The following is a 57,671-nucleotide window of genomic DNA, read 5'->3' on the forward strand; positions in this document are numbered from 1 at the left end:
CCTTTTCCAGCTGTGCTCTTAATTCTTGCATGTCATTATTGGCATAGCGGTAACGTTTCGCTTTGCATAAACGGACACCATCAATGATGGAAGCGTGGTTCAAGGCATCAGAGATAATGGCATCTTCTGGCCCAAACAGTGTTTCAAACAGACCGCCGTTTGCATCAAAACAAGAAGAGTACAGAATGGCATCTTCCATACCCAAAAATTCAGCAATCTTATTTTCTAATTCTTTATGGGAGTCTTGTGTGCCACAAATAAAGCGAACGGATGCCATACCGAAACCGTGGCTATCCATTCCTGCTTTTGCGGCTGCGATCAGATCAGGGTGATTGGCCAAACCTAAGTAGTTATTGGCACAAAAATTAATGACTTGGTTACCTTCGGCAACAGCAATATTGGCATTCTGGGCAGAAGTGATAATGCGTTCACTTTTGAATAACCCTTCCGAGCGAGTTTGCTCCAACTGCTCATTAATTTTCTGGTAAAAAGATGCTGACATTTTTCTCTCCTGGGTACCTAATTAAGTGAAAAGCGTGATGTATTTTACTGATAGATCCTGCCAGTGACGACACAACGAGAAAGATAATATCAACTTTGTAAAGCTGATCACGGCTCAGAGTCTGGCATGCAGCAAAATTTCAGGATATTCGCCTGTTTAAGCGGCTGTCGTCAGTAGGGTTAAGTGCTATTATACGCAGCAAAGATCTACCCAATAGATATCAAGTTACAGTAAGAAGGCTGCAATTTGGAAGAATCTGGGTGCAAAATAAACAGACTATTTAGAGGTGAGCCAAATGATTATTGTCACTGGTGGCGCAGGGTTTATCGGCAGCAATATTGTCAAGGCACTGAATGACGAAGGCTATAAGGATATTCTGGTTGTTGATAACCTGAAAGACGGCACAAAGTTCGTCAATTTAGTTGATTTGGATATCACCGATTATATAGATAAGGAAGACTTCATTGCCAGCATCGTTGCCGGTGATGATTTAGGTGACATTGATGCTATTTTCCATGAAGGTGCTTGCTCATCCACAACAGAATGGGATGGTAAGTATATGATGGACAATAATTATCAGTACTCCAAAGATGTGCTGCATTATTGCCTTGATCGCCAAATCCCCTTCCTGTATGCCTCTTCTGCTGCAACTTATGGTGGTCGTAGTGATAACTTCATTGAAGAACGTCAGTATGAAAAACCTCTCAATGTTTATGGCTACTCCAAATTCCTGTTTGACCAATATGTTCGTGATATTTTGCCCCACGCAGATTCTCAAATTTGTGGCTTCCGTTATTTCAATGTTTACGGGCCGCGCGAAGGGCATAAAGGCAGCATGGCAAGTGTCGCCTATCATTTAAACAATCAGATTCATCAAGGGCAGAGTCCGAAATTATTTGCCGGCAGTGAGCATTTCCGCCGCGATTTTATCTATGTCGGTGATGTTGCTGCGGTCAATCTGTGGTTCTGGAAAAATAGTATTTCCGGCATCTTTAACTGTGGGACAGGCCGCGCTGAATCTTTTCAGGCAGTTGCAGACGCTGTAACTGAATTCCATAAAGAAGAATCCCCGATTGTGGAATACATCGATTTTCCAGAAAAATTAAAAGGTCGTTATCAGAGTTTTACTCAAGCAGATCTGACAAAACTTCGCGCAGCTGGCTATGAAAAACCGTTCAAGACGGTTGCCGAAGGTGTCGCTGAATATATGCAATGGCTAAATCAGGATAATTAATCGACTTTTATGAAGATATTGGTGATCGGCCCATCATGGGTAGGTGACATGATGATGTCACAAAGCCTCTACCGTACTTTGAAAGCTTTGTACCCCAATGCAGAAATTGATGTGATGGCACCGACATGGTGCCGTCCGCTACTGGCAAAAATGCCAGAAGTGAATCAGGCATTGGCTATGCCGCTTGGTCATGGTGCCCTTGCCTTGGGGGAGCGCCGACGCCTCGGTCTCGCATTGCGTAACAATAAATACGATCGTGCCTATGTATTGCCCAACTCATTCAAATCTGCATTGGTACCTTTCTTCGCCAATATCCCGCAGCGTACAGGCTGGCGCGGTGAAATGCGTTATGGATTGCTGAATGATATCCGGACTCTGAATAAGAGTGCTTTTCCGCTCATGGTTCAGCGCTATGTGGCTCTCGCGTATGCAGGGAAAAACATGAACAGCGCCGATGACCTCCCACAACCGCTGTTGTGGCCGAGATTAAGTGTCAATGATGAAGACATTGCAGAATCAACCTCAGCCTTCAATATTGCCGATCATCGTCCGATTATTGGCTTCTGCCCAGGTGCCGAGTTCGGCCCGGCCAAACGCTGGCCACATTATCACTATGCAGCCCTGGCTGAACAATTAATCACCGAAAAAGGCTATCAGATATTACTGTTTGGTTCCGACAAAGATCATCAAGCAAGTGAAGATATTCGCGCACTTTTAAGCGAAGATGCCCGCGAAGATTGTCTCAATTTGGCAGGAAAAACCTCACTGGAGCAGGCGGTAAATATCATTGCAGCCTGTGATGCCATCGTCACAAACGATTCAGGTTTGATGCATGTAGCAGCCGCTTTAAACCGTCCTCTGGTGGCCTTATATGGGCCAAGTAGCCCGGATTTCACTCCACCACTATCACATAAGGCCGAAGTGATCCGTCTGATTACGGGCTACCATAAAATCAGGAAAGGCGACAGCGACGAAGGCTATCATCAAAGTCTTATCGATATTCAGCCTGAAATGGTTTTATCTTCATTAGAGAAGCTGCTACAGGCGGAGAGCCAAAATTAATGCGTGTTTTACTGGTAAAAACATCTTCAATGGGGGATGTGTTACATACTCTGCCGGCATTAACTGATGCAAAAAAGCAATTTCCTGACATTCAATTTGATTGGGTGGTAGAAGAAGGATTTGCCCAGATTCCAACTTGGCACAGTGCTGTCGAAAATGTAATTCCCGTAGCTATTCGACGCTGGCGAAAAAATTGGTTCAGGAAAGATATTCGTGAAGAAAGAGCGCGATTTAGGCAACAACTGCAACAATGCCAATATGACGCAATCATTGATGCGCAAGGTCTGTTAAAAAGTGCTTTTTTGGTAACTCGGTTGGCACAAGGCCCAAAACATGGTTACGACAGAAAAAGCATCCGCGAACCTATCGCCAGTTTTTTCTACGATCATTGTCATGCCGTCAGCAAACAACAGCATGCGGTAGAACGTATTCGGGATTTATTTGCTGATAGTTTGGGCTACAAAAAACCTTCAGAGCAAGGTGATTACGCCATCGCCTGTCATTTTTTGAACCAGCAAAACGATAGCCAAAGTAACTATCTGGTTTTTCTCCACGCAACAACGCGCGATGAAAAACATTGGCCTGAACATCATTGGCGGCAGCTTATTGCAGATATCCAAGCAACTGGCATGCGCATTAAATTACCCTGGGGTGCAGAGCATGAACATCAGCGAGCATTAAGGCTGGCAGCAGGGTTTTCGCATGTTGATGTTCTGCCGAAACTGACTCTCGCTGAAGTCGCACACGTTCTTGCAGAGGCAAAAGCGGTGGTTTCAGTTGATACAGGGTTGAGCCACCTTACGGCGGCACTTGATCGACCCAATATCACGCTATTTGGGCCGACTGATCCGGGATTGATTGGTGGATATGGGAAAGAACAGCACCCTCTGAAATCGGTAGATAATACGATGCAAGGTATTACATCTTCAGAGATTATGTTGCTCTTGAGAAACATATTAAAAAAGCACTTTGCCTAGCGGTAATGTTTCACACCAACGATTTTTGTATTCAAACGTAGGATTACCCAAGGAGTAACGCATGGTTTTATCTCCCTGCTGGCACAATGCTTTTGCTTCTTGGATATTCACCCACATCAGGACACTGCCAACGCTGAGATGAGCATATTCAGAATCATAACCACCATTAATAGCATCAAAGGAAATCCATTTGGGGCTATCCGCCCACAGAACAAAATCGTAAGCACAAGGTTTGCCGTTAATCAGTAACACATTGCCAAATATATGCTCACGTAGTTCAGTATATATTTCAAGGAGATGCTTTTTTTGCTCTTCAGAATGACTGTGATTCCAACGCTTTTGATATAGATCGATATAAATATCCACCAACTCTTCTGCACGAAACTCACTTGAAGGACGGATTTCTCCTCCTGCACGCTTGAATTTATTGATCTCGTTGCTGCGATTACGACGGGTTTTGTAAGAAAAACTGTCTTTGATTAGGCAGATTTGGCGCTTACTAAAAAGAGACCTATAGCTAGCATTGATAAAATTTATTTCATGAATAGGTGATAATCTCTTTGATTTTACCGGTAAAAACAACTTAGTATCGGTTGCAATAGGGAAAACAATTTCATCATAGGATAGTGGATATTTAGTTTGTATCTCTTCAATTAACTTTTTGTTTTGGTAAGAAAAACAAGCACCTTTAATTCCAGATTCTGTTTTTTTTATATAAAAGTAAAATTGCCCATCAAGATGTTTATCCAAAAAAGATACAATATTGGGATGTGTTGATGTACATCCACCAAAAAGAGCATAAGCGTCTTTATACTGTTCGAAATTGCATTTTTTCCATCCTGAAAAAAACACTTTTATAGCTTCCATAGAAAACATCCCCAAAAAAATTCCACTTTGATAAATAAATCATTAAAAATAACGAGATAGCACTGATCAATAACATATCAATAAAATCAAGCTATCTATATAATAAACATGGACATTATAATTACCAAGCTAATAATAACTAATTTTTTATTGCATTCACTTAGAAAGTGGATCAAATCATACTTATGATAAGATTGAAACTTTATACCCCAGAAAATAGAAAAATATACTGGAATAGTTTATTAAAACTGAAATATTTTCTTTACATATTCAATAATTAATTCATCAATGTTTTTATTTTCTTGTAACCTCCCATTTTTGGCTAAAATTTGAACCGCCTCATTATAACCAGGCCCCCATAATGTTTTGTTCGACTCAATATCCTGATAGATTGCAACTAATGGCTTTTTATATGCAGCAGATATATGAACAATGGATGTATCAGGCGATATTATAAGATCAGATTGAGAGATCATATAAATAGTATGATACAATGATTCAGATTGGTATTTATACACTCCATCAAACTCAGACATATTAATAACATTCTCATGATCTAACAAAACTATTTTTATATTCTTATAAATATAATTTAACTTACCTATTATTCCTTTCAATTGACACATAGAAAATCAAGAGCATTTTTTCTTTTTTATCCCAAAGTAATTTTGCAAAAACTAACCTTATATAATATCTTATATAATATCTTATATCTTTCATAAAATAATTTCGTTTACGATTCCAAGATCTCAGTGTTGCACATTTTTTATTATTCATAAATGATCACCACTTAATTAGTTTTACTAGTATATAAGTTTTTATTAATATAAAATTTTACACTAAATCATAAAAAACAATCTTCAATATACTATATTGAGTCATTTTAATGATACTTCCACTCTTTATTCAAAGAGATATATCCTATAGTCAGTACATGCGTTCAAGGAGCATAGTTTATCTTACTGAATAACTAACCTCTCCCCGCTGAATATAGGCTTAATTCATTGTTTATATTTCAATCTATAATATTCCGCCAATGTCATCCCCTGCACCAAGGTCTTCAAAAACTCAAACAACCCTTCCAAATCTCGATAAAGCAATTCGATTTGTTCTTCATTCTGGAAAGTTGGACTTCCACCCGGCATAAATTCAGATGAATGCAGCATAAACTCAACATAATCACTGCCATTCGCTAACGTTTGCTGGGCAACAGTCTTCATCTGCTCCAAATTACCGCCTTTTGGCCTCAACCAATTAACCGATGGAGGACGCTGTTTTCCCCGCAAGTGATCATATTTTTGCTTAATAAAATTCATAAACGGTGAGTGTTTATACTGAATACTCATCGGGACTTGCAATAATGGAGAATCGCCTTCTTTAGAAATATCCTGCATATTCATAAAATAAGCATAATCAGGAAAATCGCTATAATCTGTTCCGCCATTCCCATGAGGATTACCCTTAGTCAAGTTCCAATTAACTTTTGGGGTCACCGAACAATCTACCTGATAGCCATATTCTACCAATAATTGAGCGTAATATTCGTTAAATGCCCAACGCCCAGCACGATGACTTAGCATCTTAGTCTGGAGCTTTTCTTCAAGAAGATTTGTCATCAAATCAATTTTCGCTTTAATTTGATCTTTCGGATATTCAATCAGATAAGGCTTATAATGCATATCATCATCAGTCAGAGGAACAATAGGGGGATTGTTCCAGGCATGCAAATGCATACCAATCTCACCTGTGTTTCTGGCAATCACATCCTTGGCAAACTCGATATAGCTATCATCCATTGCCATTTCGTAGTTAGTAAGCCAAACTGGCTTGAATCCAAAACGCTCACACAAGCTCTGGAACCGTGGCAAATACCACGTATTTTGGGTGGAGATTCGCTCACTATTTTGCCAAAGATTATCCCCTTCAGTATCAATTGTGATGATGAATGCAGGTTTAGTCATAAAAAGTTCACCTAACGTAGGACTAAAGATAAAATATCAGCCAATATTACCTAGTGGAAACAGACAGCGCAATTTACTTAGCTATGAGTTAATAGAGTTAGCACTTTTGATTATCTCCATTATAAAATGACTTAAATTCCTTAATCTGCATCTTTATTTTCCCAATTTATTTAAGAAAAAATTTATCTGTTCCAAAATAACATCTAATGGTATTTCACTAATTTTACTATTTTCTTTCTTTTGAACTAACTGGATAGCATTTTTATTTCCAGGTCCCCATACATGATTATTAACGAAATTCCCATGCTTATCATTGCCATATAGTGCAATCGTGTTTTTCTCATATGCAGCTGCTACATGTACAATTGATGTATCTGGTGAAATCACTAGATCAGCTTGCCTTATAATTTCTACCGCACTCAGGAAGCTACCAAACGGATTAATTATACATTCACTCAAATACGGAAGAGTATTTAGTTTATCAAGATGCCCCACCAATATAATATTAACTGATGGACGTAATTTACTAATATGAGATATTATACCTATCAATTGTTCTTTGGAAATATTTCTTCTTTCCTCAGCAGCAAAAGGATTAATAACAACAGTTATTTCTCCAGGTAAATCAGCATATAAATCAAACACTTCATCCTGAATGTTTTTAGGAACATGTATATCATACTGCATATTATAAGCATAAATTCCTATATTCTTCATAAGAATTTTGTATCGTTCAGTGATATGCGATTCATATTGAGAATACTTTAAATTCTTATTGTATATGTTTATTTTTTCTTTATTAAATCCAAAGACATTCTTAGCATTAATAAGTCGTATAAACAAGAGATAGATGACAGGTAATTGCTCTCCCATATCAATGACAAGATCATATTTTTCTTTTTTTAATTTCAAGCCAAGCTTAACTATCTCTTTAGTTTCATCAGGATAGAAGTAAAATTTATCTATATATGGATTACTTTCAATCACACAATAATTGGAATAGCCTGATAACACATGCAGCTCAAATCCATGCTGAGATAACGCTTTAAATACGGGTGTAGAGACAATCATATCGCCAATTTTATTATCATCTCTTAAAAAAAGAATTTTTTTTATATCAACAGAATAAAATTCATTCCTTTTCCATTTATCAATAAATACTTTGGCGACATTAAATCTCAGTCGTTTAAAGAAATAATTTTTCTTTCTATTTATTTCACGTAGTTTTTTAAATTTCTTATCTTCCATTAAAATATCTCAAGAAATAATACTCATAATAGTTATTGTTTTATCAAAGCTAAATACTTACCAAGAACAACTTCCAAATCGAATTTTTTATACATATCTTCCGTAATGACTGGTGGAATTTGATAAACCAATCGCATTTTTTCTGCTAATGAGTCAGAAGTCAGTTCAGACTTATATTGTTCCAATTCACCTACCATAATTTCACTAACGCCACCCGGACAATTCGTGCTAATAATCGGTGTATGACAAATCAGCGCTTCAATCAAAACATTACCCAATCCTTCGCTATCAGAACTTAATACAACAGCTTTGGCTCCTCGTATTACTGGTAATGGATTCGCTAAAAAACCAATTAGAAAAACTTTAGATTGCAACTGAAGTTCCTCAATTTTCTTCTTAATAGCTTTAGTCATCCCATCATCTCCCTGACCAGCGATCAATAACTTACAGGGAAGCTCAGCTTTGGCAAAAGCATCCAGTAATCGGTCGTGGCGTTTTACACTGTGGAAACGTCCTAAATGAAGAAAATAATTTTCATTGGAATAAGAGCTTATTTCCAAAGAACGTTTTTTTATTTCAGTTAGGTTGAATGGATTATAAATAGTAACCATTTTTTTAGGGATCAACGATAAATTTTCTTTCAAATCCAAACCAACGGCATCAGAAACACAAATTAAGTTACGATTTTTATAAACGCGTTGGATTTTCCATTTTTTAATCCAACGAGATAAGCCATTTTTATTCTCAAGATACGATTTTGAAAACACACCGTGAATACAAAACCATATATTCAAATCTGCCAATATCTTGGACTTTGCAACAATGCGATCCGTTTTATGTAAGTTAGATATCACTAACACAGGCGTACCTTTTTGAAGAAAGACTTTCGCCAGAACTCTATCCATAGATTGAGATCTACGAACAATTTCAGTCTGTCTTCTAAAAGGTCCTCTATAAGCATCAGCATCAATGATTAACTCAACATGCTCTGGAAGTGGATATTCACATTTGTCAGAAAGAGATAACAAAGTAATATCGAAACCCTTTTGTTGCAGGCCACTACACAAACGAATTGTAACATTCTCGGCCCCCCCTCCTGATAATCCATCAATGATAAATAGAATATGTCCTTTCATAGGGAAAGCACCTTACTATACAGGTCCGTTAACTGCTGAGATAAATAATCCGGAGTATAGTTCGCTATTTTCTCTTTTGATAACATTGAGGCTCTACTGGTTAAATGATCTGCTGGCACTAGAGAAATAGATTCAGCCAAAGCTGAAGTATCTAGAGCATCACACACAAATCCATTCTCGCCAGTAATAATGAATTCAGCCCCCCCACAAGTGTTACTTGTTATGACAGGTAAGCCACATGCCATAGCTTCCAAAATAACATTCGGGAAAGGGTCATATAATGTTGGTAATAATAATCCATCCACCATTTGATAAAATGGCAAAGTCTTTTTTTGTACACCCATAAATCTAATTCGCTCATGACAGCCAAGCGAATTAACCAACTGTTTATATTTATTTTCCTCTTTATCCTGACCAACCACAACCAGATAAGCATCTGTCATGCTGATAGCTTCTATAGCGGCTTTTAATCCTTTTCTTTCAAAACCTGAACCTACATATACAAAACATTTTGACTGTGCAGGAATGGCATATTCCTGCCTTAACGCAAGCCTTTCAGCTTCTCCGGTAGGAAAAAATTGTGACTGGTCAATGGCATTATAGATAACAGAGATTTTCTCATCGGGCAGACCAAAATCTTCCATCACTTCACGCTTTATCATCTGAGAATTGCAAATGACCTTTTTTAATTCAGGGGCAAGGTACATTTTTTTTTCAGCCTCCATAACATAGCGATGATAACGACTGGCAAAAAGCAATTTGCTTTTCCAAGATGGCAAGATCCGCGATCTTTGCAGCAACCAACGCCGATGAACCCCATCCCCTGCTCGGTACACATCACATCCAGCAATTCGCTCATGACTTTGAACGATATCGAATTTCTCCTTTTGCCAAATAAGTCTGGCGGCATCAGCAAATTTTTTCTCTCGACTAATCCGATCCCACTTAAAAGGGTTTGCCAAATGTATATGCCAATTAGGATTGCGACTGCCTTCCCAAGAGCGAGTAATGACGTTCAAGTCCAAACTGTCATTATTCAATGCCTCAAGTGCCCTAGAAATAAAACGCTCAGCACCTCCATCAGGCCGATATTTTTGCCGGACAATGGCAAGGCGCATAGGTTTCATTATAAATATCTCCGGGCAGCAGTAATCACGATATCAGTAGGGATAAAATCTAAATAACGAACATCTGTTTTAGTATCAATATCATCAGGATCAGGTAATTTACCGTAATTCCCCGCCCAAATCACTTCCCCATTAACACGCCATGGACGCCAGAAAACTAATTTAGAAGGCCCAAATAATGCAATACAAGGTGTTTTCAAAGCAGCTGCCATATGCATAGGAACAGAATCAACCCCAATAAACAACTTGGAATGGGCAATTAGTGCCCCAAGTTGGGGTAACGTAATCTGACCAGCTAGAGAGACAATATTTTCCTGATTACAAGTGGATAAAATTTCCTCCACCATCTCTTTTTCTCGTGGTTCCGTTCCTGATGTTACAACAATTGAATGCCCATCTACTTGTAAGGCGTTGATGATTTTACTCATCTTCCCCTCATTCCAACACTTGAAAAACCAGCGTGACGCCGGATGGATAACGATATACTTGTGATAAATTCCACCGGCATGCAAAAGATTTGATACCTGATGCCAATCATTCTCACTATAACTCATTGTTACATCAAAATTTATACTGGAAAGATTAATCGGTTTCAATGCTGATAAATTCTGTTCAACAACATGTAGAGTTTCTTCACCTTCAGTAGAAACCAAATCAGTAAAACAGACTTTCCATACCCAATTTTGTCGCTTGGGAAAATCAAAGGCGATGCGGGTTGGAGCACCAGAAATCTTAGACACCAGAGCACTGTACCACTGATCAGCAAGGTTAATAATGAGATCGTATTTTCTTTTCTTCAATTGATTCAGTAAACGCCAATGGTGAGCGATATAAGCTTTTATACCCTCCTTTTTCCACTGCCTATCTACAGAAAAAATATGGGATATAGCAGCGAAATTCATCAACATTGGCTCTGTTTCTTTGTACAGTAAGACATCAATCTCAGCGTCAGGAAAATTTTCTTTCAACGTATTCACAACTGGTGTGATAAGCAACGTATCACCATGATGTCTCAGTTTTATGATCAAAATCTTTTTAAATCGAGGGAATATTTTGCCCATTGTGTTTCCAATATTCGCGATTGAGGCAGAAATCTTATTACATTATATTCTAAAGATAGCAGCCTCCTCCCGCTATCTTTAGATATCAAGTAGATTCACCTAGCGCACCAGCGGTTCTTCTACGACCTCTTGGAAATAGGCGCGCAAGATATCCGCATTTTACACACTTTCTTCAAGCCAATGTGGTACTATAACCGCAGTCTATGTCAGTGAATTTGATAGAATGTTGCTTCGCTTATATCAGGTACTTCTCTACCTTATCCAACCAATTATTTGGTTACGTCTGCTGTTGCGCAGCCGAAAATCCCCTGCGTACCGAAAACGCTGGGGGGAACGCTACGGCTTCTGTGCCAAAAAGGTCACCCCAGGTGGGATATTACTGCATTCCGTTTCTGTTGGAGAGACATTGGCTGCCATTCCGCTAGTGCGGATCTTACGGCATCATTATCCTTTTTTGCCCATTACTATAACTACCATGACACCGACAGGATCTGAAAGGGTTCTTTCTGCTCTGGGCAATGATGTTAACCACGTATACCTTCCCTATGACCTGCCAGGTTCAATGAGTCGCTTTCTTGATCACATAAATCCAAAGTTAGTGATCATTATGGAAACCGAACTATGGCCGAATCTGATCACTCAGCTACACCAGCGGGAAATTCCGCTGGTTATTGCCAACGCAAGGCTATCAACCCGATCTGCGGCGGGATATCAGAAAATTGGCAGCTTCATCAAAACCGTTCTAAATAAGATCACATTGATAGCCGCACAAAATCAGGAAGATGGTGAACGCTTTATCGAATTGGGATTAAGACGTTCCCAACTTTCTGTTACTGGTAGCCTTAAATTTGATATCTCTGTTACACCAGAACTCGCAGCCAAAGCCGTCACATTGCGCCGCCAATGGGCACCTCATCGCCCTGTATGGATAGCAACCAGCACCCATGATGGGGAAGAAACGGTTATTCTGGATGCACATTGCAAACTGCTTAAACAATTCCCTGATTTACTGTTAATTCTGGTTCCCCGCCACCCTGAGCGTTTTGGTAAAGCCGCTGAGTTGACCCAAAAAGCCGGGCTGAACGCAGTCTTGCGTAGTGCCGATACTATTCCTGACGCCGATATACAAGTAGTTATTGGAGATACGATGGGCGAATTGATGCTCCTGTACGGTATCGCTGATCTGGCTTTTGTCGGGGGTAGCCTGATAGAACGTGGGGGACATAACCCACTGGAAGCGGCAGCCCATGCCATTCCGGTTATCATGGGGCCACATACATTCAATTTTAAAGATATCTGTGCCAAGCTGGATAAAGCGGATGGACTAATTACTGTTACTGATAGCCAATCATTAAGTTCAGCTATCAACAGCTTGCTGACAGACGAAGATTACCGACGCTATTACGGTCACCATGCAGCAGAAGTCCTGCATGAAAACCAAGGAGCGCTTCAACGCTTGCTAAAATTACTGGAACCTTATCTCCCTCCAAGGAGCCATTAATGATCGCGAAAAAACGTCTGTCCGTTGTCATGATCACCAAAAATGCCGCTGATTTGATTGCAAATTGCCTGCTTTCCGTGAATTGGGCAGATGAAATCATCGTCTTGGATTCCGGCAGTACTGACACAACTTGTCAAATAGCCAGCGAGATGGGGGCAAAAATCTACTCGAATACCGAATGGCCAGGCTTCGGTCGTCAACGACAGCTCGCACAATCCTACGCCAGCGGTGATTATATTTTTATGATTGATAGCGATGAACGGGTGACTCCAGAACTAAAAGCATCCATTGAACAGGTCTTGGCCAATCCTGACGATAATAAAGTCTATAGCTGCGCACGCCTTAATCTGTTTATGGGGCGATTCATGAAACACAGTGGCTGGTATCCCGATAAAGTGATTCGTCTTTATTGCCGTGAACGTTATCAATACAATGACAATCAGGTTCATGAATCCCTTGATACTCAAGGCGCAACTATCGTGACGTTAAAAGGTGATTTACGTCACTTGACCTGCCGTAACCTGATGGAATTCCAGCAAAAACAATTGAATTACGCGAGAGATTGGGCAAAACATCGCTACGAGCAAGGCAAGAAAACCCGTTATTTTTCTATAATCAGCCATACGCTGGGAGCATTTTTCAAAACTTGGCTATTAAGAGCAGGTTTTTTGGATGGCAAGCAAGGGCTAGTGTTAGCAATTGTGAATGCTCAATATACATTCAATAAATACGCTGCACTTTGGGAAATGACTCAAACAAAGAGTAAAAACAACGATGAAAAGAAAAGCGATTTATCCCGGCACTTTTGATCCTATCACTTACGGTCATCTTGATATCGTTACTCGTGCCGCAAATATGTTTGACCATGTTTTATTGGCTATCGCCAATAGTGATAGAAAAAATCCCATGTTCAATTTGGAAGAACGTGTTGCGCTGGCAAAAGAAGTCACGGCCCATCTGGAAAATGTCGATGTTGTTGGATTTAGCGAACTGATGGTTAATTTTGCTAAAAAGCAGCAGGCTAACATCTTAATCCGCGGAGTGCGTTCTGTTTCCGATTTTGAATATGAATGGCAACTTGCCAATATGAATCGACATTTTGTGCCAGAGCTGGAGAGTGTCTTTTTATTACCTTCTCAAACTCTGTCCTTCGTCTCATCATCCTTAATCAAGGATGTTGCACGCCATGATGGTGACATTTCATCCTTCCTGTCAGAGCCAGTTGCAAAAGCAATGTTAAAGAAGTTAGGTAAATAACATCATCATGAGGGGGCAATTATTTTCTGCCCCCAAATATGCCTAATGCTGACACTGACGGCAGAAAAATGTACTGCGTTGCCCCAATTTTACACTCTCGATTTTCGCACCACTTTTCTCACCACATTGTGGGCAAAGCTCACCTTTCTTGCCATAGACAAACAACTCCTGAGCAAAATACCCCGGTTTTCCATCAGATTGCAGAAAATCCTTCAGCGTCGTTCCACCTTGTTCAATGGAACGACGCAAGATCTGTTTGATTATATCGACTAATAGATGGGCTTCTTGCTGTGTCAACGAATTCACCGGACGTTCAGGCAAGATACGAGCAACAAACAGCGCTTCGTTGGCATAGATATTCCCAACACCAACGACAACTTTATTATCCATCAACCAAGGTTTGATCGCCGTTTTTTTATTGCGGGAAAGCGTGTAAAGGTATTCGCCATCAAACTGGTCAGAAAGAGGCTCAGGGCCTAAATGAGCCAGTACAGAGCACTCATTGAGATTATCACTCCACAACCACGCACCAAAACGCCGGGGATCGGTATACCGGAGAATTTTGCCATCAGCCATAATCAAATCAACATGATCATGCTTCGCTGGAGGCTGTTCATCCAACAAGATACGTAAACTGCCGGACATTCCCAGATGGATAATAATCCAGCCCTCCGGCAACTCAAGCAACAAGTATTTTGCCCGTCGCTGAACACTAAGAACTGGCCTGTCTGAAAGCGCCATGATTTGCTCGGAAACAGGCCAGCGCAAGCGTGAATTTCTGACCTCAGCATATTGGATCACATTCCCAACCAGATGAGGTTCAATCCCCCTGCGACTGGTTTCCACCTCTGGTAGCTCCGGCATACCGACTCCTTAAATAAGTTATCTACGACATTGTATCTGAGCAGATTACAATACCGTTTTCATGTATCATTTGCAGCCAGATTCGATTTGGATCACCGGAGAAATACTCACTGTGACAACTTTTCCGATATCACTGTCATAATTAACTTCGCACGCTGATCCCAGTTAAAACGTTCCGTTACCAGTCGTTGCGAATGGTCAACTTTCGCCATCATTTCATCGGGATGATTAATCAGCCATTGTATCTGTTCAGCAAAACTCTCGGCGTTTTCACTATCAGCAAAATTTACCGCATTTTCATCAACAGCATCGCGAATAGAAGGGAAATCAGAAATAACCACAGGCTTGCCCATGGCCATATATTCAAACAGTTTAAGAGGAGAAGTATAACGACTGCCTATGCTAGTTTTCGTCAGCGGCAGAACACAGATATCGCTATCAGCAATAACCTGAAAGCGTTTTCTGGGTTGAATAAAACCAAGGAAATTGACTTTGTCACTCACACCAATTTGTTCAGCTATTTGCTGCAATCGTTCAATTTGCTCAGTTGTACCACCCGCAATATTCAACTCAATGTTATCCAGGTAAGACATGGCTTTCATTACCGTTGGTACGCCTTTCCAACGATGCAAGCTCCCCAAATAAAGCACTTTTTTAGGAGGAATACTTTTGAGATCACGATTGGAAAGAGTTTGCTTAGCTAGTTCAACCGCCAGAATATCAACGCCATCGGATGCCACAACAATTGGTGTTGTAACACTATATTGCTTATAAATATCTTCTCGTAATAACGAAGTCAGGGCAAAGATAGCCTTAGAACTATCATAAACCTGCTGTTCCATTTCTCTTAACTTATGATATTTACGTTGGTTTTTACGGTTGAGTAAATCATGGGATTCTTTAAATGACTGAGAAAATACTTCGTGGCTTTCAAAGAAATGAGGAATATCTGGATGATTGCGCAACAGGTAATTAGCCATTTTGAGATTACGGGTAAAAAGAGCATCAACCTGATACTCTTTAAGCCATCGAGAAACCTGCAAATCAAACAGTTTCTGAGTATTTAATGGGAAATACCATTTTCTACGTATATTGTGCAGAGCAATTAATTCTACAGAAGGCGGCAACGACCTACCAAGAATATCTTCAACTTGGCTTTGGCCTTTTGGGGTAATCAGATAGACACGATATCCCTGTCGGGCAAAAGCATCTACATTCTGCAAAATTTGTAAGGACGCAACCCGATAATCAGGCACAGGGTAAGGATCAATATACGCAATTTTCATTATTTTTTGTCGCGTTCAATAAACGGCTAGCAGAATGTTCCCAAGTGTACATTGATTCAATCCTCTGACGCGCAGATTTACCCATACCTTCTCCTCTATCCGGCAAAGACAAAAGATGATTTACCGCATCAGCAATAGCCACAGCATCTCCCGGAGTGACCAAAATACCAGCACTCCCTTCGTTGCCAACCACCTCCGGTATTCCACCAATATAACTGGCAATTACAGGCCGCCCACATGCCATTGATTCTGCAATAGTAATACCAAACGCTTCATCACCAATACTAGGAAAAATACCAGCATCTCCCGCTGCATAAAATTCAGGTAATTGATCATGACCAACTGAAGAATGAAAAATGACAGATCTTTGCAACTGTAAAGCAGAGACTCGCTTTTCAAGCGATTTCAACTCTTCACCTTCACCAATAATCAATAATTTTACATCTTTGTCCCGCAGCAAAGCCATTGCGTCAATAGCCACTTTCATGCCTTTCCAGCCAACCAGTCTACCCGCGAACGTTAACAAGAACGTTTTTTCATCGATACCTAATCGAGTTCGGACATCAGAATCAGCAGGCTTAAATTTATCGATATCCACTCCATTATAAATAACGCTCGGAAATTGCTTGAAGTGGTGATGAATCTGCCAGGCATTGAAATGGCTGCACGCAACCCATGCAGATATTTTCTTACCTAATAACCGATCCCCTTTAAAAAAACTGGTTCCACCACTCATATAGCAAAACCGGGTATGGGATATTTTAGGCATCATTCTGGGCCAGAAAAAATCAAAAGGTTTCGTCAAAATCACCCAATCAAAATTTTCAGCAATAACGATTTCACGGGCATGACGAGCGAAAGAGTAACGTTCAACAATGCGTTGAAAACGACGCCCGATGTTAAGCACGCGCGCTCTAGGAATAAAAGGGAAGGTATGAATATGGATATTTCTTCCACCCAATGCAGGCCGAACATCACCACTACCACCGAAAATATGGACCTCATGCCCCGCATCTGTCAACGCCTTGGCTAACTCCCAAACTGCGGTTTGAATACCACCGTAGGACATGGTAACGGTAACATCGATAAATCCTATCTTCATTTTGTTCATTATCCTTTCATTCATTTTCCAGCAAATTTTGAACAGAATGCCAGACTTGATCTATGGATATCGCTGACATTGTATCTTGACGAGAGGCCTGTCTATAATCTATAGGATGTTCAATTACGACTAATTTCGGATGTTGTTGAGGTGCAAGAAAACGTCCAGGATGAAAACTGTGATATAAAGCAACCATTGGTATTCCCAATGCTCCAGCCAAATGGGTCGTTCCTGTATCAACACCCACATACAGATTAAGTTGACTCATAATTGCCGCGTTCTGCCGCATCGTAGTCTTACCAGCCAACGATGAACATCTGTTTGTACCCAATTTTTCAACCAGCATCCGTGCACTGTTTTCACCATCTTTACTGCCTAGCAGCAAAATATGCGCATGCGGATAATCACGATAAATACGTTGAGCTAATTCGTAAAAGTGTTCTACAGGCCAATCACGATAGGCTTTTGCTGGAAAACTCTGTAACTGAAAACCAATTCTTAATTGCTGTTCAATCCCTTGCTGATGAAGAAAATTTCTGGCGTATGCCTCTTCACATGGGCTTACACAATATTGCAAACGCCAGTCACTGACTTCAACCCCGAGTGGATTAATTAACAATGCTCTTTCCTGTTGTGCAGGCATCAGTTCGTCAGGCCTTGCAACAACATACTCATTTGGTTTTGCATCAGAAACATCCGCAAAATAAACGGTTAAATTTGCTATGCGTTTGGCGTATTGCAATAAGGATTTATCGTGACCATATACCAATGCCAAATCATACTGCTGACGAGAAAGCCAGCCACACCATCTGGCTTTACCTTTTGAGAAATTTTTCAACTCATTAATTGAATCAATGTTTTCAAGGATTTCTTTTGTTTTTTTATGCACAAATATATCAATATTTGATTCCGGCCACTTTTCTTTCAAAGCACGGATGACCGGAGTTACCAGCAGTGTATCGCCAAAACGGGCAATATTGATGATTAAAATCTTTTGGGGTTGCATAATAATGAATATTAATTTATCAATCCAAGGATTGGTTCTTTAGGCACTATACAGCAAAGTTATTCAATGTTCTATTTGCTGTTAAAAAACACTATAGGCACAAAAAATAAAATGAAATAAATTTCATTTCAAATGGTTAAACAAAAAAATAGCGATTATTTCATCAATATGGATAAAAACAATATAAACAAAAAATAAACAAAATATCATCGCTTGCTTTCTATACTGCGATAAAAAATAGACTCCATTTTGTCTAACATATTAGACATACTAAATAAGTGAATCGCCCGTTTCAGGGAAGCTTCTCCCATTTGTAAACGCAGCCCTGCATCATGCATTAATAAATCTAATTTTTCTGTTAATTGTTCGACATTTTTAGGTTCGATAATATACCCTGTATCTCCATCAATCACAGCTTCTGTAATTGCTCCCACTGATGTAGATACAACAGGCAATCCACACGCCATTGCCTGCATGATGCCTTGAGGTACACCTTCATTACCAAACGAGGGTAGAGCAAAGATATCCATTGCGTTTAAGCAATCAGGGACATCCTGACGATTGCCAAGAAAAATGACACTTTCTGTCAACCCTTCCCGCTGAACCTGTGGTTCTAAATTCTTTCTCTGGGGGCCATCCCCTACAAACAGCAATTGCCAATCAGGGTAACGTTGATGAAGAATCTTCCAGCTATCAAGCAGATAACGATGTCCTTTCCACGTTCTCATTGTGGCAACAATACCCAGGGTTGGCTTGTCTTTAATGCCAATACGCTGACGATTCAACGATTTGTTTTCAGGATGAAAACGTAACAAGTCGATCCCTGTCGGTACAGAAGTCATGTGAGAAAGTGGGTAATCATTATGTACATGCAGATACTGACGCAGTTTTTCCCCTGTTGTCACAATATGCTGTCCAGCATGCAAATACAGCCAACGAGTTGCAATGGATTTTGAAACATGAGTCGAGACATGACGGGTGCGGACTATCGGCGGCATATCTTTTAAAGTAGTGCATGCCGCAGCCACTAGCCAAGAATCAGTAGAACTGTGGGTATTGATCACATCAAATTGACGGCCTTCTGTCTCTAGCCAACGGCGCATTACCCGAAAACAGGAAAGACGTTTTTTTTCAATTGGGAGGGCAACAACAGGCACACCATAATGATGGGCTTCACGGTACAAAGTTGAAGTTGGACAACATACGATAACCACATGGTGTCCACGTTGTATCATGCCCTGAGATTCCGTCAGGATACGAATCTCCTGCCCTCCCCAGCCACACGATGATTCTGTATGTAAGATATTCAAGGTCTTTCTAGCCATTAAAGCCACGCCTGACGGTTTATATTAAAAAAGCGCTAGTATAGCTGAACAGTGTATGACGTCCACACATAACCCGATTTGAACTATCGTGATGCGATCTACAGACATAAAAAAACCCAGCATAATGCTGGGTTTTTTTATAATCCGCTAAAATTATTTAATTTTAGCTTCTTTGTACATTACATGCTGGCGAACAACTGGGTCGAATTTTTTCATTTCCAGTTTTTCAGGCATAGTACGCTTGTTCTTCGTAGTGGTATAGAAGTGCCCTGTACCAGCAGAAGAAACCAGCTTGATTTTATCGCGAATACCTTTAGCCATTTTTCAGCTCCTTAGTACTTCTCACCACGGGCACGCAGTTCAGCCAGAACTGTGTCGATACCCTTTTTGTCAATCACACGCATACCTTTAGCAGATACACGCAGAGTTACAAAGCGTTTCTCAGACTCAACCCAGAAACGATGAGAGTGCAGGTTAGGCAGAAAACGACGCTTAGTCGCATTTAATGCGTGGGAGCGGTTGTTACCACTCACCGGGCGCTTGCCAGTAACTTGGCAGACTCGGGACATGTCTATTCTCCAAAAATCAAATCAGCTCGAGCTTTGTATTGGGTGTGACCGCCTCGTCAGGCTTAGGAGCCCATCTCAGCAAACTTTCTTTACTGAAAAGAACGTTACCGAAAAGAACGTCACTGAAAAGACACACATTTTCTCAGCAAAAAATATACTGAGATAGGCTCTTCTCGCCAAACCCAAGATCCTCAAAGGTGGCGTAGTATACGCCCTCATTCGCTGATGCTCAAGTCCCGAACAACTAAGATCTGATCGTATAGCGAAAAAACCGTACTAAATCCAACCTCTTTCCATAAATGAGACGCAATATTGCTTGCCAATAACGATATGATCCAAAACCTTAACCCCCACCAAGTCACAAGCTTCAATAATTTTTTCTGTCACCAACTTATCAGCCAGACTAGGCTCTGGATTACCTGAAGGATGATTATGAGCAAGAATAATTGATGCAGCATTCACTTTAACCGCCTGTTTCACAATTTCACGCGGATGAACTTCAACCTTGTTTATCGTTCCTTTAAACATTTCATCATGGCAGATGACTTTATTCTGGTTTGTCAAAAACAGCACTACAAATACTTCCCGATCTTGCCAAGACAATAAATCCTGCAAGTAATTCTGGGTCATCGTGGGACTGCTCATGATATCTTCGTGGATAAACTGACTGGAGAAAAATCGTTTTGCCAACTCAGATACCGCCTGCAATTGCACGTACTTGCATTGCCCCATACCCTTATGTGCACAAAAATCAGCGTAATCAGCGGATAAGAGATGATAAAGCGAGCCAAATGATTTCAGCAAATACTCTGCCATTTGCACGACAGGAATGCCTCTGGTTCCCGTGCGCAAAAAGATAGCCAATAACTCTGCATCGGTTAGGGAAACAGCCCCATAAGCCAGTAATTTCTCCCGGGGAGGAAGATTTAAATGCAATTCATCACTTCTTTCTATTACCGTGAAATCCATAACACGCCCCCCCTTCAATGTCCTTTGTTGTCCTATAGTTCCCCATGACAATGGGAGCCATCAATCAATATTTACTCGATTTACTCGCCCGCTATCCTTATTCACTCACGCTCCGACTATATTCACACCCCTCATTCACATTTCTACTATCCCATGATGAAAAAATCATCGCCAGCCCGACTTGCATGGCTTGCGCAGCGCTTCGCAAACTTGTCATTTTTGACTGTCTAAATAGGGACGATTCTCAACTCAATATTTTCTTATGGTAGAATCTTAAGGAATTGAAACTTACATCTGGACAATCAAAATGACAGGATTTTCCGGCACACAACTTTCTGATAATCAGCTTTCTGGCAAGCGTATCGTCCTTGGAATCAGCGGAGGGATCGCCGCTTATAAAACGGCCGAACTCGTGCGCCGTTTGCGTGAACGTGGTGCTCAGATACGCGTCGTCATGACCTCAGCAGCACAAGCTTTCATCACCCCACTGACCTTACAAGCGGTATCTGGTCATCCCGTCTCTGATGATCTTCTAGATCCTGCGGCAGAAGCAGCCATGGGACATATCGAGCTGGCAAAGTGGGCTGATTTAATCATTCTCGCGCCCGCCACTGCTGACCTGCTGGCTCGCTTAACCGCAGGCATGGCGAATGATTTAGTCACCACAATCTGTCTGGCTTCCGCTGCACCTATTGCGGTTGCACCTGCAATGAACCAACAAATGTATCGTGCACAAGCAACCCAACATAACCTGAAGGTACTTAAAGAGCGCAATGTATTGATTTGGGGCCCAGATGAAGGCAGTCAAGCATGCGGTGATGTTGGACCCGGAAGAATGTTGGAACCCATGGCGATTGTCGAACGGGCAACGCAACATTTCAGCACCGAGCCAGATTTTTCTGGTCTACGTATCACAATTACCGCAGGACCAACCCGTGAGGCCTTGGATCCCGTCCGTTTCATCAGCAATCACAGCTCCGGAAAAATGGGATTTTCCATTGCACAGGCAGCAGCAGAACGTGGCGCAAAGGTGACATTAATCGCCGGTCCCGTTAATTTACCGACACCACAAGGTGTTAAACGCATTGATGTCAGTAGTGCGTTGGAAATGCATGAACAAGTTCAAGCTACAGCGGCCTCACAGAATATCTTCATTGGTTGTGCTGCCGTGTCTGACTATCGTTTCAAGCAAATTTCGACAGAGAAAATCAAAAAACAGGGTGATGAAATCACATTTACACTCGTGAAAAATCCTGACATTGTAGCGAGCGTTGCCGCAATGGAAAAAGCTCGTCCATTTGTCGTTGGATTTGCAGCCGAAACCCAGAATGTGGAAGAATACGCCCGCGGAAAACTCAAGCAGAAGAATCTGGACTTGATTTGCGCGAATGATGTATCCCTGGCCGGACACGGTTTCAACAGCGATACTAATGCATTACATCTATTCTGGCATGATGGCAGTATCCATTTACCTCACAGTGGTAAATTACAACTTAGCCACCGCTTATTAGACGAGATACTCAAACGCTATGATGAAAAAAATCGACGTTAAAATCCTTGATCCCCGCATCGGGCAAGAATTTCCCTTACCGACTTATGCAACACCCGGCTCTGCGGGTTTAGATTTACGCGCTTGTCTGGATAATGCAGTGGAATTGGCTCCTGGCCAAACTGAACTTCTGCCAACCGGGATTGCTATCCATATTGCCGATGAACAATTGGCTGCCGTCATTCTGCCTCGTTCTGGCCTGGGCCACAAACATGGCGTTGTTTTGGGTAATTTGGTGGGGCTTATCGACTCAGATTATCAGGGACAATTAATGGTTTCTGTTTGGAACCGTGGTAATAAAACTTTCCTCATCGAACCTGGTGAGCGCATCGCCCAAATGGTTTTTGTGCCCGTAGTACAGGCTGAATTTAATTTGGTTGAAGATTTTTCGACGAGCCAGCGCGGCAGTGGTGGTTTCGGTCATTCCGGTCGTCAATAATTTTTCATAAGGCCTGATACCGTCAACCGATTTTCATATTTTTTGTCCACAATGTTTTTGACTGCAATGTTTTTGCCTAACATGTTCTCGCCTAACATAGTGACTGACAAAAGCATTGTTTGTCAGCAATAACGTTGTGGCAAAAAGTAGCTCGATTTGTTTTGCTGTTTTAGCAGGGGTCTTATCAGACATGGCAGAAAAAGAACGTACAAAAAAGAAAAATAGACGCGAAGAAATCTTGCAGGCTCTGGCACATATGCTGGAATCCAGTGATGGCAGTCAGCGCATTACTACTGCAAAACTCGCCGCAAACGTTGGCGTTTCTGAAGCAGCTCTTTACCGTCATTTTCCGAGCAAAACCCGGATGTTTGACAGCTTGATTGAGTTTATTGAAGATTCCTTAATTTCACGTATCAATCTGATCCTGCAAGATGAAAAGGACACTATCACGCGCATTCGGTTAATCCTCGCCCTTCTTTTAGGTTTTGCGGAAAAAAATCCGGGACTAACCCGCATCATGACCGGCCATGCTCTCATGTTCGAGCAAGACAGATTACAAAATCGCATCAACCAGCTATTTGAGCGAATTGAAATGCAACTTCGTCAAATTTTAAAAGAGAAAAAAATCCGTGATGGACAGGGATTCAATTATGACGAGACCGTGTTGGCATCACAGTTACTGGCGTTTTGTGAAGGGATGCTCTCCCGTTTTGTTCGCTCTGAATTTCGCTATCGCCCGACAACTGAATTTGAAGTACGCTGGCCATTGATATTGACCCAGCTGCAATAAACTACCACGGCAATAGCTTATCGCGGCATCATAAATTCGCGCCTTGTATATAGAATGATAACGTGCGGTTTTTTATTAAATTATTTTCTATCAAATTGTGTTAGCATGTTCCAACTCATTGAGTTCACGATTAAGTGGCTCAATAATGGCACCCTTATCGTAATCCCTACCAATATGCGGATGCCATTTCTACTACTCACCCCGCCCACTTTTGGGCGAGGGATTTTTTTATCAGTCTATCGTTCGTTACCAACTAGCAACGTTTACTCACCATCAAATACCATATTCTTTGCGATAAGCTTCCACAGCTTCCAGATGGGATTGCATCTCTGGATTTTCACGCAAATAGCTCACCAAATCATTCAAAGTAATAATGGAGAAAACTTGGCAATCGTAGTCACGTTCAACTTCTTGAATGGCAGAAAGTGTTTCACGTCCACGTTCCTGACGATCCAGACACAAAATCACCCCAGATAGAGTTGCCCCGTGCTGCTTAATGATTTCCATCGATTCACGAATCGCCGTACCTGCTGTAATAACATCATCCACGACCACGACATTACCTTGCAGAGGGCTACCAACCAGTGATCCACCTTCGCCATGATTTTTGGCTTCCTTGCGATTAAAGCAATAAGGCATATCAATATCATGATGGTCAGCCAATGCCACTGCGGTAGTCGTCGCAATCGGAATTCCCTTATAAGCCGGCCCAAACAGCAAATCACACTTAATTCCGCTATCCAACAATGCTGCCGCATAGAAACGACCAATTAATGCCAAGTCACGCCCGGTATTAAACAGACCCGCATTGAAAAAATACGGGCTTTTACGACCAGATTTCAGCGTAAACTCGCCAAATTTCAGCACCTGTTTTTTCAATGCCAGCTCAATAAATTCGCGCTGATAGGCTTTCATTGGAATTTCTCCTCTTTGATTCTTGTCATTCATTACGATATTGCAGGTATATTGATTGCAGACATAAAAAAGGCGACTCATTAAGTCGCCTGCTTCATTTATTATTTTAATGGATCTTGTTCTAACGCATCTCGCTGCGCTTCGAAAATAGTTTCCAATCCCTCTTTTGCCAATGAGAGCAGTGAGAGCAACTCATCATGACTGAAGGGTTCACCTTCTGCCGTGCCCTGCACTTCAATCATTCTGCCGTCATCCATCATGACGATATTCATGTCAGTTTCAGCCGCAGAGTCTTCAACGTACTCCAGATCGCAACGTCCTTCACCCTCAACGATTCCAACAGACACTGCCGCCACCATCGCTTTCAGTGGGCTTGCTTTCAGTTTGCCATCTGCAACTAACTTATTCAGAGCATCAACCAATGCCACACAAGCACCAGAAATAGCTGCGGTACGGGTACCACCATCCGCTTGAATCACATCACAATCCAGCGTAATGGTAAATTCACCCAGCTTTTTCAAATCGACGGCAGCACGCAATGAACGTGCGATCAGGCGCTGGATTTCCATCGTACGGCCCGTTTGCTTGCCTCTAGCAGCTTCACGGGCATTACGGCTATTGGTTGCCCGTGGCAACATACCATATTCAGCAGTGATCCAACCCTGCCCCTGACCTTTCAGAAAACGTGGAATTCCTTCGTCAACGGAGGCATTACATAACACTTTGGTATCCCCAAATTCCACCAAAACAGATCCTTCTGCGTGTTTGGTGTAATGACGGGTCATTTTAATAGGACGCATCTGCGCCGCTGTTCTTCCTGCTGGACGCTTTCCTACTAAGCTCATAATGTGATCTCCGTTGTTAATACATTATTGGGGGCGCATTATACGGTCTAAAGTGGCGAATGCCTATCCTGCATCTACACGGGGCGTTATAATCCGTCCATCATTTTGTAAATTGGGAACGAATTATGATCCGTAGCATGACCGCTTTTGCGCGGCGAGATATCAAGGGAGACTGGGGGAATGCAGCATGGGAGCTGCGTTCCGTCAATCAGCGTTACTTGGAAACCTATATTCGCCTGCCAGAACAATTCAGAAGCCTTGAGCCTGTCATCCGTGAGCGCATTCGTTCCCGCCTGACGCGTGGCAAAGTGGAGTGCAACCTGCGTTTTGAGCTGGATGTCAGTGCCCAAAGCTCCTTGATTCTGAATGAAAAGTTGGCAAAACAACTGGTCGAAGCAGCAAATTGGGTTAAACAACAAAGCAGTGAAGGTGAAATTAATCCAGTGGATATCCTACGCTGGCCAGGCGTGATGTCCGCAGAAGATCAAGATTTGGATGCCATCAGTACACAATTGCTGGCGGAATTGGATCTGACACTGGATGCCTTTATCCAGAGCCGTGAAACTGAAGGGCAAGAGCTCAAGGCACTGATTGAACAGCGTTTAGATGCAGTAACCGTGGAAGTGGTTAAAGTTCGTCAACAAATGCCAGCAATCCTGCAATGGCAGCGAGAGCGCTTACAGACCAAACTGGAAGAAGCACAAATTCAGTTGGAGAATAATCGTCTGGAGCAGGAACTACTTTTATTGGCTCAGCGTATTGATGTGGCAGAAGAATTAGATCGTCTGGATGCCCACATTAAAGAGACACGTAATATCCTGAAGAAAAAAGAAGCCGTCGGCCGCCGACTGGATTTTATGATGCAGGAATTTAACCGCGAATCGAATACATTGGCTTCAAAATCAATTAATGCCAATGTGACGAATTCTGCAATTGAGTTGAAAGTGCTGATTGAACAGATGCGCGAGCAGATTCAAAATATTGAATAGTGTTTCTTAGCATTTCAGAGAAAATCATAAAGCCAGATATATATTGTTATATCTGGCTTTTTTACTATCAGAGCATTGCAGAGCGAATCACAATAGCGCATGATTATTGGGTACACCTAGGTGTACACCTTGGATGTTAGAAATTATTTTAGGTGTACCCTACTTAGTAATGGGAGATAACTCAATGCCAAAACTCACAGATAAGCAGATCAGGGCATGGATAAAGTCAGGGGAAAGATTCGAAGGTAGAACAGACGGGAATGGCTTATATCTGAGCTATAGAGAAAACTATAAAATTCCTGTATGGCGTTTCAGGTATAAATTTGCGGGTAAACGCAGATCCGTATTGCTTGGTTCATATGTTGATATATCCCTTGCTAAAGCCAGAGAGATAACAAAAGAATTATCTGCCCGTGTGTCACTAGGCTATGACGTTGCGATGGAGAAACAGGAACGCAAAGCCGAAGCACTGGCAAAAATTGAAGCTGAAAAGAATGCTATCAAAGTTTCAGACCTAGCAGCCGAGTACTTCGAGCGCCAGATACTTCCTCGCTGGAAACACCCCGACATATTACGCAGACGTATAGATAAAGATATTAACCCGCGTATCGGTGACATGAAGATCGAGGATGTTAAACCCTTCCATATTGATGAAATACTAAAAAGCATCGTTGATAGAGGCGCACCAACCATAGCAACAGATGTTCTCAGATGGGTCAGACGCATATTTGATTATGGTATCAGGCGTCAGATCATTGATGTTAACCCCTGTTCAGCGTTTGAAGTTGCGGATGCAGGCGGGAAAGAAGTATCACGCGATAGATGGTTAACCAGAGAAGAACTAATCATTGTTCTGAGAGCGTTCAGAACATCTACAATCAGCCGCCAGAATGAAATCAGCTTTAAGATACTACTTGCTCTATGTTTGCGCAAAATGGAGCTATGCGCTGCTCGTTGGGAGGAATTCGATTTTGCTAATGGTATTTGGCATTTTCCAGCAGAACGTAGCAAAAACGGTGATGCGGTAGATATTCCTCTATGTCCACAAGTTATCGATTGGTTTATGGAATTAAAACCAATGTCTTGTGGTAGCCAGTACGTTCTACCAGCAAGAAAAATGCAACACCGCATGATCCCACATATTCAGGAAACCACCCTACCCGTTGCACTTGCCAAAGTAAGACGTACATTACCTGCTAGCATCCCTAACTTCACGATTCACGACTTTAGACGCACCGCCAGAACCCACTTAGCCGCATTAGGTGTTGATCCGTTTGTGGCTGAACGTTGTTTAAATCATCGTATAAAAGGGGTTGAGGGCATTTATAACAGGCATGATTACTTTGATGAACGCAAAGCCGCGTTAGCTCAATGGTGTGATTTGCTGATAACGCTAGAGAACGGCGAGGGTTACAACATTACTCCAATAGAAAAAATTAAAAGGAAATTTGTATGACAGTACCTGAAATTGATGTATTAAAGCTATTTGCCTTACAAGGAACTGCGACGCCTAATGCTGTAGCCCTTTCAATCTTTGGATTAGATCCTTATACATCAATGACAAACATACCAGAAGAATATTCAGAAAATGTTCGTAAGGTAAGAAGTGCTATTTTAAGTAATGTGAACTCCCTCAGCTTGTTTCAGGACAAAAGAAAACACACAAGCGATGTGATTGACTCTGATATTGTGTTTGGTGCTGCATATCAATATATGAGCTTAATAGAAAATATCCCAGAGGTTATTGCATCAAGAATAGAGCAAGCTTTAGACAATATATACAAAGAGCACAAAAAAAATGGTGGATGGGAGGAGTATATTAAGGTCTTTGGTGGACGGGCATTAGTTGAGGAAATAGCACTACAGAATAAAAAAGGTCAGGGACAATATCGAAAAAATGATGAGCAAAAAGGAACTTATAAATTAATTGGATTGCTTGTATTACTGCTTCAAGAAAAAAGCATAAACGGCTGTCAGCCATCAGACCATTACGGCGCAATAGGCGATCCCATTAAACAACACATATACGATGACATCAAAGAGTTAGTTAAAAATATGGAAAGGCCTGATTTTTTAGTTTTGGTTGGACGATCCGCATTCTTTAACAAACTAAGCGATGCTGATTACTATTTAAATGGACAAGATGAGTAGTTAGCTCATTAAACAATGGGCTGTTAAATCATCATAAACCTACATGAGAATATTATTGCTTACACAGTAAGCAATAATGATAAATGATGATAAATGATGGCGGTCAGTGATGGACAGTAACGAGCAATAACGGGCGACATTGGCTAATGTTACTTAGTTTTATCAGGTTTTATCCGGTTTTGTCCGGTCTTAGCCAATATATGACATGGCGTTGACATGATTTGCCAACCCTACTCACTATTATTATAAGAAACCCACATAATGGATTGATATTTATATATTATTTTTGCATTTTTAGATTTTGGCTATAATTTTCAAGCTTCCATTATTCGACTAATTTTTCAATGGATTAAAAAAGTTTCAATGGATTTGATAATTGTTTCAATGGATTCCATTCTTGATGGATATCGTAATTCTCAGCCTCTAGAATGCGCTAAACACGTCACAGCAGAGATAGGCATAACATAGGGAGGCTAGGGGCAGCATGACGAAGCAGAAAAAACCACGCATGAAAAATACAAGCCCATACCCTGAAATCGGTAATGCACGTAAACGCCATACCGCTGATTTTCTGGGCATATCTGATTCAACATTACACCGTTGGGTTAAGGATAAAAAGATACCGCAACCTTTTGAGTTAGAGGATGGTTTCTTTGTCTTTGATGCAGCAGAAATACGCAACTGGGTAGAAAATAAAAAATCACGCAGAGAATCAATATAGTTATATAAATTTATTGATAAATTAAATTTCATTCAACATAAATAGCAACCCCCAAAACATCAATTAAATAGGTGTTGAACTTTCACACCCATATATAACCAAAAAAGGATAAAGGTTATGAATGAAGTATCATTTTTCAAAGATGAAAATCTATCATATATTTTTAATTACAAGTTCATACCGTTTACAGAGAACTGTAAGGACTCAGGATTTATTATTCGAATCATCGAATTATATAGACTGGCACAGATGAAAGATAAAATTAAAGAATTTACTGAACTAACAGGCTTTCAATTTGATAATCTAATTCCCACAGTGGAAGAAATAAAATCTCTTATTAAACGTGGGCGAAATTTTGTATCTAGCCATTCTAAGCACGCTGAAAATATGGAAAAAGAACTAAAAAGCTTGGTTGATATATTAAATAAAGCTCAAAACGGTAAAATAAGCAAACCCGATGGGTATTATTTAAGCACGCGAGTTTGGATTTCTGATATGCTTGACTCAGTAGAAATAAAAAAAGATTCCGTTAGACGTGAGAAAGATAGATTTTGTAAAATTAACGGTCTCTATGGTTTATTATATCCCGTTATAGAATGGCTATTATCTGAGAAAATAACCGGATTTAAAAAAGAACTATTAGAGTCTATCCCACGGGAAACGGTATATTTGAACTCTTTACTGTCTAACATGAATTGGCAGTATGACCACCCATGCAAATTAATTATATCAGAGATGGATAAATTAGGACATTGCCTTAATGACGTAATCAACAAATGCACTGTAACAACAAGAAAACATACGTTATTTCATAATCCAGTGTGTAAAAATGATTACTATAAAACTTATTATAGCAAAGAGAATTTTCATTTAAAGTGTATATTAACTGCTGATGAATATGTTGATGCCATGTCTAATACAAAAAAAAGAATACAAGATAAATTAAATTTCATGTAATAAAAAAGGAAAAGATTATGTACATTACAGCCATTCCAGAAGCGGCTAAGGTTTTTCATGCCAATTTTACACGCGGAGCCAATTATCAATATAAACACAGCGATACTTTTTCTATTTCTCAACCTTCTGAAAATTTATTACGTGTAGCCATTTCAGATTCAAGTTGGTTTTTAAATAAATTGACCTTAGCGGATGTTAGCCAAGAAGCTGGTGACACGATTAACTTCGGTGATAGTACCATCCATACAGGAAGAGCAATCGAAGGACGATTCCATAAACGTGTCAGTATGGAAAGTGTGCCTTATGCTTTAGAAGAAACAGATACCTGCGCCGCCATTTCCTATGAACAAATGTCACTGATTGCCAACAGTGGCAGTGGTGATGATGAACACTTTACTCAAGTAATGTCTGACTTATTCTCTAAAACAGTATCGTTAGACATGATTAGAGTCGGTTTTAATGGTGAATTCTGCGCATTTCCGACTAAACCCGATGTGTATAAACGCGGGCAAGATGTTAATAGAGGTTGGCATGCAATAGCGAAAGAATTTAATCAGGGGTCACAAGTGATCACCGATAAAATTATTTTAGGCAAAAATGGGGATTTCCCAAATTTGGATGCTATCGCAAATTATCTCATCATCAAAAAAATACCTGAAGAATTCCGCGAAGATCCGCGCTTAGTGATATTAGTCGGTTCAGAACTGGCGGCGCTGTATAGAGAAAAATTATTTAATGCTTCAGATAAAGCGGCAGATATTCAAGCTAGCCAAATGGCTCTCAGTACCATTGCGGGGCGCTTTGCGCTCATTCCTCCGTTTATGCCTGGTCGTCGATTGGTTGTGACTACATTAGATAATTTGCATATCTATACCCAACAAGGTACGCGACGTTTTCGTGCTGAATTTGTCGGGGAACGTAAAGTATACGAACACAGTTACTTGCGTAATGAAGGCTACGGCTTGGGAGACGGAAAACTGTATGCCGCAGTTGATGAAAATGCGATCCACATTGAAGAGGGGGTATTTTCGCTATGAGTGAATCGCAGTTAATGACCACTTGGATTTGTGTTGCGACTGAGGGGCAAACCATTGATAGGCGTGTTATCGAAGCACAATGGCTGAATGAAATTGCAGAAACCTACGATACCAATTATTACACCGCGTTAATCTGGGAAGAGCATAACCGTAATCTTGATAATTTAGGGGAAGTGCTCGCAGCTCGAACCGATGTCATTGATGGAAAATCACGGCTTTACTTACGATTAAGACCGAATCTAAAGCTCATGGAATATAACAGACAGGGGCAAAAATTATTTTGTTCTATCGAGGTTGAAGAGGATTTCCAAGGTAGGGGTATTTTCTATTTAGGTGGCCTTGCTGTGACAGACAGCCCTGCGAGTGTCGGAACAGATAGATTAAAATTCAGTATTAACCGTTCTCACTTTTCCCGAAAGAAAAGTAAGTTTTCGATTAGTTCACCGAGAGTATTCAATCTTTCTGATGGGCTTAAAAATACGAAGAATCGTTGGTTTACCGCAATTTCCGCAGGTTAACACTTTTGCCCGGTTTAGGCTGGGCTATTTTCTCACTCCTATCAACTTCGCAGTTTAAGCTGATTTTAATCATGAAAATAAAAAGGTTGCATCCGTCTGATCGGTTGGGCTATATTGGAAAAACGTTAGCAAAATCTAACGTCAGGCGTGGAAACCTGAATACTCGAATGGCGACAGTAGACGCCACATGCGTCTTTTTTTGTGTCGTAAATAATGCCTATCTAATGGCGGCTTACGCCTATCTGAATTCAATGGTGGCGTTATCGGAGCACCCGAAAGGGTGGCTGGTATCCATTCGAGCCAGTATTTCCACCTCTGATAACGTCACCGCCCCTATTGAGCGTGGAAACTCTGGCGGTGATTGCTTGAATCATCGAATGGAGATCATCTTTATGATGGCAGTCCCTACCCAAACTCAATTTAAATTTCTATTTCTGTGCGTCAAACGTTCTGATATTACCGCTAAACCCTGCCGTATTGAGGCTACCGCGCCAGACGAACACAACGCAAGAATGCTGCTCGTTCATGATTTTGTTCTCTTGTTTGCAGGTCGTTTACCTGTGCAACCAAAAAGAGGACATTGATCATGAAAAATACCCCCCATAAAAATGCCGTCATTTCTGCTACCGCAGAAAATGAGCTATTAAGAGTAGCGCAAATGACAGCATGCTTCGCTGAATTATTAAACAACAGCGCAGGTAAGCATATTTCAGGCGAAGGTATGGCAGCCGTCATGGAGTGTTTATCGGAAAAAATTGAACTCATTATTGAGGAAAGCAGCTTAATGAATAGGGACATTAAATAATGAATAATCAAAACTATCCTGACATTTCAACGATGCCAACAAGTATACCTACTGTGACGGATATCGTTAAAGCAGCCAACGGGCGCTGGTATTATATTTTAAGTAATTTAGGCGTATCTGTCCCTGAAAATAACAGGCACGGTGCTTGCCCTAAATGTGGAGGCAAAGATCGCTTTCGGTTTGATGATAAAAACGGTAAAGGAACGTGGTTTTGTAATCACTGTGGTAACGGTGACGGACTCGATTTAATTAAATTGGTGACAGGTCAGGATGTTAAAACAGCATGTTTTGAAATCAATAAAATACTCCACCTGCCTGAATTCAAAAAAATAATGCCAACCAGAATAAAAAAGGCTGGCACACAAAAAGGTATCGAATTATTTGAAAAACTGAAAGGTTTATCTCTTTCAGGGGAAAGCCAATATCTCTCAAATAAAGGCTTAACTCATCATCAATATTTAATTACGCAGCAACAATATACGCAAGGTGAGATGATTTTTCCAATTGGCTCACTTTTATTACCATTAGTTGATAACCAAATTTCAATTAAAGGCGGGCAATTAATCAGCCCGAAAGGGGAAAAGAGCCTGCTATCCGGTTCTGCGCTTTCAGGTTCATTTATTATTGTCGCAGATAAGACGGATAAAAACATTGAACAGGTGGTGATTACAGAAGGTTTTGCTACAGGATTAAGCCTGTCAAAAGTGATTGATTCTTTCATCGTGGCGGCGGTTGCTGCCACTAATCTGGTCAAAGTCGCGCAACAATTGAGAGAACGGTGGCCACAGGCAAAAATCATCATTGCTGGCGACAACGATTTTATTGATGGCAAGGAAAATACGGGCAAGCTCTGGGCAGAAAAAGCGGCTAAGGCGGTAGATGGTTGGGTCACATTGCCACCGACTCACTATAAAGCGGATTGGGATGATTACCGACAGGAAAACAGCGATAACAAGGTCAAAGAGGCTTTCTTTGAAGAAATGACCTATTGCGGAAAAGATAAAACCTATTTACCGCAAGGCTTCCGCCTGACTCAAGAATATTTATGGTACGACAAACTCGTCAATAAATCGGATGGTGATACCGAAGTCAGGAACATCAAAATTAGCAGCCCGATAAAAGTAACGGCAATTACCTGTGATGCTGACAGTAGTAATTACGGACGGTTATTAGAATGGGAAGATACTTACGGTAATTGCCGTAAGTGGGCTATGCCGATGGAAATGCTCAGCGGCAGCGGTGAGGAATTACGCCGGGTGCTTTTGGTCAACGGCCTATCCTACATCAATATTTCAGGGCAGGCACGGGCACACTTGATGGAATACATTTCACTATGCCGTCCAGAGAGAAAGGTGACTTGTGTCAATAAAACCGGGTGGCACGGTAATGTCTATGTTCTGCAAGACGAAGTTGTCGGCACAGGTGCGGATTCCGTTATTCTTCAAACTTCCAGTGTTCAGGGAAAAGATTTTAGAGTCTCAGGCACCAGTGAGGAATGGAGAGAGCATATCGGTAAATATTGCACAGGAAACGCAAGGCTCGCCTTTTCCGTAAGTTTAGCCTTTGCCTCATCATTGCTTAAATTAGTGGGTGTCGGTGGTGGTGGCTATCATTTAAAAGGTGAATCAACGGATGGTAAGACAACCACAATGAAAGTGGCTGCGTCTGTCTGTGGCGGAACGGATTACTGGTATACCTGGCGGGCAACCGGCAATGCACTTGAAGGTACAGCCTGCCGCCGTAATGATGCAACATTAATGCTAGACGAAATCAGAGAGGTTGACGGGCGTGAGGCGGGTAATATTGCCTATATGCTGGCAAATGGTCAGGGGAAAGCCAGAGCGAAAACAGATGGAAGTGTCAGAGAAACCAACCGCTGGAATTTACTTTTCTTATCAACAGGGGAACTTTCTTTAGTTGAACATGCGTCAAATGCGGGTGAACGTACTTATGCAGGTGTGGAAGTCCGTATGATCCAAATTCCGAGTGATTCCGGTAAACACGGTGTTTTTGAAGAGTTGCACCAATTTACCAGCGGTAAATCACTGGCTGAATATCTTGAGCACGCCGTGACTAAATATCATGGCTCACCGTTCCGCGATTGGCTGAAATATCTCACTCATGATCTCACGGTTATCTCAGGAACGGCTAAGGCCTTATTGAAAGAATATACCGCAAAAATGATGCCAGAGAATGCAGGTAATCAGGTTGGTCGTGCAATTACCCGTTTTGCTCTTGTTGCTATGGCAGGAGAAATTGCAACAAGGGCAGGAATTACAGGCTGGCAACAAGGGGAAGCGTATACAGCGGCTGAGAAATGTTTAGCCGCATGGATGAAAGAGCGCGGACATACTGCTAATCAGGAAGACATTACTGCATTGGAGCAAGTGACCGATTTTATTTCACGTAACCAATTCAGCCGCTTTGCGGATTGGTACGATGAGAATAGTCGTCCTATCAATATGATGGGCTTTCGTCGTGTTGAAAAAGGCACTGGCAATCAAGATCCAACTGTTCAATTTTATGTTTTGTCCTCCGCATGGAAAGAGATATGCAAGGGCTTTGATTCGCGCAAAGTGGCCCGCTTATGTGTTGAGAAAGGTTGGTTAGAAGCAGGCAAGGACGGCAGGATACAAACGAGTATACGCCTACCAGAAATAGGGCTTAAACGGGTTTACTTATTTAACAGTGACGTCTTAGGTTCTGCCGAATAATCAGGATAAAACTGACTGTCTTATATTTAATGTGTAACAGTGGTAACACTGGTAACAACCAGTCATACCAAGGCTTATCACTGTTACCAGTCAATTTTTGCGAGTGGCAACAACTGGTAACAAAAATAGGCTGTTACCACTTGTTACCAGTTCGTTTTTTGGAGTGGTAACACATTAATCTCTTTTAAATCAACGCTGTTACCAGTGTTACCAGTGTTACCACTGAAAATGGAAAGGTATGTATTAAATTGACTTTATTCTGGCAGGCAATTGATGTGAGGGTTATCGATAATGAAAGTATTAAAAGTTTATTGCCCAGAGTGCGGTGAGCAGGCAACAATCAAAAAAATCAAAAGGGAAGGATTAGATAACATACCGGAGATTTACTGTTGTTGTAATGATGTTGAATGTGGTCATACATACGTTTTAAGCATGAGTTTTTCACATTCCATACGCCCTAGTAAGTTGAAACAAGATCCAAGTAATCATTTATTAGAGTTGTAGCAATATAAGAATTAGTATCAACACTTTCTGTATCAGAATTGTCAGGCACAGAACGGGAACAGTGAAAATAAATTTTTCACACAATTTCAGTTTACATTTCCCTCTACCCCGCATAAAGGCTGGCTTTTCAGTTTTTATGTTGGGTTTCCGCCCAAGTAAAAATCTCACGTAAAATAGAAAAGTCATTTTATTTCAACGTAATATAATTCCTCGCACAGAATGCAACCGAATAGAAAACTGAAATTTGCTGAAATTCTTTTCACTCATTTCAGTTTGAGATTTTTCTCACACAGCCAGTACTGGCAAGGTCTGGCGATTTGATTTGTAGAATTTTAAATCTGAAAAAACTTTTTGATCCAAAACGTGCAGGCGGGTGCGGTGTAGTGCGTTTTACGTGGGGTTTACGTTTATTTCGTGGGGATTACGTGGCGTGAGCGTGATGTAGTGACGTGATCCAAATGAACCTATCTAGGCCGCAAAATTATACCTGCGTGGCTTAGAGTACGATTGGTTGCGTTATATGAGGATGTAAAAAACCACTATTAAATAGTCTTTTGGAGAGTGATTATTTTACTTTGTGGTTAGTGTTAGATTTGTGATAAATACAAGCAATGCCATGCTTACAATTGGTGGGCTAATGGATAGAATATAAGCTTGACAACATAATGAGGATAATCAATGAATAACTCACCTGTTCTTAAGTTACAGGATATGGCTAGTTCAAGCTCAACTGATATCGAAGAGTTATTATCAAGGGCAAAAATGATATCAGTCAAACTTGGTCTACAGGATATTTCTGAGTGGATAGAGCATGAGTTAAACGGATATCCATCGATTGACGTTCTTCCGAGTTATAGAATTTTAAAACGTGCTCCAATTAAAGCATTCAATCCATACTTTGGGTGGATTCCTACTCAATTTGGTAATTCTGAAAATTTAAATACGGAATTTTATGAAATACTGACCACTGTTCATATTAATAACCCCGTATCAATGTTAACTGAGTTTTCTAAAAGTGACTCAATACTATATAGTGATTTACCACCCGTTATGGCTACCTTGTTGCAAAAGACAAGTGGTGTAGATTTCCGTGTGGCTTGGTGTATTAATCCAGCTCAAATAATTAACGTGTTTTCTAATATTAGATCAAGAATTTTAGATTGGGCGTTGCAACTTGAGAGCAAAAATATCCTAGGTGAAGGATTGCTATTTTCTTCTGAAGAAAAAAATGAGGCTATAGGGATGACTATAAATAACATTAATAATTTCCATGGGAATGTAAATAATGCTGGTGCTATAGGTGCGGGGAATACTGGCGAGATACACCAACAAAATACCATTACAGCAGGCGATTTTAATTCTCTTGAACGCCAACTAAAAGATTATGGTATCGAAGATAATGATATTTCTGAACTGAAAGAGATTGTTGACTATTTACCTGCACCAACTTCATCAGATAACTTTGGTGAAAAAATTGGTGGATGGATTGGCAACATGATTGGCAAAGCCTACTCCGGTAGCCTCAAGATTGCAGGGTCAGCAGCTCCGACTCTACTGACTAATGCTCTGTGTCACTATTTCAATATTCCTGTGTAAAACTCATACAGCTACCATCCATGCCATTCTATTGGAAAGCATAAGCTACTTACAGAATATCAAATCTTGCACACCTTGATTTAACGGGTACACATGGGTGTACCCCTAGAAAATATTGAATAACAACAATCCAGTATTCATGCGGGTTTAAGCCTGATACTCAATGAATAGATTCAATATCGAATAACATTTCTTAGCGATTTACAACAAATCATAAAGCCAGCCTATACATTGTTATAGCTGGCTTTTTTACTATCAGGGCATTATAGAACGAATCACAGTAGCGCATGATTGGCGTGTACCACTAAGGTGTACCCATAGCACATTAAGAAAACCATTTTGGGTACACTCCCTTCATTGATGTAAATCCCTGTTCAGCTTTCGAGGTTGCGGACGCAGGCGGGAACCGTGCTGTAATTCGCTGGAAAATTGCAGCCCTTTCAACGGGTGAGGAAGATTTAGAAACGTTCCTGATAAAAGGCGGGATCACCCCAAAAGCCGGACAGCTTGTCAGGCTGCTCAGTGTGCCCTTTATTGATACAGAATGCTTCAATGGCTATGAAGACGGCAATTCCCACGCAAGAGCCATCAAACGTGAATCCAAACGCTATTGTGGTGCAGCGGGTCGGGCATGGGTTCAATGGCTGTCTGAATATCAGGAGCAGGCAATCGAAATGACCGCCCGTAAAGAAAAAGAGTGGCTTGATGGCCTGCCAGAAGAAGCCTCAGCGCAAGTCAAGCGCGTTGCCGTGCGTTTTGCGTTACTGGATGCCGTTGGAGAACTGGCAACCCATATCACCGGCTGGAATAAAGATGCGTGTCATGCTGCGGTAAAGCAAAGTTTCGATGACTGGTTAGCTGATTTTGGCATCGGAAACCGGGAAAAATATCAGATGATCACGAGAACTCGTGACTTTATCCAGAAATACGGGCTGTCACGCTTTCAGCCTTATACCTACGGCAGGCCAAATGGTGATATTGATACTTCATACGCCATGAGAATTAGCGATCTTGCCGGGTATCTGGTGCATAACCGCCGTCATGATGGACAGGCGGAATACCACATTATCCCCAGTGTATTTGAAGCAGAAATATTGCAGGGGTTACAGAAGAAATCCGGCTTTGAAGCCTTAGAAGAGGCCGGAATGTTGGTTAAAGCGGAGAAAGACCGCTTTATCAGTAAAACCATTTCTGTTAACGGCACTCAGGGGCGATTTGTGGTGTTGATTTTCAGGGATGAGGATTAACCTCACGTAGGAGGAAAAAACGTTGGGATAACGGGATATTGGGATAAGAAAGATTTATTTTAAAATATATCAGTTAGTTATAGATATTTTATTTATCCCGTATTATCCCGCACTATCCCGTAACATTAGGTGATTACAAATAAAGATATATTGTGACAGTGGAAGTTATCCCGAAAAAGATTTTTCTCTGGTAGGTTATAATTTATTTGAATTTTAAATGATTTAAATTAGTGACATGATGTTACGGGATAGGCTGGGATAACATGGGATAGAGTAACGCAATGAAATATATAATAAATATGTCATTTACCCCGTTATCCCGTGAAAATTGGTGCAGTTATATAAAGATAATCGATAGTAACGGTTATATTTTTTCCAATCTCTGTATTACTGGGTTAATGTATTAACCCGGTAATACGGAGAAGACAAGCGCAGCGCGTCAGTGTCTAAGCAAAGAAGGTTTTCTGGCTGGCAATCAGTTTTGCACCACATGCTGTACGCATGCCTTCCAAGGCGATTTGTTTGTTCTGATACTTTAAAGTCTCACTTCCTTCCACTATCGGAAATGTATCTTCACATTTTGGACAAATAACTAAATCACCTTTGCCTGCAACAGGAACACCTTGATAAACATAACCATCAATGGCAGTGATGACTTTACCACCATGATCGGTTTTATCGTTTAATCGGATAACAGCTTTATTTGGCATATTGATTCCCTACACAATCGGATAACATATTTTTATACTATTGAATAAATATTTTCAGGTACTCTTTTGTCTGTTTTTCCATTACCATAATTAACATGTCAGCATCAGAATAATATTGCTTGAACAATTTTGAATTTAAATGAGGCAAGAAAATATCCTGATCGAATTCATGCCCTAATAAAAACATGATCAGCGTTAAGAATGCAGATTGATTGGCACTTTCTATTCCATATTGATTCGATTTTTCAACACCAAGTTGTATGAGCTTTTTGATATCATCCTGTTTAATATATTTGTGTTTTTGTGGGAATAAGTGTTTTAATATATCATCAATGTTAATTCCATAGGTATTCCATTGAACATTTAAACGTTCAATATTGATATTTTGAAATTTAAATATACTGTCTTTCAGATGTTCATCTTTCTCACTATGCACTTCATTCAAATATCGAGTGATTTCATGATAAAGCAGACTTGTTTTTTCTAATTGCCCAAGATGGGCATGATTATCAAGGCTTGTTTTTATCCATGTATATTGCGGGTCAGTCTGAAATCCTGTACCAAACAAAATAAGCATATCAATATAAAACTGAACAGCCCCTCGTTGATCAAAACCCTCGTTTTTTGCTTTTCCTACTGCATTTTTCAGTGCTGATCTTAAGCCATCTTTACCCAATTTTATATCAAGATAGGGATAGGATTCATTACAATGCGCTACTAATTCATCAATATAAGCATTGAATGAATGTTTTTTTAGTATATTCCATTGTTCTTCATTAAGCTCTATCGTCATTTTTATGATATCTCCGATCAATAGTTAGCACTATAGTTGCTGGTAAAATATATTTTTCATTACATTGAAAACCCAGCAGCTATAGCTTTTAAAAATTATTACTTATATGAATCAATTTTTCCGGAAAGATAATCTCTATATGTTAAAAAATCCATATTAGATTTATGCCAACCGCCTTCTTTGTAAATTCCACCAAGTGAACTATACAAATAACTTCCATTACATATTTCTCTTATCATTCTAACTTCATATTTATTACCATTATATAAAAATGAAATAAGAAACATATCCTGTTCTGGTTTCAATGATTCCTGATCAAACTGGCTATATATATATTCATAGCTCATTTTATTATTCATTAAATCAGAGAATTTCAAAGGATCCATGTTTTTTAATGTCTGTAACTCAGGAAAGCTATTTCCTAATCTGTCAATTGCAAACTGTAATTCTGTCGTTACATATACAGTATTTAAATCTTCAATAGGGGGAAATTTTTTATTAATCAGAAAAAAATCATTGATTTTAATATACTGAGATGTTGTCAACCACATACTAGCATCAAGCCATACTTTTTTAGATGGAAAGTCTATAGAGTTTTCATCATACACTGAAACATTAACTGCCATCTGATATTTTTGCGTATTCATATAATAAGCCCCCGATAAAACTGAAATTAAAACTATTAAAATAAATATTACTATAAATAATTTCCAGTTACATAATTTCATGTATTCCACTCAATAGGTTTATAATTTTGCAGACCAACCTTCAATCCTTCTGGAGTTTTTGCTGTGCCAGGTAAATGCCAAGAACCATTTGGAGCAATAGGACCGCCACCATTATTTTCATTATCCATTCTTTCTTTCAAATCTCGATTGCGTTTTTGCATTATGTCATAATCTTTAGGTTTCTCTGGCGGTTTTGCATTTTTATTGCCTTTTGCTTTCTCTTTTTTATAAGCTTCAATATCAGCTAGATATTTACTCATCACTTTTCCATAACTTCCTGCATCTTTAATTTCCTTTCCTGTCCCATAAACTATTGTATAAATGGATCGTTTCTCAAATGCTTTGACCTCAACATCCCAGGTATTCGCCATTAGTTGTGCGGGGCTTTTATCCTGTCCCGCATCCTTTCCTGTAAAATCCCCACCAGACTTTGAAATACCCGCCCGACAAGCGTAGGTTGTTATTTTAGCATCAAAATCAAATACTGATTCATAGACCTTTTTAATTTCCTCTGATCCAAAAAGTCCTTCTTCAACATTCTCTCCCTGATAATGAAACGTGGCATAATCAATGATGCCATGACAGAAAAACACCATCTCCTTAATGAGCCTTTTCTTTTCCTTTCTTTGATTTAGAAAATCGATAAGCCCTTGTTTATTTTTCACATAGATAATACGACCACCTAATTTCTCTGTATAGTCATTAATCCTGTCAATATCCTTTTGCGTATATCCCTGCTGGAATACCACCATAATGCGTTGTACAGCATGATCTTGACTAGCTTTAGGAAAAAGCTGTAACTGATGTAATCCACTATTAATAAATCGGTACTGATTTCCCAGTGACTCTTTGAATCCTCTAGGAATAGCTTTTATACTCGGATCCCAGGGTGCCGTTCTGGCACCCACTACGGTAATATAATCATAACCACTGATATAAGGTTTCTCAGTGGTTGGTTCATTTGTATTCGTAATCAGGCTGATTTTTCTTTCTTCAAGTTCCTTCAATGAACCAAAATTACGGCCCCTTCTTTCATAACTTTTAGCCAGTTTGCCAACCAGTACGGTCACTTCTTCCGGTTGCCGAGTCATAATACGATCAGTTTCACCTTCGCCATTTGTTTTACCAAATCCTCTGGAGGGGATGGAAATATAGGCATAAGGCACATTACTCACATTAACCTGATTCTCAATCGGTAATAATTTTAGCTGATGACTGAATTTTTGATTACATTTCACGCCCGGATCACCCACTTTTCCCGCACAATTGGGCACGCTGGTTGGATGGGTAACTTTACTTTTTTGTTGCTGCTCGATACCTTTGGATACTTTATTTTTCAAATCTGAGAAGACGGAAGAAATACTGTTTTTGTCCATAGCCATTATTTTCCTTTCACAACATGATGATTGTTATCAAGTTGATAACTCCACTCTTCAATATCTTTTGTGAACTCAATCAATTGTTCTGGCGTAAAAATATGCGGAATTTGGTGCAGAACGCGGGGATCGTAAAAACGCAATAATGCAGTTTTGCCTGTTTTTAACCGGATATTTAACTGTGATTCAAGATGGCGGGTCAGTTTGTCCAATGACCGTGTTGAATACAGCCAAGAAACGGCGGGTGCAGAGTTTTCCAACCGTAAGAATTTTTCTTCCCATGCCTGTGCTTGATTCATATCGAACAACCACGGCCCGGCAAACGCAATTTCCGCATCTGGGAATTGCCGGAACAACGGATTATTCGCACCTTCAAGATAAGTCAATTCATCATCAAAGCACCGCTCATACTGTAAACCGTCTACCAGCGCATATAATTTCATCTTCGGGTAAGTTTCCCGGTACTTTTCCCATTTTTCCTTTAATGTGGCTGTCATCATTCTCCCCTCATAACCATCACTGAACCCGTTGATGCCGCTTCCATTAAGCAGGACAGGCAAATTTTTTCCGGTGGTGGGGTAATTTTTTCTACCTGAGCCACATTAATAGGTGACAGCTTATCCAGCCTATCCGGTAACTTACCGCCCCAGCCTGAGCCATTGCCCGGTGCGCCACTCCCCATGTTAACGACAGCGCTGCTGGTGATCCCGCCTGCATCGATTTTCAAGAAATGCCCGGCGGCCTGAAGGGTCAGTTCAGCCCCCGCATCAATCACCACCTTAGCACCCGAACTCAGGTGAATTTCATTGCCACTTTGCGTTAACAGCGCATCGTCTGCCTTGATATGGAGCTTTTGCCCGGTGGATAGCGAAATATCATTGTTTGCCTGTACGCGGTATTCATTATCAACGCGTAAATGTGCATCATTTTTAATATGGTGTGTGCGGTTATGACCAATATTGCTGGTTTCATCATTGAGTATCTGGTTTTTCATGTCTTTTTGCGCATGAATAAACACTTCCTCACTGCCTTTGGCATCTTCAAAGCGTAGTTCATTAAAACCTTCCCCTTTATGGGTTTTGGTCTTAAACGTGGTGCGGGTCTTAGCGGCAGGTAAATCCAGTGGGGGACGGTTCAGGCCGTTATAAACGCAGCCGGTGACTATCGGGCGATCAATATCGCCGTTGAGATAAGAAACAATCACTTCCTGCCCGATACGCGGTATCGCCATAAAACCAAAACCGTTACCGTTCCAGCCCTGAGCGACACGAACCCAACAGGAGGCGCTGTCATCGGCTTTATCGTAACGGTTCCAGTGAAAATGCACTTTTATCGCGCCGTCTTTATTCACAAAAATTTCTTCCCCTTCCGGCCCGACAACGGTTGCACTTTCATCACCGTCTGCCTGTGGTTTGTAATGAAAAGGGGGCCGCCAGTCGGCATAACCATCAATAAAGCTGAAATCGTTACTCAGTGTTGTGCCTTCGCCGCTATTGTCTCCCAGTGCCTGCGGGCAGCGACCATGATGGCTTATCCCGACAATCTGCCAGCGGGTATTAAGTGGCGTGTGGGGATGATTTTCGATTTCGAAGATTTTGCCCGGCATCAATTTGATGCAATTACTGTTGCCACTACCACTTTGGGTCTGGTTTTTCAGCACTTCGTGCCGATATTTCACGAAGGGTTTACCTTCGGCCTCCCGCTGAAAACGGCCATAACTCTCGTAAATGGTATACGGTGTCATCGTTCCCATTGCCTGATATTCCGGGCTGCTCTCCAGTTGGTACACCTGAGAAAGCGGCCTGTCCGGGTTATAATCGCGGTGAATACTGCGCTTCGGGGCCATGCCGACACCGAGGCGCACCTGATAAATGACATCCTGACCGTGAGCGGTATCCGGTTGTGGCTGGTATTGCAGAGGCAGGTTAGCCGTCATTCCCAAATGGCTGTCACTGAAAAACAGCGTTTCATCCTCAAACCAGAAACTGATACCTTCTTCTGCGGCCAGCCGACAAAAAAACGCATAATCCGATTCCCGTTTCTGGGTGGTGTATTCCCTGCCCTGATGCGGATCTTCCAACTGTGAATCTGCCTGAACATGGTGTTTTTTCAGCAACAGATTCATGATATCCGGCACACTCTGGCGATGATAAATATGGCTGTCCTGATTGAGCGTGAGTCGCCAGAGGTACGGACGTACCGTGAAGGTATACAGGGTTTTGTTGCCATCGGTGCCGCACCAGTCGGCATGGGAAATAATCCCGGTGATTTTGCGTTGCTCCGTTTCACCGTGGAAGACCTGTAATACAGCTTCCTGCATCAACAGTGCGGCTAAATCGATTTCCGGCTTCGGTTTGAAAGGATTGTCAGGCTGAGACTGAACCAGCGTCAGGTTCAGGGTAAAAAGGTCAGAAAGCCCTTCCCGCAGGGTGAAATCCGCCACAGCAAAAGTATTTTCGGGTAAGCTCCCCATCCGGCAAAGAAAACGTAATCCACTTTTTAGCATTATTTCTCCTGATTTTTCTGTTTCCGTTAATAGCATTACATTTCACTGCGCAGTCCAAGCCTTTGGCGAAACGGCCATAACATCGCCTTCTCATCCCGCCGATAAATTTCTAACATGATGTAATTATCCCGAACGACAAAGCACGCCAGCAATTGGTCAATCATCCGACAAAACTGATACATCATACCGTCATTTTCATAACACGTCGGATCAAGGTAAATGTGCAAGATGTAGCCATTAATCACCCGTCCCTGACCCGATGGGGTGTTGTCAAGGCGGCTTTTCGGCTGAGCGTCAACACGGACAATGCCGTTAATATGCTGCTGCATCCAGCGACTGAGGGCGCGATCATGCCCAGCATAACAATCATACAAATGCAGAAAATTTTTCAGTGATTCGGCATGAAAAAGTAAAAATGGCGGACAGTTTAAGAAGTTGATCAGCAACCAATCCGATTTTCCCATGACCATTGGCGGAAAATCGGGGGAAACCGATGTAATATTGTTCGCGTATAAATGGGCGGGCACTGATTCTTGTGTGAGCGTAATATCACCGATAGCCAGCTTCATAGCCTGCACATGGTAGCCAATGAAATGTGTACATACCATCTGGGATGGCAGATTATTCGCCGCTTTTCCATCCATCCCGGAAAAGTATATTTGGTTGTGAAGTCGCCCCAGTAAATCATCAGTTATCAGCGACTGAAAATAGACGTTATCGGGTTCACCGGCATCCAGTAGCCAGTCACTTTTGGCATGAAACTGATCAATCGGCAGGAAATGGCACGGCTTGCCACGTGGAGCGCTGCCCTGAGTGATTTTCTCACCGGGCTGCTTCGCGGTTTGGATACTTTTTACACGAAAAAGTCGCTCCGTTTCTGCCAGTGGTAACGGGTAACATGCATTATCTGATACCAGTGAAATAGGCTGGCTGACCATCGGCACCAGATGAACCGCTGGGACACACCCCAACTGAAAGGCATCACCCAAATCATCTACAGGCAACTCTCCTTGCAAACGGATAACCAGCTCACAGGTGCCATCCGGGTTTAATGCTAAATCGCGTTGCTCATTGATATTTAACATCATGAAATTGAATACATGAGGCAGGCAATAATACTCAGTCATCTGTTGCAGGCGAGTAAAAGGCAGATTTTCCACGGGTAACAAGGGATGCTGGAAATTCTCAGACCAACCCATAAAATCACTATACCTGAGCCTTATTTCCTCCTTTGCAGTACGCCAATAGATCTCATCAATGTGCATATCCAGCCACAAGCTTAATTGTGCTGCCCGGTTTTTATCAGTTCCTAAAAAGAAAGGCAGTTTTCCACCTGACCAGGCCGATACTGCATTTCCCGTTTGACGCAGCGTTAACACAATATCGCTGTATTCACGTGTTTTTTGGATCTGTTTATCCAGCATAATAAACGGTTCAATATGCAAATCGCGGCAGGTGTGAAACTGGAAATGTTGTTCCCCCACAACGGCAGTAAGCGGTACGCCTTGCGGGATATCCACTGTGCCCTGATGAACGCCCTGATGGGGTGTAAATTGAATGATTGTCGTCGGTGGCACGGGGCGCAGGGCATGAGGCCAGATACGACTGAGCATTGCATGGGTGACTTGTGGAATACTGTCTTCAATGGTACTGCGCAGATTTGAAGACAGCAGCGCAAAACCTTCCAGTATGCGTTGGATATCCGGTTCATTTGGATGATCCAGAAATTCGGCCAAATGTGGTTTTTCGGTTGCAGCTAACTTCATCATTTCGCGCAGGTAGGCTAACTCTTGTAGGTACAGCGATTCCTTCCGATTCTTCATTTTCTCTTTCCATACAAACTAACGATTTATCGGCATTTCGTTGAAAATATTTATGAATAATAAAATAACTCATGTTGATTGGGCTATTATGCAGAGTTATATGTTAATTTAATTAATAAATTAGGATTATTGTCTCACTTTAATCGACATTTAAAAAACAGGCTCAGCAACCATGTGACCTTATCCGTCTCAACCGTTAACATCTTGCTTATACTGTAATGATCTTATCGTCTGCAAAGATCGCCTTCGGGTGGCGAATCAAAACTCCTGTAGCCTGAAAGGGAGAGCAAAATTGCGGTACATCTGCGCACTTTTGGAAGCAGATATCATCGGACACCTAACCCATCGTCCGGTGATGAAAGTCTCTTAAACTGAAAAAGACCTCAGAAGGGTGTTTTTATCTTGTCACCCAAGTGTATTGAACGTTGGATCATGCACTTATTTTTCATATCAGCATCAGACCCTGCTTTCGTTTGGTTTTTATCTCATGAATGATGTCTTGAGCCGATTTCATGTCATACGCACCGCATGGATTTCACGCATCCGGCTCATATTCTTACTGTCTTTGCCTGAATGATTCAGCGGACAGATTTTCTACACACAAACAATTAACTCATCGCTACCGTTTGACACCGAACCTTGCGGCGTTTTGCTGTACCTGCTGGCATTTTAACGCTTGCACGACTTTTGCTGGTCATTTGCGGGTTTAAGGCGTCACTTTTGGCTGGTTTACCGCTGAAAGTGACGCCGCAGCCAAAGGACACCACAACTCTGACAGGCTCAGGCCGGCTTCACCCCGCAGTGAATCTGACACTGCATTTTTAGATTGAAAAAGGAGAACTTGACGATATCGAGGCTGGCTTTTTGCCGGAGGGGATGACCTGTTCATACAGGCGGCAGTACCGCGTACTCAACCGATACTCCGCAATACCTCAACCTGCGTTCACTCTGGCGCACAGATATTCGTCAAGGGCAAAACCAGTGCTTTCTGTTTTGCCGCACTGACGCACGCCAGAGATCACATATCGTTAGGTATCAATAGGGAAAATAAGATGAGTCGATTGATTAAGGAATTAAAATTTTTTGCCCGGCAAGGTGGAGGCAGTCATAAAACCTGCCATGACCGCATTCGGATCGCAGGGTGTTTGGGCGCGTTGTTATTGAGCCTGAATATTCAGGTTAAAAGCCTTAAGGATTTGAAAGCCAAACATGTAGAGCAGTACGTTGATACTCGTTTATCTCAGGGGATCGCCAAACGAACAGTACAAAATGAAATGTCCGCACTGCGTAATATCTTCCGCATGGTAGGCAGAGAAAAACTGGAAACCACGCCGGCACGAAACAGGCGATCCCTGATGCCGCGTTTCAGGTTATTTATCAGAAAGCATTAAAACGTGATGCCGGATTTGCCGTCACACTGAAACTTGCCCGATTGCTGGGGTTACGTTCTCAGGAAGCGGTGCAATGCAGTGCTTCATTGAAAAGCTGGTGGAAACAGTTAGAACAACCTGAGCCAAAACTGCATGTTGTTTTTGGAACAAAGGGCGGCCGACCAAGGAAAATCCGTGTATTGGATGTTACTGCTGTAAAAGAAGCTGTCGAGCAGGCAATGGCTATTGCAGAACAACGTGACGGCAAATTAATTGATAAACCAGATCTCCGGCAGGCCATGAATTACTGGCGGGCACATACCACAAAGATTGGTTTAACAGGCCGCTATTCTCCCCATAGTTTACGCTATGCGTGGGCGCAGGATGCATTGGTTTTTTACCAACAAAATGGCTTTAGCCGTCAGGAAGTAAGGGCGCTGGTTTCAATGGATTTAGGACACGGAGATGGTCGTGGGCGTTATGTTGAGCGAGTTTATAGTCGTTAAACTTAGTCATCCAGTTATTAAGTTAGATAAAACAATCAGTTAAAGTAACCTCGCCGTTAGCAAAATCCGATGGTCAAGGTTTAGCAGCCTTGAGCTAAGAACACTGGTAGGATGTTTTCTACCAGTGCGCCAGCTATCACCCTTTCAATGGTGATTCGGGTGGGGGAGACTTACGTCTCGCCGGAATCTTAGCCCGGTCTGCTAACCCTGCCTTGAATCACCACCATCAATGATTAATTAATGGAAAGGGGTAACAGGAATGAATAATAACAATGTTCAAAATGACTGGCATCAAGCAGATATTATTGCTGCATTACGCAAACGTGGTACAACCTTAGCGGCGGTTTCGCGTGAATCGGGACTCAGTTCATCGACCTTAGCCAATACATTCAGCCGACCGTGGCCGAAAGGTGAGTGGATCATCGCAGACTATCTTGGCATACACCCTTCAGAAATTTGGCCGAGTCGGTATTTTGATAGTTATGGTCAATTAGTTGAACGTAAGGTTCGCGATAAATCATAAAAATAGTCAGTCCCTACTTGAACAGCACCGAGAAGACAGCCATAGCGGAGTATCTCCTCACTAGCAATAATATTTTCCTCGTGTCACCTATAAGCCCTCAACGAAATATACCTCAACCTGCGATGGGCGTATTGACACGACTGATGGCAGATATTGATAGCCACAGAGCGAAAGCTATGCTCTTAGAAAATATTGAATCGAACTTCCCTTGAAAGAGAGAGTAGATTTTATGAGTGTTGTGATCTATGTTTTTTTACAAATATCAGAACAGGCTTCCGCGTGAAAAATATCTGTTGTATTAATAATTTAAATAATGTCAAAATAATTTATAAATCTTTTTTCATTCTCTGTAATGTTTGAATTCGGTGAAAAGAACAGATCATCATCATTAGTGATGAAAGCTAAATCACGTCTATGTATGAACAAGTCCCTTAAATAGCGACCAACCTCTTTCTCTATTGTGGTTTCTAACCATACGATATCATTTGTTTGAATTATTCTAAGTTCTCAAGAAAAATCAATTAAAAATACCAACGCTATGTTATTTTTTCTTAGGTAAGGGATTTTCTTTATTGACATCAACCATATCAAGGTTATATAAATCAAAATTTATATACTCTTTTAATGTTTTTGGAGATTTATACAGCCTTGGTTTACCATAAACGAATACAAAAGCTGTCGGCTTAATTGCGGCAGAGATAGATGAAAGCCTTTTTGTTACTAATTTTTTAATAGGATATTTTTCAATTAATTTGTCTCCTATATAAAAAGAAACAGGCAAAACTTCATCTAATTCACTCTTGAAACCTTTTTTAAACTTAATTTTGTATCCTTTTTCATGTCTATCAACATAAGCCCAGCCATAATAAATCAAGTCATATTCTGGTAAATCCTCAAGCTTTTGCTCCCAAATCAGTTTTAAAAATGAAGCATATGGGATATTCATGCCACTTATATTGATGGACCTGTTACTAATAGTATTATCAGATGAATATCTGAGAAACCTGCTTACTATAGTTCTAACAGAATAAACATTGCCAATAAAGCCAATCTGTTTAAGATTATATGAGGTTTTTTTATTTTTATATTTTATGTTTTTTTTCAAATCTTCCGACTTAAAATCTATTTTTTTATCATTAACTTCATAATACGAAGGAGGTCTTACTAGTAAAAAAGAATCAACAACAGAAAGATCAACTGATTTTCTTTCGGTATTATTTTTTTCTGAAATTACCTCAGTTATTTTCAAAGGTACTTTATTAAAAACCTCACAACTTTCATCATGATCGCCATAAACCCTAAAATGTGGAACAACCTTCATTTTTTGGGTTTCTTCATCGATATTTGCACACGTTACTTGGGCCCGGCAATTCTCACCAGGACAGATAAACGCCTTTTTGCTAGTAATGAGTCCTGCCCAGTAAAACTCGTAAGCTCTATCAGCATCAATAAAATCTTCTATTTCTAAGGAATAAGCAACATCTAAAGACATATTAATTCCATTAAATTTCAGTTAGATAATAGTAGCATTCATTTATACTGCGTAAATCGCAAACGATCAAACACAAATAAAATTAATGTACTCTTTATATATATCAATGAATGTACCATTCGGGATAATACAGAAACAAACAATATACAAATCAATATATTACAAAATAAAGTCAGTTTGGATTCAATATTGAATAACGTTTCTTAGCGATTCACAACATTTCACAAAGCCAGTATTTACATTGTTATATATGGCTTTTTTGTTATCAGAACATTGTAGAGTGAATCACAGTAGTGCATGATTATTTGGTACACTTAGGTGACACTGACGTGGCTTAGCGTGAGGCTAATTGTGTTGTATGAGGATATAAAAAAGCAGCATTTAAAGATAATCCACACTGAGATCCCTATTGTTGATTAAGCACCCAAAAGATGTACAATTTATATGTACATCTTTGGAGATATATTATGCGAACATACACCTCAACCCAAGCACGAGCCAATATTTCAGAAGTGTTGGATGCTGCTACCCACGGCGAACCTGTTGAAATCACTCGGCGGGACGGCAGCTCAGCAGTCGTTATCAGTAAGGCAGAATTCGAGGCATACCAGAATGCCAAACTGGATGCAGAGTTCGATTCGATTATGCAGCGTCACGGGCATACGGTAGAGGCACTGACAAACCGATGATATGGGTTAGCGCACAGGAAGTTATCGCTTTTCATGACCGTATATTGCAGCGGCTTCCCGGCGTTGCTGGAATGCCTGACTCTGGCAGAGCCGAAGCACTCATCCATCGAGTGCAAAACCGTACACACTACGAAGGCATAACAGACATTTTTGAACTTGCAGCCACCTACTGGGTTGCTATTGCTCGCGGTCATATCTTTAATGATGGTAATAAGCGCACAGCATTTTTCGTTACCATGACTTTTCTTTACCGTAACGGTATTAAGATCCGTGATAACGACAATACACTGGAAAACTTAACGGTAGAAGCTGCCACGGGTGAGAAGACCGTTGAGCAATTGGCGCAACACCTGCGCGAATTGGTGGACTATGCTGATCCAAGCTGTAAGACATAACCACAACTTACTTTTTATGAGGGTGAGTGAACACCTCGTTTTAGCGTGTACCCCTAGAAAATATTGAATAACACAACTCCAGTATTCATACGGGTTTAAGCCTCCTACTCAATGAATAGATTCATGCGATTCACAACAAATCATAAAGCCAGCCTATACATTGTTATAGCTGGCTTTTTTACTATCAGGGCATTATAGAACGAATCACAGTAGCGCATGATTATCGTGTACCACTAGGGTGTACCACCAGTGATTACAAAACCCATGCTATCGACAAACCTATAAGCATCCTATATGGCGTTTTAGGTATAAGTTCGCAGGAAAGCCCAGAGTGATGATACTAGGCTCATATATTGATCTATCACTATCGAAAGCGCGAGAACTCACCAGAGAGCTATCAGCCCGTGTTGCGTTAGGCTATGACGTTGCCGGGGAAAAGCAGCAACGTAAAGCCGAAGCACTGGCAAAAATTGAAGCTGAAAAGAACGCTATAAAAGTTTCAGCTCTAGCAGCCGAATACTTTGAGCGCCAAATACTCCCGCGCTGGAAGCACCCTGACATACTCCGCAGACGAATAGACAAAGACATTAACCCTCGTATCGGCAATATGAAAATTGAGGATGTGAAACCACATTAAAAAAAGTATCCGCCGTCGGTGATGAGGAAATAATCAGTCATATCAAATTGACTGTCGATAAGGAGGGCAATACCCTAACATCAGAGTCACTCAATCAAATAGGAAGAACAGGATCAGAGTTTGAATTCACGGGGATGGCAACCGCACATGGTGATGAAGGCTTTTATAAGGCAAGAAAATCATAGGACTGGCAAAGATAACGTTGATGACCAGAGCGAGAGCGCCCATTACGGTGGTTCCCTTTAACTGCACAACAAGATGGGCAGGTCACATCAATCTTTGCCATCTGAATGCTCTCCAAATAGACATACTATACAGAATTCAATAAATTGATGTCATGACCGGAGTTTTCAATAAAAACAATTAAATTAGTTAATTTATTATGAAATTATTTCTATTTTTAAAAATTAGATAGATAAACTATAGATGGGGGATAAAACCCCACCTATATCTATCCCAAAAAATAAATTACCAATCGCCTGACGCGCCACCACCGGTACTGCTACCGCCGCCACCGAAAAAGCTATCATCATCGTTATCACTTTTTGTACGATCAGAGCCTGAACCGCCAAACAAGCCTCCAAAAAGGCTACTGAATAGGCTTTTCAACATTGAAAATACCGAAAAGATAACCAAAAATATCAGAATGACTGGCAATAGAAAGATTAGCAGATAAAACTCTAATGGAATGGGGGGAAATATGCCAACAAGGCTCAGTACGTAAGTTACTGCGACCGTGGTCAGGGCACATTTAAGGAAACGCTTAAACCAATGCCCCTTGCGGAAAACCGTCCATGGCAGGAGTAACAAGCTCAACACACAAAATCCGAATGGAACTGCGAGACTTTCATCCGATATTTTGTCGGATATACCATTTTCTTCAAAAGCCTTAGCAATGTTCGCCACTTCTTGCTGTGTTTCCGCTTGTCCGGGTTTGTTCAGCAATATGTCAACAGAGTCAATGGCATTACTGATCCCCTCAAAATAAGCATTTTCTTTGAAGGCAGGTTTCACATCCTTACGTAAAATGCCTGCAATCTTGCCATCCGTGAGTTGACGCTCCAAACCGGAACCAATTGCAATACGCATTTTATGGTCATCAGAAGCGATCAAAAACAAAATTCCGTCATTATGCTCTTTATTACCCAATTTCCATTTATCAAATACATGGGAAGAAAAAGCCTCAACAGTATCACTGCCAGTAGTCGGGATAATCAGAACTGCCATCTGTACCTTTCTTTCAGATTGCAGTTTTTTCAGTTGACGGGTCAGGCGTTGGTTTTCTGCTTTCGTTAGAACTTTAGAGATATCTGTTACACGTTTACTTAATACAGGAACATCAACAACAGTGATTTCTTGTTTTAGCTCTCCAGCCGATACATTGCTCATTCCAATAAGCAATAAGAACAGGATAAAAAGGGATTTTATTATAAAAGCATGGCTTATTCTCGATGGTGTCATTCGGGTACTACAACCATCCTTTGGCATATGGGAAATTACTAACATCAAATATCCTTAACACTTATTTATAAGATCAATCATCACTATTATATGGATATATCCCATTATGCGTAATCAAGAAAACGGCATTATTTTTACAATAATGCCGTTGATAGTCGAATCAGATAAATATAATTGGATTAAAAATTGCAACTAGGCATTAGTCTTTACGAGAGATTAATTATCCACTTTAATTTGAGCTGATTTGTATGCTGTTAATAATGCCAATATTGGTGCAATGGAGAAGAGTAAAAATAACCAATAAGAGGAAGATGAGGCTCCCACTACTCCACCAGGCTGATAAAACCCAAATAAATTAACGACCATGCCACCCAATGCAGAACCAAATGCAGAGGCAAATAACTGCACGGTAGTAATAGATGAACCAGAAATGTTTTTATCCGCATCACTGGAAACCTGCAAAATGCGGGTCAAGAGATGAGGCCAGCCGAATCCAACCCCGAAGCCAAACAATCCTAATCCTAAAATTAGCGGTAATATTATCTGCCATTCACCAGCTGATTGGGATGGCAACAATACAAGTAGCAGCAACATACCGGCTAACATAAAAATCGGGCCGCTGACAATCGCAAACCGCATCTTTGCTCCTTGCCAACTAGCACTGAGCATTTCTCCTATTGTCCAACCCGCTGCCGCAGCAGCAACCATATAGCCAGAAGCTAAGGGGGATTGCCCATGCAGAATTTGCAGAAAATAGGGAATAAAAACATCCCCCGCCAAACCAATCACCAATAGAGAAATGGTGGTGAATAGAATCAGATGAGGGGAACGCAAGCTCAGGGCATTTTCAGGCAATAATCTTGCTGAAGCCCGGCGTTCATGAATGACCAACAAAGCGATCAATAGAACAGCTGCGACAATACCGATAATGTTAAACCGAACATCCTGTGACAAACTGCCTGAGGAAACCGCCAGCACTGCGGCTGATAACAGGATCAATTGCACGATGGGCAATGCTGTTTTAGTTTTATTCTGTGCCGATGTTTTAGGTAAAATCAGGTAGGTGAATACGGCATAACACAGGGTAATCGGGAGCATAATGCCAAAAGCGTAACGCCATGCGTTCATTTCAGCAAAAATCCCGCCAATAGCTGGCCCGATCAAAGTCGCTACCCCCCACATTCCCGAGATCAGCGCGATGGCCCGAGGCCAAAGTGATTGGGAAAATACGAGATTAACCATCGCATAGGAAAGTGCAAACAGAAACCCGCCGCCAAGTCCTTGAACGGTTCTGCCAATCAACATAACGGACATCGTCGGTGCAAGGGTGCAAATTAAACTACCGATGAAAAAGATCAGCGATGCAACCAGATAAGCATTCCTTGCACCTGATGAACTCAACAATCTTGCAGAGAGAACGGAGCCAACAATTGATGCCACGACAAATAACGTCGTATTCCAGGCGTAGAGGTTCAATCCTCCAATATCATTTACGACAGAAGGCAGAATAGTAATCGCAATTAAGGTATTGGCTGCCATCAATCCCACACCCAGTGAAAGTGCTATCGCACTCGGCGCATTTTTGCTGGAAAACAGATCCCTCCAGCGATTTTCTCCATTCATCATCATGATTGTTATCCTGAACATAGGTTGAGTTGCGGAAAGTCTTACGTTAAATTAAACAAGATAAAACTTGGAATAAATTAATGTCGGAATCAATAATATGTCAAGCACTTACTTGGAAAATGATGAAATCGTAGGGCAAACAGTGAGTGAGAAGCTATTAATGCTGCTGAAAACTCAAGGTGCCTTACAAGCCTCTGATGCCGGCAAATTATTGGGAACAACGGGAGAAGCAGCCCGCCAGCAGTTTGTGAAACTGGCTAAAGAGGGATTGGTTGAAGCTAAATCGGAAACAAGGGGAGTTGGGCGTCCAATACAGCTTTGGCATATCACAGAGAAAGGCCATGGCAAATTTCCTGATACCCATGCAGAGCTAACAACACAACTGATCTCGATTATTCGTAGTCAATTGGGTGAAACTGCCATGGATTTGATTATCAGCGCCCGTGAACAAGAGGCTTTTTCCAACTATAAAAAAGCAATGGAAGGAGCTACCGAGTTACGGGAGAAGGTTGAGCGTCTGGTTTCAATTCGCTGCCGAGAAGGCTATATGGCTCATTATTCTGTTGAAGAAAATGGCGCTATTCTATTTTTTGAAAACCATTGCCCAATTTGTGCTGCCGCCAAAATGTGCCAGGGATTTTGTCGGACAGAGCTGAAACTATTTAGGGAGGTTCTGCAAGCCAATGTGGAAAGAACCGAATATATCCTCAGTGGACACCGACGCTGCACTTATCGTATCACCGCCTCACATTCTCAATAAGGAGCCTGCTGCTTGGTATAAACCTTGAAAAAAACCTACACAACTGAAATGTTGCGTAGGTTTTTTTATCGACATAGATCTTTTTATTGCTCAGTTTTCAGGCCACTTAACCAAAGCTAAAATCTACTAGTTCATCCTTGGTCGGCGCACCATTGGCACCAGGGCGGCTGACAACAACAGCGGCAACGCGGTTTCCGAGTTCTACGGCATCGTGTAAAGACATGCCCTGCGATAATCCCGCCAACATTCCACCACAATGTGCATCACCTGCACCAATTCGATCCTCAGCCTTGACCTTATAAGCAGGAACATATTCTGGTTCGCGATTGGGCTGGCATATCCATGCCCCTTCAATGCCTACCCGAGCAATAATCGTGAAACCATGTTCATTGGCATAACGGCTGGCTTGTGTCATTGAATCCCCCGCACCACACAGTAAAGCAATCTCATCTTTGTTTAAGCTGAGTATTGTTCTTTCCACGGGTAATGCTCGAATAAATTCAGGGTCTATATCAAGCAAGCGAGGGCCAAAATCCAATACCAAAGTCAGCCCTGCCGGAGAGGCCAGCAGCCATTCACGCAAATCCCCTGCTTTTAGATTGGCCAGTTCATAGCCGCTGGAATAGAGATATCCCTGCTCAGGAAGAGGGATCGTCGCTAATATCTCTTTATGCCAAGCGTCGTCACAACCAGGAACGGAGACATAAATGCGTTTGCCATCGGGCTGCATCATGGCAAAACACCAACTATTGTCTTTTGCTGGATGACGTAAGGTTACCTTCAACCCAAGGTCTTCCATTTCTGTTGCGACACATTTACCCCAAGCGCCATTACCTACAAATATGCCATTGATAACTGGCGATTGAAGACGGCACAGTGCACGCGCCACATTAAATGCACAGCCACCGACTTGCCGATCAATTTCCTCAGCTTCCCAATATTCACTATCATGAAATAATTCGGGTAACCTGAGAACAATATCTCCTGTCGCCGATCCCAATACAACAACGGGTAGTAGAGGCTCCTTCATTTTTTGTACCTATTCAGCATCAAATACAGACCATAACAGATAAAACTGACGAAAAATGACAGGAATAGCCCAAGGCTGGAATTAGCAAAAATCCCCACTGCCCACGGGCCACTTATAAAGTCATTTTGCGTCACCAGAAAACCAGCCAATGCTCCCAGCAGCCAGCACAAAATGGGTATCCATTGGATGCCACCATTTGGGCCAATATAGTTAAATAACTTATCCGTACAATATCCCTGTTTGCGGCGGATCACGATGTAATCAAGCAAGAATACCGCTTCCCACGATGCCAAAAACACGCCGCAGAATATCAAGAATGCGACAAACGGCCCCATGAAATCGCCGGTAACAAAAAGAGTATAAATCGCAACGGTCAGCACAATAACGGAATCAATGGTAACAGCATGGACTCGTT

At 41.2% G+C, this 57,671-nt stretch carries 58 protein-coding genes and 2 pseudogenes (2 of these 60 cut by a window edge); 28 read left to right on the forward strand and 32 right to left on the reverse strand.

Going from position 1 to position 57,671, the window contains the following annotated elements; all coding sequences use genetic code 11:
- Nucleotides 1–502, reverse strand: partial view of a glycine C-acetyltransferase gene (kbl, locus tag PSI14_RS08075; protein ID WP_273575431.1) — the 5' end (the start) only. It extends 695 nt beyond the left edge of the window; 502 of the gene's 1,197 nt are visible here — the first part of the coding sequence; its start codon is at nt 500–502; the stop codon falls past the left edge of the window.
- A gap of 295 nt (nt 503–797) precedes the next feature.
- Here kbl and rfaD point away from each other — a divergent pair, with 295 nt between their 5' ends.
- From rfaD to rfaC, 3 genes are read left to right on the forward strand one after another with little or no spacing between them, the layout of a single operon-like run.
- Entirely contained in the window at nt 798–1,736 is a 939-nt protein-coding gene (rfaD, locus tag PSI14_RS08080; protein WP_273575432.1) for an ADP-glyceromanno-heptose 6-epimerase, read from the forward strand.
- A 9-nt stretch (nt 1,737–1,745) separates the two neighbouring features.
- On the forward strand, nt 1,746–2,798 hold the full coding sequence (rfaF, locus tag PSI14_RS08085) for an ADP-heptose--LPS heptosyltransferase RfaF (RefSeq protein WP_273575433.1): 1,053 nt from the start codon (nt 1,746–1,748) through the stop codon (nt 2,796–2,798).
- Nucleotides 2,798–3,775 (forward strand): lipopolysaccharide heptosyltransferase RfaC, encoded by a 978-nt coding sequence (rfaC, locus tag PSI14_RS08090; RefSeq protein ID WP_273575434.1) that lies wholly within the window; start codon nt 2,798–2,800, stop codon nt 3,773–3,775. The genes rfaF and rfaC overlap by 1 nt, the downstream gene beginning before the upstream one ends.
- Here the strand turns inward: rfaC and PSI14_RS08095 are convergent.
- The 7 genes from PSI14_RS08095 to rfaQ form a co-directional block, all read right to left on the reverse strand.
- Nucleotides 3,755–4,642: a GNAT family N-acetyltransferase gene (locus PSI14_RS08095; protein ID WP_273575435.1), complete on the reverse strand. Its 888-nt coding sequence runs from the start codon at nt 4,640–4,642 to the stop codon at nt 3,755–3,757. The two genes, rfaC and PSI14_RS08095, sit on opposite strands and share 21 nt — an antisense overlap.
- A 242-nt stretch (nt 4,643–4,884) precedes the next feature.
- Complete coding sequence (locus tag PSI14_RS08100; RefSeq protein WP_273575436.1) at nt 4,885–5,178, reverse strand: glycosyltransferase family 9 protein; 294 nt, start codon at nt 5,176–5,178, stop codon at nt 4,885–4,887.
- Between the two features lie 465 nt (nt 5,179–5,643).
- Nucleotides 5,644–6,603: a polysaccharide deacetylase family protein gene (locus PSI14_RS08105; protein WP_273575437.1), complete on the reverse strand. Its 960-nt coding sequence runs from the start codon at nt 6,601–6,603 to the stop codon at nt 5,644–5,646.
- A gap of 153 nt (nt 6,604–6,756) precedes the next feature.
- On the reverse strand, nt 6,757–7,851 hold the full coding sequence (locus PSI14_RS08110) for a glycosyltransferase family 9 protein (protein ID WP_273575438.1): 1,095 nt from the start codon (nt 7,849–7,851) through the stop codon (nt 6,757–6,759).
- A 32-nt stretch (nt 7,852–7,883) separates the two neighbouring features.
- Entirely contained in the window at nt 7,884–8,987 is a 1,104-nt protein-coding gene (locus PSI14_RS08115; protein WP_273575439.1) for a glycosyltransferase, read from the reverse strand.
- Nucleotides 8,984–10,114, reverse strand: coding sequence for a glycosyltransferase family 4 protein (locus tag PSI14_RS08120; RefSeq protein ID WP_273575440.1), 1,131 nt, complete (start codon nt 10,112–10,114; stop codon nt 8,984–8,986). Before PSI14_RS08120 ends, PSI14_RS08115 begins: the two co-directional genes overlap by 4 nt.
- A complete protein-coding gene (gene rfaQ / locus PSI14_RS08125; RefSeq protein WP_273575441.1) occupies nt 10,114–11,175 on the reverse strand; it encodes a putative lipopolysaccharide heptosyltransferase III in 1,062 nt (353 codons plus the stop codon). Before rfaQ ends, PSI14_RS08120 begins: the two co-directional genes overlap by 1 nt.
- 223 nt (nt 11,176–11,398) lie before the next feature.
- On the opposite strand from rfaQ, the gene waaA reads away from it, so the two are divergent.
- The 3 genes from waaA to coaD are packed head-to-tail and all read left to right on the forward strand — an operon-like array spanning nt 11,399 to nt 13,933.
- Complete coding sequence (gene waaA / locus PSI14_RS08130; RefSeq protein WP_273575442.1) at nt 11,399–12,676, forward strand: lipid IV(A) 3-deoxy-D-manno-octulosonic acid transferase; 1,278 nt, start codon at nt 11,399–11,401, stop codon at nt 12,674–12,676.
- Nucleotides 12,676–13,485 carry a glycosyltransferase family 2 protein gene (locus tag PSI14_RS08135; RefSeq protein WP_273575443.1) on the forward strand — a complete coding sequence of 270 codons (810 nt, stop codon included), beginning with the start codon at nt 12,676–12,678 and terminating at the stop codon, nt 13,483–13,485. Before waaA ends, PSI14_RS08135 begins: the two co-directional genes overlap by 1 nt.
- On the forward strand, nt 13,451–13,933 hold the full coding sequence (coaD, locus tag PSI14_RS08140) for a pantetheine-phosphate adenylyltransferase (RefSeq protein WP_273575444.1): 483 nt from the start codon (nt 13,451–13,453) through the stop codon (nt 13,931–13,933). The genes PSI14_RS08135 and coaD overlap by 35 nt, the downstream gene beginning before the upstream one ends.
- A 42-nt stretch (nt 13,934–13,975) precedes the next feature.
- On the opposite strand, the gene mutM is transcribed toward coaD, so the two are convergent.
- From mutM to radC, 8 genes are all read right to left on the reverse strand, one after another.
- Nucleotides 13,976–14,797, reverse strand: a complete 822-nt coding sequence (mutM, locus tag PSI14_RS08145; protein WP_273575445.1) for a bifunctional DNA-formamidopyrimidine glycosylase/DNA-(apurinic or apyrimidinic site) lyase — start codon at nt 14,795–14,797, stop codon at nt 13,976–13,978.
- Between the two features lie 107 nt (nt 14,798–14,904).
- A complete protein-coding gene (locus PSI14_RS08150) occupies nt 14,905–16,083 on the reverse strand; it encodes a glycosyltransferase family 4 protein (RefSeq protein WP_273575446.1) in 1,179 nt (392 codons plus the stop codon).
- Nucleotides 16,064–17,185: a glycosyltransferase family 4 protein gene (locus PSI14_RS08155; protein WP_273575447.1), complete on the reverse strand. Its 1,122-nt coding sequence runs from the start codon at nt 17,183–17,185 to the stop codon at nt 16,064–16,066. Before PSI14_RS08155 ends, PSI14_RS08150 begins: the two co-directional genes overlap by 20 nt.
- 16 nt (nt 17,186–17,201) lie before the next feature.
- Entirely contained in the window at nt 17,202–18,191 is a 990-nt protein-coding gene (locus tag PSI14_RS08160) for a glycosyltransferase family 9 protein (RefSeq protein WP_273575448.1), read from the reverse strand.
- A gap of 206 nt (nt 18,192–18,397) precedes the next feature.
- On the reverse strand, nt 18,398–19,516 hold the full coding sequence (locus tag PSI14_RS08165) for a glycosyltransferase family 4 protein (RefSeq protein WP_273575449.1): 1,119 nt from the start codon (nt 19,514–19,516) through the stop codon (nt 18,398–18,400).
- Between the two features lie 153 nt (nt 19,517–19,669).
- On the reverse strand, nt 19,670–19,837 hold the full coding sequence (gene rpmG, locus PSI14_RS08170; RefSeq protein ID WP_010847629.1) for a 50S ribosomal protein L33: 168 nt from the start codon (nt 19,835–19,837) through the stop codon (nt 19,670–19,672).
- 11 nt (nt 19,838–19,848) lie between these two features.
- Nucleotides 19,849–20,085, reverse strand: coding sequence for a 50S ribosomal protein L28 (rpmB, locus tag PSI14_RS08175; RefSeq protein WP_038239873.1), 237 nt, complete (start codon nt 20,083–20,085; stop codon nt 19,849–19,851).
- 276 nt (nt 20,086–20,361) lie between these two features.
- Nucleotides 20,362–21,054, reverse strand: a complete 693-nt coding sequence (radC, locus tag PSI14_RS08180) for a RadC family protein (protein ID WP_273575450.1) — start codon at nt 21,052–21,054, stop codon at nt 20,362–20,364.
- A gap of 307 nt (nt 21,055–21,361) precedes the next feature.
- Here radC and coaBC point away from each other — a divergent pair, with 307 nt between their 5' ends.
- The 3 genes from coaBC (at nt 21,362) to slmA (ending at nt 23,832) form a co-directional block, all read left to right on the forward strand.
- Nucleotides 21,362–22,606, forward strand: a complete 1,245-nt coding sequence (gene coaBC, locus PSI14_RS08185) for a bifunctional phosphopantothenoylcysteine decarboxylase/phosphopantothenate--cysteine ligase CoaBC (protein ID WP_273575451.1) — start codon at nt 21,362–21,364, stop codon at nt 22,604–22,606.
- Nucleotides 22,584–23,042, forward strand: coding sequence for a dUTP diphosphatase (dut, locus tag PSI14_RS08190; RefSeq protein ID WP_273575452.1), 459 nt, complete (start codon nt 22,584–22,586; stop codon nt 23,040–23,042). Before coaBC ends, dut begins: the two co-directional genes overlap by 23 nt.
- A 190-nt stretch (nt 23,043–23,232) precedes the next feature.
- Nucleotides 23,233–23,832: a nucleoid occlusion factor SlmA gene (gene slmA, locus PSI14_RS08195; RefSeq protein WP_273575453.1), complete on the forward strand. Its 600-nt coding sequence runs from the start codon at nt 23,233–23,235 to the stop codon at nt 23,830–23,832.
- 273 nt (nt 23,833–24,105) lie between these two features.
- Here the strand turns inward: slmA and pyrE are convergent, their stop codons facing one another.
- Entirely contained in the window at nt 24,106–24,747 is a 642-nt protein-coding gene (gene pyrE / locus PSI14_RS08200) for an orotate phosphoribosyltransferase (protein WP_273575519.1), read from the reverse strand.
- 101 nt (nt 24,748–24,848) lie between these two features.
- Nucleotides 24,849–25,592, reverse strand: coding sequence for a ribonuclease PH (gene rph / locus PSI14_RS08205; protein WP_273575454.1), 744 nt, complete (start codon nt 25,590–25,592; stop codon nt 24,849–24,851).
- Between the two features lie 125 nt (nt 25,593–25,717).
- On the opposite strand from rph, the gene PSI14_RS08210 reads away from it, so the two are divergent.
- From PSI14_RS08210 to PSI14_RS08270, 13 genes are all read left to right on the forward strand, one after another.
- On the forward strand, nt 25,718–26,581 hold the full coding sequence (locus tag PSI14_RS08210) for a YicC/YloC family endoribonuclease (protein WP_273575455.1): 864 nt from the start codon (nt 25,718–25,720) through the stop codon (nt 26,579–26,581).
- 184 nt (nt 26,582–26,765) lie between these two features.
- A complete protein-coding gene (locus PSI14_RS08215) occupies nt 26,766–28,037 on the forward strand; it encodes a tyrosine-type recombinase/integrase (RefSeq protein WP_273575456.1) in 1,272 nt (423 codons plus the stop codon).
- The gene (locus tag PSI14_RS08220; protein ID WP_273575457.1) at nt 28,034–28,732 is read left to right on the forward strand and encodes a hypothetical protein; all 699 of its coding nucleotides are present in this window, start codon (nt 28,034–28,036) and stop codon (nt 28,730–28,732) included. Before PSI14_RS08215 ends, PSI14_RS08220 begins: the two co-directional genes overlap by 4 nt.
- Before the next feature lie 484 nt (nt 28,733–29,216).
- On the forward strand, nt 29,217–29,453 hold the full coding sequence (locus PSI14_RS08225; protein WP_086109938.1) for a helix-turn-helix transcriptional regulator: 237 nt from the start codon (nt 29,217–29,219) through the stop codon (nt 29,451–29,453).
- 117 nt (nt 29,454–29,570) lie between these two features.
- Nucleotides 29,571–30,410, forward strand: coding sequence for a hypothetical protein (locus PSI14_RS08230; protein WP_273575458.1), 840 nt, complete (start codon nt 29,571–29,573; stop codon nt 30,408–30,410).
- A gap of 17 nt (nt 30,411–30,427) precedes the next feature.
- Complete coding sequence (locus PSI14_RS08235) at nt 30,428–31,447, forward strand: P2 family phage major capsid protein (protein ID WP_273575459.1); 1,020 nt, start codon at nt 30,428–30,430, stop codon at nt 31,445–31,447.
- On the forward strand, nt 31,444–31,965 hold the full coding sequence (locus PSI14_RS08240; protein ID WP_273575460.1) for a GPO family capsid scaffolding protein: 522 nt from the start codon (nt 31,444–31,446) through the stop codon (nt 31,963–31,965). Before PSI14_RS08235 ends, PSI14_RS08240 begins: the two co-directional genes overlap by 4 nt.
- A 71-nt stretch (nt 31,966–32,036) precedes the next feature.
- On the forward strand, nt 32,037–32,549 hold the full coding sequence (locus PSI14_RS08245) for a host cell division inhibitor Icd-like protein (protein WP_273575461.1): 513 nt from the start codon (nt 32,037–32,039) through the stop codon (nt 32,547–32,549).
- Nucleotides 32,550–32,551: 2 nt separating this feature from the next.
- A complete protein-coding gene (locus tag PSI14_RS08250) occupies nt 32,552–32,770 on the forward strand; it encodes a hypothetical protein (RefSeq protein ID WP_086109934.1) in 219 nt (72 codons plus the stop codon).
- Between the two features lie 32 nt (nt 32,771–32,802).
- Nucleotides 32,803–35,484: a DUF927 domain-containing protein gene (locus PSI14_RS08255; RefSeq protein WP_370688837.1), complete on the forward strand. Its 2,682-nt coding sequence runs from the start codon at nt 32,803–32,805 to the stop codon at nt 35,482–35,484.
- Between the two features lie 291 nt (nt 35,485–35,775).
- Nucleotides 35,776–35,988, forward strand: coding sequence for an ogr/Delta-like zinc finger family protein (locus tag PSI14_RS08260; RefSeq protein WP_086109932.1), 213 nt, complete (start codon nt 35,776–35,778; stop codon nt 35,986–35,988).
- Between the two features lie 678 nt (nt 35,989–36,666).
- A complete protein-coding gene (locus PSI14_RS08265) occupies nt 36,667–37,584 on the forward strand; it encodes an AbiTii domain-containing protein (RefSeq protein ID WP_273575463.1) in 918 nt (305 codons plus the stop codon).
- A gap of 524 nt (nt 37,585–38,108) precedes the next feature.
- On the forward strand, nt 38,109–38,831 hold the full coding sequence (locus PSI14_RS08270) for a hypothetical protein (RefSeq protein WP_273575464.1): 723 nt from the start codon (nt 38,109–38,111) through the stop codon (nt 38,829–38,831).
- Between the two features lie 446 nt (nt 38,832–39,277).
- On the opposite strand, the gene PSI14_RS08275 is transcribed toward PSI14_RS08270, so the two are convergent.
- The 8 genes from PSI14_RS08275 to PSI14_RS08310 form a co-directional block, all read right to left on the reverse strand.
- Nucleotides 39,278–39,541: a PAAR domain-containing protein gene (locus PSI14_RS08275; RefSeq protein WP_273575465.1), complete on the reverse strand. Its 264-nt coding sequence runs from the start codon at nt 39,539–39,541 to the stop codon at nt 39,278–39,280.
- A gap of 37 nt (nt 39,542–39,578) precedes the next feature.
- A complete protein-coding gene (locus tag PSI14_RS08280; protein WP_273575466.1) occupies nt 39,579–40,334 on the reverse strand; it encodes a hypothetical protein in 756 nt (251 codons plus the stop codon).
- A 98-nt stretch (nt 40,335–40,432) separates the two neighbouring features.
- The gene (locus PSI14_RS08285) at nt 40,433–40,981 is read right to left on the reverse strand and encodes a hypothetical protein (RefSeq protein ID WP_273575467.1); all 549 of its coding nucleotides are present in this window, start codon (nt 40,979–40,981) and stop codon (nt 40,433–40,435) included.
- Nucleotides 40,982–41,058: 77 nt separating this feature from the next.
- Nucleotides 41,059–42,444 (reverse strand): hypothetical protein, encoded by a 1,386-nt coding sequence (locus tag PSI14_RS08290; protein WP_273575468.1) that lies wholly within the window; start codon nt 42,442–42,444, stop codon nt 41,059–41,061.
- The gene (locus PSI14_RS08295) at nt 42,444–42,935 is read right to left on the reverse strand and encodes a DUF4123 domain-containing protein (RefSeq protein WP_273575469.1); all 492 of its coding nucleotides are present in this window, start codon (nt 42,933–42,935) and stop codon (nt 42,444–42,446) included. Before PSI14_RS08295 ends, PSI14_RS08290 begins: the two co-directional genes overlap by 1 nt.
- On the reverse strand, nt 42,935–44,944 hold the full coding sequence (locus tag PSI14_RS08300; RefSeq protein ID WP_273575470.1) for a type VI secretion system Vgr family protein: 2,010 nt from the start codon (nt 44,942–44,944) through the stop codon (nt 42,935–42,937). The genes PSI14_RS08295 and PSI14_RS08300 overlap by 1 nt, the downstream gene beginning before the upstream one ends.
- Nucleotides 44,945–44,979: 35 nt before the next feature.
- Nucleotides 44,980–46,767: a type VI secretion system baseplate subunit TssF gene (locus PSI14_RS08305; RefSeq protein WP_273575471.1), complete on the reverse strand. Its 1,788-nt coding sequence runs from the start codon at nt 46,765–46,767 to the stop codon at nt 44,980–44,982.
- 706 nt (nt 46,768–47,473) lie between these two features.
- Nucleotides 47,474–47,656 (reverse strand): hypothetical protein, encoded by a 183-nt coding sequence (locus tag PSI14_RS08310; protein WP_273575472.1) that lies wholly within the window; start codon nt 47,654–47,656, stop codon nt 47,474–47,476.
- Between the two features lie 163 nt (nt 47,657–47,819).
- Between PSI14_RS08310 and PSI14_RS08315 the strand changes: the two are divergent.
- Together PSI14_RS08315 and PSI14_RS08320 are read left to right on the forward strand one after the other, a co-directional pair.
- Nucleotides 47,820–48,643, forward strand: a pseudogene (locus PSI14_RS08315) (integrase domain-containing protein).
- Between the two features lie 259 nt (nt 48,644–48,902).
- Nucleotides 48,903–49,166 carry a helix-turn-helix domain-containing protein gene (locus tag PSI14_RS08320; protein WP_273575473.1) on the forward strand — a complete coding sequence of 88 codons (264 nt, stop codon included), beginning with the start codon at nt 48,903–48,905 and terminating at the stop codon, nt 49,164–49,166.
- Between the two features lie 541 nt (nt 49,167–49,707).
- On the opposite strand, the gene PSI14_RS08325 is transcribed toward PSI14_RS08320, so the two are convergent.
- Nucleotides 49,708–50,658, reverse strand: a complete 951-nt coding sequence (locus PSI14_RS08325) for a hypothetical protein (protein WP_273575474.1) — start codon at nt 50,656–50,658, stop codon at nt 49,708–49,710.
- Between the two features lie 467 nt (nt 50,659–51,125).
- Here PSI14_RS08325 and PSI14_RS08330 point away from each other — a divergent pair, with 467 nt between their 5' ends.
- From PSI14_RS08330 to PSI14_RS08340, 3 genes and pseudogenes are all read left to right on the forward strand, one after another.
- Nucleotides 51,126–51,347 carry a type II toxin-antitoxin system Phd/YefM family antitoxin gene (locus tag PSI14_RS08330; RefSeq protein ID WP_047962450.1) on the forward strand — a complete coding sequence of 74 codons (222 nt, stop codon included), beginning with the start codon at nt 51,126–51,128 and terminating at the stop codon, nt 51,345–51,347.
- Nucleotides 51,344–51,742: a type II toxin-antitoxin system death-on-curing family toxin gene (locus tag PSI14_RS08335; RefSeq protein WP_273575475.1), complete on the forward strand. Its 399-nt coding sequence runs from the start codon at nt 51,344–51,346 to the stop codon at nt 51,740–51,742. Before PSI14_RS08330 ends, PSI14_RS08335 begins: the two co-directional genes overlap by 4 nt.
- A 289-nt stretch (nt 51,743–52,031) precedes the next feature.
- Nucleotides 52,032–52,373: pseudogene (locus PSI14_RS08340) on the forward strand (Arm DNA-binding domain-containing protein); the annotation flags it as partial.
- Nucleotides 52,374–52,542: 169 nt separating this feature from the next.
- Here the strand turns inward: PSI14_RS08340 and PSI14_RS08345 are convergent.
- From PSI14_RS08345 to PSI14_RS08355, 3 genes are all read right to left on the reverse strand, one after another.
- Entirely contained in the window at nt 52,543–52,665 is a 123-nt protein-coding gene (locus PSI14_RS08345) for an IS1 family transposase (RefSeq protein ID WP_273575476.1), read from the reverse strand.
- A 182-nt stretch (nt 52,666–52,847) separates the two neighbouring features.
- The gene (locus PSI14_RS08350) at nt 52,848–53,885 is read right to left on the reverse strand and encodes a TPM domain-containing protein (protein WP_273575477.1); all 1,038 of its coding nucleotides are present in this window, start codon (nt 53,883–53,885) and stop codon (nt 52,848–52,850) included.
- 171 nt (nt 53,886–54,056) lie between these two features.
- On the reverse strand, nt 54,057–55,469 hold the full coding sequence (locus tag PSI14_RS08355; protein ID WP_273575478.1) for an MFS transporter: 1,413 nt from the start codon (nt 55,467–55,469) through the stop codon (nt 54,057–54,059).
- 94 nt (nt 55,470–55,563) lie between these two features.
- Between PSI14_RS08355 and PSI14_RS08360 the strand changes: the two genes are divergently transcribed.
- Nucleotides 55,564–56,226, forward strand: a complete 663-nt coding sequence (locus tag PSI14_RS08360; protein ID WP_273575479.1) for a helix-turn-helix transcriptional regulator — start codon at nt 55,564–55,566, stop codon at nt 56,224–56,226.
- Nucleotides 56,227–56,332: 106 nt separating this feature from the next.
- On the opposite strand, the gene PSI14_RS08365 is transcribed toward PSI14_RS08360, so the two are convergent.
- Together PSI14_RS08365 and PSI14_RS08370 are read right to left on the reverse strand one after the other, a co-directional pair.
- Complete coding sequence (locus PSI14_RS08365; RefSeq protein WP_273575480.1) at nt 56,333–57,256, reverse strand: PfkB family carbohydrate kinase; 924 nt, start codon at nt 57,254–57,256, stop codon at nt 56,333–56,335.
- Nucleotides 57,253–57,671: the end of a purine-cytosine permease family protein gene (locus PSI14_RS08370; protein ID WP_273575481.1), read on the reverse strand. It continues 982 nt past the right edge of the window; the window shows 419 of its 1,401 coding nt (coding positions 983–1,401); its start codon lies off the right edge, out of view — the gene reads right to left on this strand; it ends in the stop codon at nt 57,253–57,255. The genes PSI14_RS08365 and PSI14_RS08370 overlap by 4 nt, the downstream gene beginning before the upstream one ends.

Source organism: Xenorhabdus anantnagensis (assembly GCF_028598555.1).
Lineage (GTDB): Bacteria > Pseudomonadota > Gammaproteobacteria > Enterobacterales > Enterobacteriaceae > Xenorhabdus > Xenorhabdus anantnagensis.

Coding starts and splice junctions, on each gene's coding strand:
- rfaD (WP_273575432.1), top strand. CDS start 798: ATGATTATTGTCACTGGTGGCGCAGGGTTTATCGGCAGCAATATTGTC.
- rfaF (WP_273575433.1), top strand. CDS start 1,746: ATGAAGATATTGGTGATCGGCCCATCATGGGTAGGTGACATGATGATG.
- rfaC (WP_273575434.1), top strand. CDS start 2,798: ATGCGTGTTTTACTGGTAAAAACATCTTCAATGGGGGATGTGTTACAT.
- PSI14_RS08095 (WP_273575435.1), bottom strand. CDS start 4,642: ATGGAAGCTATAAAAGTGTTTTTTTCAGGATGGAAAAAATGCAATTTC.
- PSI14_RS08100 (WP_273575436.1), bottom strand. CDS start 5,178: ATGTCTGAGTTTGATGGAGTGTATAAATACCAATCTGAATCATTGTAT.
- PSI14_RS08105 (WP_273575437.1), bottom strand. CDS start 6,603: ATGACTAAACCTGCATTCATCATCACAATTGATACTGAAGGGGATAAT.
- PSI14_RS08110 (WP_273575438.1), bottom strand. CDS start 7,851: ATGGAAGATAAGAAATTTAAAAAACTACGTGAAATAAATAGAAAGAAA.
- PSI14_RS08115 (WP_273575439.1), bottom strand. CDS start 8,987: ATGAAAGGACATATTCTATTTATCATTGATGGATTATCAGGAGGGGGG.
- PSI14_RS08120 (WP_273575440.1), bottom strand. CDS start 10,114: ATGAAACCTATGCGCCTTGCCATTGTCCGGCAAAAATATCGGCCTGAT.
- rfaQ (WP_273575441.1), bottom strand. CDS start 11,175: ATGGGCAAAATATTCCCTCGATTTAAAAAGATTTTGATCATAAAACTG.
- waaA (WP_273575442.1), top strand. CDS start 11,399: ATGTTGCTTCGCTTATATCAGGTACTTCTCTACCTTATCCAACCAATT.
- PSI14_RS08135 (WP_273575443.1), top strand. CDS start 12,676: ATGATCGCGAAAAAACGTCTGTCCGTTGTCATGATCACCAAAAATGCC.
- coaD (WP_273575444.1), top strand. CDS start 13,451: ATGAAAAGAAAAGCGATTTATCCCGGCACTTTTGATCCTATCACTTAC.
- mutM (WP_273575445.1), bottom strand. CDS start 14,797: ATGCCGGAGCTACCAGAGGTGGAAACCAGTCGCAGGGGGATTGAACCT.
- PSI14_RS08150 (WP_273575446.1), bottom strand. CDS start 16,083: ATGAAAATTGCGTATATTGATCCTTACCCTGTGCCTGATTATCGGGTT.
- PSI14_RS08155 (WP_273575447.1), bottom strand. CDS start 17,185: ATGAAGATAGGATTTATCGATGTTACCGTTACCATGTCCTACGGTGGT.
- PSI14_RS08160 (WP_273575448.1), bottom strand. CDS start 18,191: ATGCAACCCCAAAAGATTTTAATCATCAATATTGCCCGTTTTGGCGAT.
- PSI14_RS08165 (WP_273575449.1), bottom strand. CDS start 19,516: ATGGCTAGAAAGACCTTGAATATCTTACATACAGAATCATCGTGTGGC.
- rpmG (WP_010847629.1), bottom strand. CDS start 19,837: ATGGCTAAAGGTATTCGCGATAAAATCAAGCTGGTTTCTTCTGCTGGT.
- rpmB (WP_038239873.1), bottom strand. CDS start 20,085: ATGTCCCGAGTCTGCCAAGTTACTGGCAAGCGCCCGGTGAGTGGTAAC.
- radC (WP_273575450.1), bottom strand. CDS start 21,054: ATGGATTTCACGGTAATAGAAAGAAGTGATGAATTGCATTTAAATCTT.
- coaBC (WP_273575451.1), top strand. CDS start 21,362: ATGACAGGATTTTCCGGCACACAACTTTCTGATAATCAGCTTTCTGGC.
- dut (WP_273575452.1), top strand. CDS start 22,584: ATGATGAAAAAAATCGACGTTAAAATCCTTGATCCCCGCATCGGGCAA.
- slmA (WP_273575453.1), top strand. CDS start 23,233: ATGGCAGAAAAAGAACGTACAAAAAAGAAAAATAGACGCGAAGAAATC.
- pyrE (WP_273575519.1), bottom strand. CDS start 24,747: ATGAAAGCCTATCAGCGCGAATTTATTGAGCTGGCATTGAAAAAACAG.
- rph (WP_273575454.1), bottom strand. CDS start 25,592: ATGAGCTTAGTAGGAAAGCGTCCAGCAGGAAGAACAGCGGCGCAGATG.
- PSI14_RS08210 (WP_273575455.1), top strand. CDS start 25,718: ATGATCCGTAGCATGACCGCTTTTGCGCGGCGAGATATCAAGGGAGAC.
- PSI14_RS08215 (WP_273575456.1), top strand. CDS start 26,766: ATGCCAAAACTCACAGATAAGCAGATCAGGGCATGGATAAAGTCAGGG.
- PSI14_RS08220 (WP_273575457.1), top strand. CDS start 28,034: ATGACAGTACCTGAAATTGATGTATTAAAGCTATTTGCCTTACAAGGA.
- PSI14_RS08225 (WP_086109938.1), top strand. CDS start 29,217: ATGACGAAGCAGAAAAAACCACGCATGAAAAATACAAGCCCATACCCT.
- PSI14_RS08230 (WP_273575458.1), top strand. CDS start 29,571: ATGAATGAAGTATCATTTTTCAAAGATGAAAATCTATCATATATTTTT.
- PSI14_RS08235 (WP_273575459.1), top strand. CDS start 30,428: ATGTACATTACAGCCATTCCAGAAGCGGCTAAGGTTTTTCATGCCAAT.
- PSI14_RS08240 (WP_273575460.1), top strand. CDS start 31,444: ATGAGTGAATCGCAGTTAATGACCACTTGGATTTGTGTTGCGACTGAG.
- PSI14_RS08245 (WP_273575461.1), top strand. CDS start 32,037: ATGAAAATAAAAAGGTTGCATCCGTCTGATCGGTTGGGCTATATTGGA.
- PSI14_RS08250 (WP_086109934.1), top strand. CDS start 32,552: ATGAAAAATACCCCCCATAAAAATGCCGTCATTTCTGCTACCGCAGAA.
- PSI14_RS08255 (WP_370688837.1), top strand. CDS start 32,803: ATGCCAACAAGTATACCTACTGTGACGGATATCGTTAAAGCAGCCAAC.
- PSI14_RS08260 (WP_086109932.1), top strand. CDS start 35,776: ATGAAAGTATTAAAAGTTTATTGCCCAGAGTGCGGTGAGCAGGCAACA.
- PSI14_RS08265 (WP_273575463.1), top strand. CDS start 36,667: ATGAATAACTCACCTGTTCTTAAGTTACAGGATATGGCTAGTTCAAGC.
- PSI14_RS08275 (WP_273575465.1), bottom strand. CDS start 39,541: ATGCCAAATAAAGCTGTTATCCGATTAAACGATAAAACCGATCATGGT.
- PSI14_RS08280 (WP_273575466.1), bottom strand. CDS start 40,334: ATGACGATAGAGCTTAATGAAGAACAATGGAATATACTAAAAAAACAT.
- PSI14_RS08285 (WP_273575467.1), bottom strand. CDS start 40,981: ATGAATACGCAAAAATATCAGATGGCAGTTAATGTTTCAGTGTATGAT.
- PSI14_RS08290 (WP_273575468.1), bottom strand. CDS start 42,444: ATGGCTATGGACAAAAACAGTATTTCTTCCGTCTTCTCAGATTTGAAA.
- PSI14_RS08295 (WP_273575469.1), bottom strand. CDS start 42,935: ATGACAGCCACATTAAAGGAAAAATGGGAAAAGTACCGGGAAACTTAC.
- PSI14_RS08300 (WP_273575470.1), bottom strand. CDS start 44,944: ATGCTAAAAAGTGGATTACGTTTTCTTTGCCGGATGGGGAGCTTACCC.
- PSI14_RS08305 (WP_273575471.1), bottom strand. CDS start 46,767: ATGAAGAATCGGAAGGAATCGCTGTACCTACAAGAGTTAGCCTACCTG.
- PSI14_RS08310 (WP_273575472.1), bottom strand. CDS start 47,656: ATGAACAGGTCATCCCCTCCGGCAAAAAGCCAGCCTCGATATCGTCAA.
- PSI14_RS08320 (WP_273575473.1), top strand. CDS start 48,903: ATGAATAATAACAATGTTCAAAATGACTGGCATCAAGCAGATATTATT.
- PSI14_RS08325 (WP_273575474.1), bottom strand. CDS start 50,658: ATGTCTTTAGATGTTGCTTATTCCTTAGAAATAGAAGATTTTATTGAT.
- PSI14_RS08330 (WP_047962450.1), top strand. CDS start 51,126: ATGCGAACATACACCTCAACCCAAGCACGAGCCAATATTTCAGAAGTG.
- PSI14_RS08335 (WP_273575475.1), top strand. CDS start 51,344: ATGATATGGGTTAGCGCACAGGAAGTTATCGCTTTTCATGACCGTATA.
- PSI14_RS08345 (WP_273575476.1), bottom strand. CDS start 52,665: ATGGCAAAGATTGATGTGACCTGCCCATCTTGTTGTGCAGTTAAAGGG.
- PSI14_RS08350 (WP_273575477.1), bottom strand. CDS start 53,885: ATGTTAGTAATTTCCCATATGCCAAAGGATGGTTGTAGTACCCGAATG.
- PSI14_RS08355 (WP_273575478.1), bottom strand. CDS start 55,469: ATGATGATGAATGGAGAAAATCGCTGGAGGGATCTGTTTTCCAGCAAA.
- PSI14_RS08360 (WP_273575479.1), top strand. CDS start 55,564: ATGTCAAGCACTTACTTGGAAAATGATGAAATCGTAGGGCAAACAGTG.
- PSI14_RS08365 (WP_273575480.1), bottom strand. CDS start 57,256: ATGAAGGAGCCTCTACTACCCGTTGTTGTATTGGGATCGGCGACAGGA.